Origin of the sequence: Paenibacillus qinlingensis (assembly GCF_013204845.1) — a bacterium.
Lineage (GTDB): Bacteria > Bacillota > Bacilli > Paenibacillales > NBRC-103111 > Paenibacillus_E > Paenibacillus_E qinlingensis.
Window position 1 is genome coordinate 1 of record NZ_JABMKY010000037.1, and the last position, 57,671, is coordinate 57,671.

49 protein-coding genes (1 of these 49 running past the window's edge) are annotated in these 57,671 nt (G+C 46.3%); 23 read left to right on the forward strand and 26 right to left on the reverse strand.

The window, feature by feature from the left end; translation table 11 throughout:
* Positions 1-187: 187 nt before the first annotated feature.
* From HQN88_RS35260 to HQN88_RS35285, 6 genes are all read right to left on the reverse strand, one after another.
* Positions 188-919: a nucleoside phosphorylase gene (locus HQN88_RS35260; protein WP_173121055.1), complete on the reverse strand. Its 732-nt coding sequence runs from the start codon at positions 917-919 to the stop codon at positions 188-190.
* Between the two features lies 1 nt (position 920).
* Positions 921-1,598, reverse strand: a complete 678-nt coding sequence (locus HQN88_RS35265; protein WP_173121057.1) for a sulfite oxidase-like oxidoreductase — start codon at positions 1,596-1,598, stop codon at positions 921-923.
* Between the two features lie 74 nt (positions 1,599-1,672).
* Complete coding sequence (locus tag HQN88_RS35270) at positions 1,673-2,596, reverse strand: ABC transporter permease (RefSeq protein WP_173121059.1); 924 nt, start codon at positions 2,594-2,596, stop codon at positions 1,673-1,675.
* Positions 2,580-3,647 carry an ABC transporter permease gene (locus HQN88_RS35275; protein ID WP_173121062.1) on the reverse strand — a complete coding sequence of 356 codons (1,068 nt, stop codon included), beginning with the start codon at positions 3,645-3,647 and terminating at the stop codon, positions 2,580-2,582. Before HQN88_RS35275 ends, HQN88_RS35270 begins: the two co-directional genes overlap by 17 nt.
* Entirely contained in the window at positions 3,640-5,139 is a 1,500-nt protein-coding gene (locus HQN88_RS35280) for an ABC transporter ATP-binding protein (protein ID WP_173121064.1), read from the reverse strand. The genes HQN88_RS35275 and HQN88_RS35280 overlap by 8 nt, the downstream gene beginning before the upstream one ends.
* 95 nt (positions 5,140-5,234) lie before the next feature.
* On the reverse strand, positions 5,235-6,275 hold the full coding sequence (locus tag HQN88_RS35285) for a BMP family lipoprotein (protein WP_173121151.1): 1,041 nt from the start codon (positions 6,273-6,275) through the stop codon (positions 5,235-5,237).
* 383 nt (positions 6,276-6,658) lie between these two features.
* Between HQN88_RS35285 and HQN88_RS35290 the strand changes: the two genes are divergently transcribed.
* Positions 6,659-12,205 carry an Ig-like domain-containing protein gene (locus tag HQN88_RS35290; protein ID WP_173121066.1) on the forward strand — a complete coding sequence of 1,849 codons (5,547 nt, stop codon included), beginning with the start codon at positions 6,659-6,661 and terminating at the stop codon, positions 12,203-12,205.
* A gap of 108 nt (positions 12,206-12,313) precedes the next feature.
* Here the strand turns inward: HQN88_RS35290 and HQN88_RS35295 are convergent, their stop codons facing one another.
* Both HQN88_RS35295 and HQN88_RS35300 read right to left on the reverse strand, forming a co-directional pair.
* Positions 12,314-12,865, reverse strand: a complete 552-nt coding sequence (locus HQN88_RS35295; protein WP_173121068.1) for an MFS transporter — start codon at positions 12,863-12,865, stop codon at positions 12,314-12,316.
* 1 nt (position 12,866) lies between these two features.
* Complete coding sequence (locus HQN88_RS35300) at positions 12,867-14,297, reverse strand: FAD-binding oxidoreductase (protein WP_173121070.1); 1,431 nt, start codon at positions 14,295-14,297, stop codon at positions 12,867-12,869.
* Positions 14,298-14,454: 157 nt separating this feature from the next.
* Between HQN88_RS35300 and HQN88_RS35305 the strand changes: the two genes are divergently transcribed.
* Entirely contained in the window at positions 14,455-14,685 is a 231-nt protein-coding gene (locus HQN88_RS35305; protein ID WP_173121072.1) for a hypothetical protein, read from the forward strand.
* 385 nt (positions 14,686-15,070) lie between these two features.
* Here the strand turns inward: HQN88_RS35305 and HQN88_RS35310 are convergent, their stop codons facing one another.
* From HQN88_RS35310 to HQN88_RS35325, 4 genes are all read right to left on the reverse strand, one after another.
* The gene (locus tag HQN88_RS35310; protein ID WP_216855927.1) at positions 15,071-15,946 is read right to left on the reverse strand and encodes a carbohydrate ABC transporter permease; all 876 of its coding nucleotides are present in this window, start codon (positions 15,944-15,946) and stop codon (positions 15,071-15,073) included.
* Between the two features lie 18 nt (positions 15,947-15,964).
* Positions 15,965-16,933 (reverse strand): ABC transporter permease, encoded by a 969-nt coding sequence (locus tag HQN88_RS35315; RefSeq protein WP_173121074.1) that lies wholly within the window; start codon positions 16,931-16,933, stop codon positions 15,965-15,967.
* 107 nt (positions 16,934-17,040) lie between these two features.
* Complete coding sequence (locus tag HQN88_RS35320; protein ID WP_173121076.1) at positions 17,041-18,681, reverse strand: extracellular solute-binding protein; 1,641 nt, start codon at positions 18,679-18,681, stop codon at positions 17,041-17,043.
* Between the two features lie 147 nt (positions 18,682-18,828).
* Positions 18,829-21,141, reverse strand: a complete 2,313-nt coding sequence (locus HQN88_RS35325; protein WP_173121078.1) for a helix-turn-helix domain-containing protein — start codon at positions 21,139-21,141, stop codon at positions 18,829-18,831.
* Between the two features lie 281 nt (positions 21,142-21,422).
* On the opposite strand from HQN88_RS35325, the gene HQN88_RS35330 reads away from it, so the two are divergent.
* The 4 genes from HQN88_RS35330 to HQN88_RS35345 all read left to right on the forward strand — a co-directional run bounded on the left by HQN88_RS35330 (position 21,423) and on the right by HQN88_RS35345 (position 24,696).
* On the forward strand, positions 21,423-22,088 hold the full coding sequence (locus tag HQN88_RS35330; protein ID WP_173121080.1) for a TVP38/TMEM64 family protein: 666 nt from the start codon (positions 21,423-21,425) through the stop codon (positions 22,086-22,088).
* 44 nt (positions 22,089-22,132) lie between these two features.
* Positions 22,133-22,831 (forward strand): phosphatase PAP2 family protein, encoded by a 699-nt coding sequence (locus tag HQN88_RS35335; protein ID WP_173121082.1) that lies wholly within the window; start codon positions 22,133-22,135, stop codon positions 22,829-22,831.
* A gap of 41 nt (positions 22,832-22,872) precedes the next feature.
* The gene (locus HQN88_RS35340) at positions 22,873-23,532 is read left to right on the forward strand and encodes a class I SAM-dependent methyltransferase (RefSeq protein ID WP_173121083.1); all 660 of its coding nucleotides are present in this window, start codon (positions 22,873-22,875) and stop codon (positions 23,530-23,532) included.
* 132 nt (positions 23,533-23,664) lie between these two features.
* Complete coding sequence (locus HQN88_RS35345) at positions 23,665-24,696, forward strand: LLM class flavin-dependent oxidoreductase (RefSeq protein ID WP_173121085.1); 1,032 nt, start codon at positions 23,665-23,667, stop codon at positions 24,694-24,696.
* Positions 24,697-24,718: 22 nt separating this feature from the next.
* On the opposite strand, the gene HQN88_RS35350 is transcribed toward HQN88_RS35345, so the two are convergent.
* Positions 24,719-25,027 carry a hypothetical protein gene (locus tag HQN88_RS35350; RefSeq protein ID WP_056608254.1) on the reverse strand — a complete coding sequence of 103 codons (309 nt, stop codon included), beginning with the start codon at positions 25,025-25,027 and terminating at the stop codon, positions 24,719-24,721.
* 117 nt (positions 25,028-25,144) lie between these two features.
* Here HQN88_RS35350 and infC point away from each other — a divergent pair, with 117 nt between their 5' ends.
* Entirely contained in the window at positions 25,145-25,633 is a 489-nt protein-coding gene (infC, locus tag HQN88_RS35355; RefSeq protein ID WP_173121087.1) for a translation initiation factor IF-3, read from the forward strand.
* A gap of 360 nt (positions 25,634-25,993) precedes the next feature.
* Here infC and HQN88_RS35360 read toward each other — a convergent pair whose 3' ends face one another.
* Positions 25,994-26,863, reverse strand: a complete 870-nt coding sequence (locus tag HQN88_RS35360) for a C39 family peptidase (protein WP_173121089.1) — start codon at positions 26,861-26,863, stop codon at positions 25,994-25,996.
* Positions 26,864-27,043: 180 nt separating this feature from the next.
* Between HQN88_RS35360 and HQN88_RS35365 the strand changes: the two genes are divergently transcribed.
* Positions 27,044-28,291 (forward strand): M48 family metallopeptidase, encoded by a 1,248-nt coding sequence (locus tag HQN88_RS35365; protein WP_173121091.1) that lies wholly within the window; start codon positions 27,044-27,046, stop codon positions 28,289-28,291.
* A 95-nt stretch (positions 28,292-28,386) separates the two neighbouring features.
* Here the strand turns inward: HQN88_RS35365 and HQN88_RS35370 are convergent, their stop codons facing one another.
* From HQN88_RS35370 to HQN88_RS35385, 4 genes are all read right to left on the reverse strand, one after another.
* Positions 28,387-29,526, reverse strand: a complete 1,140-nt coding sequence (locus HQN88_RS35370) for a virulence factor (protein ID WP_173121093.1) — start codon at positions 29,524-29,526, stop codon at positions 28,387-28,389.
* A gap of 144 nt (positions 29,527-29,670) precedes the next feature.
* Positions 29,671-30,258, reverse strand: a complete 588-nt coding sequence (locus tag HQN88_RS35375) for a guanylate kinase (RefSeq protein WP_173121095.1) — start codon at positions 30,256-30,258, stop codon at positions 29,671-29,673.
* A gap of 158 nt (positions 30,259-30,416) precedes the next feature.
* Positions 30,417-32,531, reverse strand: a complete 2,115-nt coding sequence (locus HQN88_RS35380; protein ID WP_173121097.1) for a DEAD/DEAH box helicase — start codon at positions 32,529-32,531, stop codon at positions 30,417-30,419.
* 208 nt (positions 32,532-32,739) lie between these two features.
* Positions 32,740-33,435 (reverse strand): hypothetical protein, encoded by a 696-nt coding sequence (locus HQN88_RS35385; RefSeq protein WP_173121099.1) that lies wholly within the window; start codon positions 33,433-33,435, stop codon positions 32,740-32,742.
* 278 nt (positions 33,436-33,713) lie between these two features.
* On the opposite strand from HQN88_RS35385, the gene coxB reads away from it, so the two are divergent.
* From coxB to HQN88_RS35450, 13 genes are all read left to right on the forward strand, one after another.
* Complete coding sequence (gene coxB / locus HQN88_RS35390) at positions 33,714-34,730, forward strand: cytochrome c oxidase subunit II (RefSeq protein WP_173121101.1); 1,017 nt, start codon at positions 33,714-33,716, stop codon at positions 34,728-34,730.
* Positions 34,731-34,796: 66 nt separating this feature from the next.
* Entirely contained in the window at positions 34,797-36,632 is a 1,836-nt protein-coding gene (ctaD, locus tag HQN88_RS35395; protein ID WP_173121155.1) for a cytochrome c oxidase subunit I, read from the forward strand.
* On the forward strand, positions 36,629-37,243 hold the full coding sequence (locus HQN88_RS35400; protein WP_173121103.1) for a cytochrome (ubi)quinol oxidase subunit III: 615 nt from the start codon (positions 36,629-36,631) through the stop codon (positions 37,241-37,243). The genes ctaD and HQN88_RS35400 overlap by 4 nt, the downstream gene beginning before the upstream one ends.
* Positions 37,244-37,561, forward strand: a complete 318-nt coding sequence (locus HQN88_RS35405) for a cytochrome C oxidase subunit IV family protein (RefSeq protein ID WP_068663240.1) — start codon at positions 37,244-37,246, stop codon at positions 37,559-37,561.
* A 98-nt stretch (positions 37,562-37,659) separates the two neighbouring features.
* The gene (locus HQN88_RS35410) at positions 37,660-38,517 is read left to right on the forward strand and encodes a cytochrome c oxidase assembly protein (protein ID WP_173121105.1); all 858 of its coding nucleotides are present in this window, start codon (positions 37,660-37,662) and stop codon (positions 38,515-38,517) included.
* 16 nt (positions 38,518-38,533) lie between these two features.
* Complete coding sequence (locus tag HQN88_RS35415; RefSeq protein ID WP_173121107.1) at positions 38,534-38,989, forward strand: DUF420 domain-containing protein; 456 nt, start codon at positions 38,534-38,536, stop codon at positions 38,987-38,989.
* Positions 38,990-39,217: 228 nt separating this feature from the next.
* Complete coding sequence (locus tag HQN88_RS35420; protein ID WP_173121109.1) at positions 39,218-40,837, forward strand: extracellular solute-binding protein; 1,620 nt, start codon at positions 39,218-39,220, stop codon at positions 40,835-40,837.
* Positions 40,838-40,918: 81 nt separating this feature from the next.
* Positions 40,919-41,875, forward strand: coding sequence for an ABC transporter permease (locus tag HQN88_RS35425; protein ID WP_216855928.1), 957 nt, complete (start codon positions 40,919-40,921; stop codon positions 41,873-41,875).
* Positions 41,876-41,885: 10 nt separating this feature from the next.
* Positions 41,886-42,767: a carbohydrate ABC transporter permease gene (locus HQN88_RS35430; RefSeq protein WP_173121113.1), complete on the forward strand. Its 882-nt coding sequence runs from the start codon at positions 41,886-41,888 to the stop codon at positions 42,765-42,767.
* Positions 42,768-42,913: 146 nt separating this feature from the next.
* Positions 42,914-45,274 (forward strand): helix-turn-helix domain-containing protein, encoded by a 2,361-nt coding sequence (locus tag HQN88_RS35435; protein ID WP_173121115.1) that lies wholly within the window; start codon positions 42,914-42,916, stop codon positions 45,272-45,274.
* Positions 45,275-45,310: 36 nt separating this feature from the next.
* Positions 45,311-46,936, forward strand: coding sequence for an extracellular solute-binding protein (locus tag HQN88_RS35440; protein ID WP_173121117.1), 1,626 nt, complete (start codon positions 45,311-45,313; stop codon positions 46,934-46,936).
* A 104-nt stretch (positions 46,937-47,040) separates the two neighbouring features.
* Entirely contained in the window at positions 47,041-47,946 is a 906-nt protein-coding gene (locus HQN88_RS35445) for an ABC transporter ATP-binding protein (RefSeq protein ID WP_173121157.1), read from the forward strand.
* Complete coding sequence (locus tag HQN88_RS35450; RefSeq protein ID WP_173121119.1) at positions 47,939-49,219, forward strand: ABC transporter permease; 1,281 nt, start codon at positions 47,939-47,941, stop codon at positions 49,217-49,219. The genes HQN88_RS35445 and HQN88_RS35450 overlap by 8 nt, the downstream gene beginning before the upstream one ends.
* Positions 49,220-49,229: 10 nt before the next feature.
* Here the strand turns inward: HQN88_RS35450 and HQN88_RS35455 are convergent, their stop codons facing one another.
* The 6 genes from HQN88_RS35455 to HQN88_RS35480 all read right to left on the reverse strand — a co-directional run bounded on the left by HQN88_RS35455 (position 49,230) and on the right by HQN88_RS35480 (position 54,654).
* Positions 49,230-50,132, reverse strand: coding sequence for a haloalkane dehalogenase (locus tag HQN88_RS35455; protein ID WP_173121121.1), 903 nt, complete (start codon positions 50,130-50,132; stop codon positions 49,230-49,232).
* Between the two features lie 130 nt (positions 50,133-50,262).
* Positions 50,263-51,117, reverse strand: a complete 855-nt coding sequence (locus HQN88_RS35460; protein WP_173121123.1) for a helix-turn-helix domain-containing protein — start codon at positions 51,115-51,117, stop codon at positions 50,263-50,265.
* 179 nt (positions 51,118-51,296) lie between these two features.
* A complete protein-coding gene (locus HQN88_RS35465) occupies positions 51,297-52,586 on the reverse strand; it encodes a glycoside hydrolase family 27 protein (RefSeq protein ID WP_173121125.1) in 1,290 nt (429 codons plus the stop codon).
* A gap of 111 nt (positions 52,587-52,697) precedes the next feature.
* Positions 52,698-53,582, reverse strand: a complete 885-nt coding sequence (locus tag HQN88_RS35470) for an AraC family transcriptional regulator (protein ID WP_173121127.1) — start codon at positions 53,580-53,582, stop codon at positions 52,698-52,700.
* Positions 53,583-53,718: 136 nt separating this feature from the next.
* Positions 53,719-54,135 carry a GreA/GreB family elongation factor gene (locus tag HQN88_RS35475; protein ID WP_173121129.1) on the reverse strand — a complete coding sequence of 139 codons (417 nt, stop codon included), beginning with the start codon at positions 54,133-54,135 and terminating at the stop codon, positions 53,719-53,721.
* A gap of 318 nt (positions 54,136-54,453) precedes the next feature.
* Positions 54,454-54,654, reverse strand: coding sequence for a hypothetical protein (locus tag HQN88_RS35480; RefSeq protein ID WP_056608318.1), 201 nt, complete (start codon positions 54,652-54,654; stop codon positions 54,454-54,456).
* Positions 54,655-54,982: 328 nt separating this feature from the next.
* On the opposite strand from HQN88_RS35480, the gene HQN88_RS35485 reads away from it, so the two are divergent.
* Positions 54,983-55,963 (forward strand): aldo/keto reductase, encoded by a 981-nt coding sequence (locus HQN88_RS35485; protein WP_173121131.1) that lies wholly within the window; start codon positions 54,983-54,985, stop codon positions 55,961-55,963.
* Positions 55,964-56,374: a MerR family transcriptional regulator gene (locus HQN88_RS35490; protein WP_173121133.1), complete on the forward strand. Its 411-nt coding sequence runs from the start codon at positions 55,964-55,966 to the stop codon at positions 56,372-56,374.
* 272 nt (positions 56,375-56,646) lie between these two features.
* Here the strand turns inward: HQN88_RS35490 and HQN88_RS35495 are convergent, their stop codons facing one another.
* On the reverse strand, positions 56,647-57,324 hold the full coding sequence (locus tag HQN88_RS35495) for a TIGR00266 family protein (protein WP_173121135.1): 678 nt from the start codon (positions 57,322-57,324) through the stop codon (positions 56,647-56,649).
* A gap of 49 nt (positions 57,325-57,373) precedes the next feature.
* Positions 57,374-57,671 carry the 3' end of an MFS transporter gene (locus HQN88_RS35500; RefSeq protein WP_173121137.1) on the reverse strand. 902 nt of this gene lie beyond the right edge of the window, so the window shows 298 of its 1,200 coding nt (coding positions 903-1,200); its start codon lies beyond the right edge, outside the window; it ends in the stop codon at positions 57,374-57,376.

Below are 57,671 nucleotides of genomic sequence, written 5' to 3' on the forward strand. Positions count from 1 at the left end.
AGCTTTGGATATCCCAACACTTTGAGCTACGGTATCCTGACTTTCCTTTCCCTCAAGGTACCTTCTTGCAGCTTGTATTTTTTCTTGTGGTGTTAATTTGGACATATAGAAAAACTGCACCCCAATTGTTAGATTGTGTCTAACAATTGGGGTGCAGTTCATTCCTAACGGTCTTCTATAAGCAGCGTTACTTGTCTTCTGCACGCAACTTCACAATCGCCAGAATCGCAGCATCAATTTCCCGCTCAATGGCGCCAGAAACGACATCCGTATGCGGGTTGTACACTTCCCGCAGATCCGCATCTGCATAACCGTCCAAGGCGACGATGGCGCCGGCACGCACACCGCGTAGTGATGCAATGACATAGAGGGCGGCGATTTCCATCTCAACGGCCAAAGCGCCAGCTTGCTTGTATTTACGGTGAGGGAATTCCTCGACACCTTGGAAGAAAGCATCCAAGGTAACGGTAATTCCTTGCTTGACGAGTCCGTCTGTTTCAGAAGCCGCGTCATACAACGCACGGGTAACAGCGTGATCAGCGACAGCTGGGAAGCCGTGAGGAACTAACTGGCGAGTTAGGCCTTCTTCACGTACCGCGGCTGTGCTTACAACGAGACTTCCTGGCGGTACGTCGGCTGAGTATGATCCAGCGGTTCCGACGCGAATCAGGGTCTTTACGCCGCCTTTGATGAGCTCCTCGAAGCAAACGGCTGCACCAGGTGACCCGACACCATGACTTACCACGGTGATGGGAACGCCATTCTTTTCGCCGACGAAAGTCCGATATTCTCGGCTAAAGGAAAGCTCACGCGCATTGTCCAGCTTGCGGGAAATGGCTTCCGCTCTGAACGGGTCACCGCACACGATGGCAAAGGGGGTTAAGTCTTCTGAATTGACTTGTAAGATAGATAAAAACAACTTAATCGAACTCCTTTCTGACCCACTCATCTTCGGGGATTGGAATAGCTTCGCCGGAGAATCGTTGTTCTTCGAACGGGTCTGCGACGTTATGGAAGCCATTGCGTTCCCAGAAGCCCTCGCGATCTTCAGACATGAACTCAATGCCGCGAATCCACTTGGCACTTTTCCAGAAATACAAATGCGGAACAACGAGGCGAAGCGGCCATCCATGCTTCAGCGTGAGTGGCTTGCCATCGAAGGTCGTGGCCAGCAAAATATCATCACCCATGAGATCTGCAAGTGGAACGTTCGTTTCATAGTCATTGTCTGCATGGATCATGACATATTTTCCTTCTGGTTTTACATGGATCAGCTCAAGGAAATCTCTGAATCGCACACCTTCCCATACCGTATCCAGCTTGGACCAACGGGTCACACAGTGTATATCGCACTGGATTTGTGTATGCGGTAAAGCCAATATGTCGTCATAGCTGAATGTTTTCTCTTCGGCTACTTCTCCAAAAACGCGCAGCGACCACGCTGCCATATCGTACTTCGGGACTTCTCCTTCATGTAAAATAGGAAAACGGTCCGTCACGACTTGACCAGGTGGAATCCGACCAGCAAGCTCTGGTGGAACGTCTATAGCGGGGATTTGCATGCGCTTAATGCGCTCCGCTTTGGTGTCTTTATGCATCTGTCATCCTCCTAAAAGTTTTCCTTTAGGAAAACTCACTTCGTAAGCGTTCCTAAGTATATCTTGCTAATTTCTCAACGCGAACTGCCATTCGCTTTCTGTGCATCTGCCAAGTAGTTGCTTTTACGGAAGAACAGCATCGCAAGCAATGTTACGATATAAGGCAGCATTTGTGTGAAATGGGTGGGTAAAGAGAAACCTTGTAATCGGATACTGAAAGCATCCATTAAACCGAACAGTAAGCTGGACGCCATGACGCCAATCGGATTGGCTTGTCCCAGCATGGTAGCAACGAGCGCGATAAATCCACGGCCTGCTGTCATACCTTCGGTAAACATCGTAACTTGTCCGAGTGAAAGCTGTGCACCTGCTAGTCCACAAAGGACGCCACAGATAAGTACGGCCAGATATTGCATCCGGTTGACTTTAATCCCGATGCTTTTCGCAGCAACAGGGTTTTCGCCAACAGCAATCATGCGGAAGCCAGTAACGGATTTAAATAGGAAATACTGAAGCACGAAAACAAGCACAAAAGCCAGATAAACAAGCGGAGAATGCCCGGAAATAATACCGCCTACGACAGGGATATCTTTAATCAAGGGGATGTCCCACTTCGGCAGTCCGATCATATTTTTATCATAGAAAGCGCCTTTGACATGAAAGATGGCTTTCAAACAAAACGCGGTTAAACCTAAGGCAAGAAAGTTAAAGGAAATACCGACAACGATGACATTGGCCTGCAAATGAATACTCATATAGGCAAAAATCCACGAAAACAGCATGGTCACGGCAACAGCGATAAGCACCGCAAGAAATACATTGCCTGTATAGTAATTGCCCACAATCGCAGAGAAGGCGCCTACGAGCACAAATCCTTCTAAGCCGACGTTGAACAAACCGACTCTTGAACAGATCGCGCCGCCGAGTGCGGCTAGAAGGATCGGAGCTACCATGCGAAACATGGAGTTAAATAAAGCTACATCAAGAAGATGCTGCATCGCCCTTGCCTCCTTTCCGTCGTTTCCATAGGGTGTAGCTGAACTTGGCCGTTACAAACAAGATCAGCAAGGATTGAATGACGCTGGAAATTTCCAACGGAATGTCCGTGTTGCGTTCAACACCACTGCCGCCCGTTTGCAGCGCAGCAAGGAGGATAGACGCGATCGCCGTACCGAGCGGGTGAGCACCGGAAAGCAGCGTTGCCATGATACCCGACCATGCGTAGCCTGGGTTCGAAATCATACCATCTGTATAGCGGTATTGCATACCGAGTACCTCAACGGCTCCTGCAAGCCCTGCAAAACCACCGCTGGCAAACATACTCGCCAGCATCACTTTACGTCTGTTGACGCCGCCATAGGCCGCAAACAGCGGATTGTAACCGAGCATACGGATTTCATAGCCGGCTACGGTGTATTTAATGAATAAGAATAAGAGAACGGCGAGTCCAATCGCAATAATAAAGCCTGCATGGATGCTCATACCTTGAAACAATTTGGGCAGCCAGACGCCTTTTTCGATCATCATCGTTTGCGCTAGCGCAGCAGAACCTGTCTTGTCTTTGAACGGGTAGGCGACCATATAACCAGCAAATAGAGCCGCGATATAGTTCAGCAGCAGCGTTGTAATGATCAAATTCATACGGAATTTAGCATCTAACCATCCGGCAAAAGCAGACCAGATGCCGCCTGCTAGAATTCCGCCTAGCATAGCAGCTACTAATTTAAATAGAGGAGGCCCAGGCAGATAGAGGGCGACCATCGCGCTGGATAAAGCGCCTAGGATCATTTGACCTTCGGACCCCATATTGAAGAATCCGGCACGGAAGGCGATCGATACACCTAACCCGACAAGAATGAGTGGTGTAGCGCGTGTTAATGTATTCGTTAAGAAGTAGAAGCTGCCAAAGGCACCTTTCCACATTTGCGCATAGGTGTCAATGACGGAGCCGCCAATGAGGGCAATGGCAATCGCACCACCGAGTAGACCAATAACCACGGCTAGCAGCGGTTGAATCCAAGCGCTTAGATTGAGTTGACGTTTAAGCATTGGAATCTCCTCCTGCCATCCATAAGCTGATTTGTTCTTCTGTCGCATCGGCTGCCGACAATTCACCGGCAATCCGCCCTTCGTACATAACGACGATACGATCAGACAGTTTGAGAATCTCGGTTAATTCGGAGGATACTAATAAAATAGCGCCTTGTTCATCGCGTTTTCGCAGCAATTCTTCATGAATCAATTCCATAGCGCCAATATCGACACCGCGCGTCGGTTCAGCTGCAATTAAGAACGGTTGATGCCGAGCAATTTCCCTAGCGACAATCAACTTCTGCAAATTACCGCCGGATAGAAATTTCACTTTTGCTTCTTGAGATCCGGCCTTAATTTGAAACTGCTGAATGAAGCCGCTGACCATGTTACGGAGCTCTTTGCCTTGTAAAAAGCCAGATCGGCTTTTGGTTTTATGATGGCCCATGGTGCCATTTTCTAGCACAGTGCCTTCTTTGGCAGCGCCCCATTGGTAGCGATCCTCGGGTACATGGGATAGCCCAATATCTCTAATTTCGCGAACGGAACGTCCTTGAATAGGTTTGCCTAACAGTTGGATTTCTCCCTGATCAATGGATTGAAGCCCTGAGATCGCTTGAATCAATTCCGATTGGCCATTGCCTGAAATCCCCGCAATCCCAACGATTTCCCCGGCTTTTACTTGCAAATTGACGCGATCGAGCACAGGCTTTCCTTTATCACCATGAATGGATACGTCTTTGAGTTGAAGAACAGCTTGGCCCGTGTTCACAGTGCGCTTTTGCAGCTGTTTCAAATCACGTCCAACCATTAACTTGGACAATTCCTCGATACTCGTAGCATTTGCGTCTACAGTTCCGGTTATTTTCCCGTCCCGAAGTACGGTTACCCGATCTGCGACTTCCATAACTTCATGCAGCTTGTGCGTAATAATAATGAAGCTTTTGCCCAGTTTCGCTAAGCTTTTCATAATAACGAGCAGCTCTTTCGCTTCGAGTGGGGTCAGCACGCCAGTAGGCTCGTCCAAAATAATGATATCGGCACCTTGATAGAGCACCTTCAAGATTTCTACACGCTGCTGCAAACCAAGCGGACATTCAGCCACCTTGATGTTCGGATCAATGGGTAAGCGATATTTCGCGCAAAGTTCCTCGACTTGGGAGGCGGCTTTTTTACGGTCAAAGGCAAGCCCAGCTTTGGGCTCGTTGCCAATCACGATATTTTCAGCCACTGTAAATGACGGGAAAAGCATGAAATGCTGATGCACCATCCCAATCCGATTACGGATTGCATCGGTGGGATTGGTAAACACGACTTCTTTCCCATTCAAAAGAATGCTGCCAGCCGAAGGCTGCTCCATGCCGTACAAGATACGCATTAGCGTCGTTTTACCGGCTCCATTTTCCCCGACTAATGCATGAATCTCACCTTGACGCAGCGAGAAATCAACGTCCGAATTCGCTGTTAAATTGCCATATGTTTTCGTAATTTGACGCATTTGAAGCAGCATAGCGGCTTTTCGCTCCTCTACCTAGACATGAGGAAACTGCTTACGTCGCCGTAAACAGTTCCCAGGTCAAAAATATGCAATTATGGTACGGATCATTATTTGACTGGATTTTCTACTTTCACTTTACCAGAAACGATATCATCACGGATAGCTTTAACTTTCGTTACTACGTCTTGTCCGATGAAAGGGCTAAGAGCTGTCTTTGTATCTTTCGTTACGAACGTAAGACCAACGCCATCTTCTTTCAAACCGTAGTCGACAGCACCGAATTTAAATGTACCATTTACGAAATCTTTTACCGTTTGGTAAGCAACAGCATCTGTACCTTTCAACTGGGAAAGAACGATGTGTTGTGGATCAGTAACTGTACGGTCAATATCTTGTCCAGAAGTATAGAAGCCTTTTTCTTTCGCAGCTTCGAATACCCCAAGATCGCCTACAGCGGATGCGCCAGCAATGAAGTCTGCGCCTTGTGCGAATTGTGTTAATGCTAGTTCTTTTGCTTTAGCAGGGTCTGTGAAGCTACCTACATAGTTAACGATGAATTTAGCATTAGGATTCGTGGATTTCAAACCTTCTTGGAAACCAACTGTGTATTTCTTGATAAGTGGAATATCAACCGCGGCAACCATACCTACGATATTTTTCTTCGTAGCAAGACCAGCTGCTGCACCAAGCAAGTAGGAAGCTTCATGTTCACGGAACACAACGCTGCGAACGTTTGGAAGATCAACGACAGTATCAATAATCGCGAAGGATTTCTTAGGGTTTTCAGCAGCAACTTTCTTAAGCGCATCTTCAGACTCGAAGGAGCTTGTAATAATCAGGTCATAGTTATCAGCGACGGCAGCGCGTAGGTTTTGCTCAATCGCACTTGCATCCGTGGATTCAACTGTTTTAACGGTAACACCAAATTCTTTACCGGCTTTTTTGACACCTTCATCTTCTTGCGCGAAGAACGGATTCACACCGATTTTTTCAGGCGTGATTAGAATGATTTTCTTATCAGACTTTGCTGGTGCTTTCGTTGCATCCGCAGCTGCAGATGGCGTAGGCGTTGCTGTGTCTGTCTTAGCAGTACCACAACCTGCCAGTAAAACTGTTACTGCAAAAATAGAAATTAATGCTTTTTTCATCATGTTCTCTCCCTTTTATCTATATGTATGATTTTATTAACCGTAGTTCTGTATTTATATCCTACCAAAATACTCGGATATAGTCAAAGAATATTTTTGTTGGTTCGACAAAATCATCCAAAATTCTACAAACTCGAAAGCCTAACGGTTATTATACTAAAATGTACGAGCACAATCCATCTCTTTCAATAAAATACCAGTACTAACAGGTGAAAGGCAGAAATCTGAATCATAGATAGTGAAGCTGAACATTGGTTTACTCGCCAAATGAAGAAATGTTTATCCCTCTGTAGAACGAGATATAGGCAGGACAAGCCGTAAACAATAGTATAAATGTAAGCGCTTAAACGTGCGCTAAATTTGTTGAAGAGGGTGATTCATTGATGCGTGGAAAAAAAAGAGGGAGCTTGGCATTGCTCATTGTTATGCTAACAAGCTTATTGCTGCCTCCAGGTTTTGGAGCTGTAGGACCCGCCGCGGTGCAGGCGGAAGAGGTGAATGTGATCCAGAATGGCTCGTTCGAGAACTTGACGCCGACCGTGCAACCGGGCTGGACGACGAGAACAGCGGACAAATGGGGGATATGGATAGATACGACGGTTACGACGGTCGCTCCGATCGTAACGGTAGATACGATTTATCATCCCGATGGTTTAAGATCATTGAAGATCAGCTCGCCGGCTCCTAACAAAAGTCGATTGACGGTGAACCAAGGCAATATTCCTGTCGTGCCTAATCAAGAGTATCGAATGTCTGCCAAATTCAAGGCACAGGTGTTGACGGGTGATACCAATGCATATGGTGTCAACATTCGCGCTGTGTATTTAAATGCGGCAGGGGGAGTCATTAAGACAGACTACATTACCCCTGAGAATACACCAGTTCGAGGGAATATCACGGATTTCAAGACCTATACAGTATCCACAGTTGCACCGCTGGACGCTGTAACCGCACGAATGGATATTGAGTACAATCGCGTTACAGGCAATGTGTGGATCGATGACGTGCAATTCAAGCCATACACCTCCCTACAGGGTTTATCGTTCCTTGAAACCTCAGGATTGATGCAGGTTGGTGGTGTTTTAACAGCGCCTCTTGTGCGCACACCTTACAACACCTCCGATCTCGTTCAGAAATGGACATCATCAGATCCGAGTATAGCTACTGTGGACGGTTCTGGTGTCGTCACAGGGCTGACACCGGGCACAGTGAAGATTTCCGTATCTTCACAGGATGATAAGTTCAGTGCATCCTACACAGTGATTGTGACTCAAGCCAGTGTGCTGAAAAATGGCGGATTTGAAACCAGTGCAGCTGGTTCAGGAAATGGCTTCACCGACTCGCAAGCTACCGACTGGACAGCCTCGGCTGCTTATGGCAGTCCGACAGTTACTGTGGATGATGCCGTTTATGGCGCGGGCAGCCGTGCCTTAAGCATCCGGGCAACGGTCAATAGCAAAGCTTCCGCTGTGCAAAGGAACATTCCCGTTACCGCAGGTGGATGGTATCGACTCAGCGGCAAAATAAAAACCGAAGCCCTTACAGGTACAGGCGCATCGCTTCGTTTGAACTGGAACGGATCGGGCGGTACTGTGCTAGGGACTGTATACGGACCCCCACCATCTGTAAAGGGCACATCGGTGAATTGGCAAAGCTATGAAGGCTTTTTCCAAGCACCTCCAGGGACTTTGAATGCCAGTCTCTATGCGTACTATGAGACTGGCACGGGCAAGGCTTGGTTCGATGATCTGCAGATCATCCCCTGGGTGCCACTTACAGGTCTAACACCGGATGGCGAATTAACACGCAGTTTAAGTATCGGGGGAAGTGTGTCCTTGAATGTATACGGGAGCCCCGCGAACGCGACGGATCAGCGTGTCACATGGTCTTCCTCACGCCCTGACATTGCGGATGTGAGTTACGATGGCCGTGTTACTGCGAAAGCACAAGGAAAGGCAGTCGTTACAGCAACTTCGGTCGAACGTGGATGGACGCAATCGTATACCATTTATGTCATGGCGATTAACAATGGTGGATTTGAAACCACCGTACCGATTACAACCGGCTGGACCGGCTCTAAGCCATTAGGGTGGACGCTTTATTTTAACTCAACAGATAAACCAACGGTTTCATTAGATACATCCATTAAGAAGGAAGGGGCTAATTCCCTAAAAATTGATGCTAGTTTAACGGGCAAAGCGGTCGTGTATAACCCTATTGATGGGGCCGTTTCAGGTAAAAGCTATAAAGTAAGCGGCTGGCTGAAGCAGCAGAACGGAGGAAGCAACGTCTATTTGCGTGTGCTTTACCTCAAAGCTGATAACTCGACAGTCCTGCCGGCGCCGAATTTCTTCGACGTGATTCCTTCTACTGGCCTGCAAGACAGCAATGGGTGGACCTATTACGAGAGCATTATTACGGTACCAGAACTCACAGCAAGTGCTCGCGTGGAAGTGGCGTTCGAGCTAGGGAAAGGGACACTCTGGGCGGATGGAATCAGGGTTATTCCTTGGGTACCGGTTTCGAGCATCCAGCTGGATCAGGGGAATGGTCAATTGGCGCTTGGTGAGAGCAAGGTGGTGACCGCAACCTTACAACCTAGTGAGGTTACCAATCCGACACTCAGCTGGACTTCTGATCATGTGAACATCGCCACGGTTGTCGGCAGCAGCACGAATCCTTTGCAAGCCACAGTCAGTGGCATTGCTCTAGGTATTGCAACCATCCGTGCCTCAGCAGAGAGTCACAAGCCTGGTGAACAAGGGCGTTTTGCTACCTATACCGTCATTGTTGGAACAGAAACTGATATAACCGCTACAGACGATCATGTCAGTGTAAATGAAGATCAAGGGGTTACTCGCCCTGTGCTCGCTAGCGATGCAGCAGGTGATGCGCTATCCTCCACGGTCTTACTAAAGCCCTTGCATGGGTCCGCATCGCTACGTGAAGATGGATCATGGATTTACTATCCAGATGCCGAGTATAACGGGGAAGATAACTTTACGTTATTGATTTCCGATGGGCATGATCACTTCGCACTATCCAAAATCACGTTAACGATCCTCCCCGTACAAGATGCACCCGTCATGGATAATGTTCAAATAAGTCTGGGAACCGTACGCGGCTCGGCAATCTCAGGTGTTATCAAGGCAAAGGATAAGGATAATGATGTCCTCACCTTTACTAAAAAGCCTGATCAAGCACCGCAACATGGTTCTCTTACGCTAGACTCTGCTAGTGGGGCATGGACCTATACGCCAACCGCAGGCTATACAGGCTATGATCGTTTTCAATTTGTCGTGAGTGACGGACATGGCGGTGAGGATACCACGACATTCACCATTTATGTCGGATTACCTGGCTCTGAGATGATTGCTTCATTAATTGCTCGTCATCCAGCAACAGGTGCTGCTCACCCGCGGTTATATGCATCGACAGATGATTTTGATCGGATTCGTGGGCTCATTGTGACCGACCCGATCATGCAGGAATGGTATGCGAAGGTCAAGGCTATCGCTGATGACATGCTGGACGATCCTTTGCTTACGTATACGATTACGGATCCGACTACAGCTGGAGCTACGGTTTTACCGCTTGCCCAAGCGCTCATGAAACGTATTCAGACACTCGCACTTCTGTATCAAATAACAAATGATACGGGGTATGCTGCAGCGGCAATCGCCCAATTGAATCTGATGGCGAATTCACAGGCTTATCCCGATTGGAACGGCGGACTCCTTAACTTTCTCAGCATTTCGGAAATGGGGAATGTGGCCTCCATTGGGTATGATTGGCTCTACGATGCCATGACGCAGCAGGAGCGGGATAACCTTCGTACTCGCATCTTACAAGAAGTTTTACTGAAGGCGAAGGATGCCTATAGCAGCAAAGTATGGTGGACGACTTCACCGAGCAACTGGAACTTAGTTGTGAATGGCGGCCTCACGGCTGCTTCGTTGACCATCGGGGATGAAACAGATGCGAGACCAACTGCAGCAAGTGTTTTGCAAAGTGCGCTCACCTCTGTTCAAGTCGGTCTTGGCGTTTTTGCGCAGCAAGGGGATTGGCCTGAAGGCACCGGTTATTGGGATTATGCGACAGAGTACTTAGCCTTTATGATCTCGGCCTTGCGTACAAATCTGGGCACAGATTATGATTTCTTTCATCAACCAGGTATTGCGGAAACATCGAGTTTCATGGCTAATTTACACAGCTATAATGGGCCATTTAATTACTCGGATTCAGTGAATACGCTTGTGGACACACCACAGCTGCTGTTTTTTGCGGACTTACTAAACTCGCCTGATGTGACTTGGTATCGGAACTTTACGTATAGCAAGAATAAATTAGCGGAACCGCTCGATTTGATCTGGTATCGCCCAGGAACCTTCGGAAGCAGCGATCCTGCCTCCTTGGATGCCCTGTACAATCATCGTCTGAAAAACAATATAGCTTCGTTCCGTGATTCATGGAAAGATCCGAACGGCAGCTTTGTTGGGATAAAAGGCGGTATAACGGATTACGCGATTACCAACTCGACACATGCCGATTTGGATATTGGTACGTTCGTCATGGATGCTCTTGGTGTACGCTGGGCGGTTGATCTTGGGAAAGATAATTATGGCTTGTACAACTATTCCTATGTGTATCTAGATAGAAACCCGAATAGATGGGATTATTACCGAACGCGGGCGGAAGGGTCCAATACACTCGTTATTAATCCTGATGAAGGGCCAGATCAGGCAATTGACGCTAGAGCATCCATCATTGCTTTTGATTCGAAGCCAGCAGGCGGTTATGCGGTTGTGGATATGACGTCGGCCTACCCAAAAGATGTGGTATTTGCAAAGCGGGGGATGATGCTAGGTCAGGATAGAGGCTCTTTCCTTGTACAAGATGAAGTGCAATTAAAAACTACCTCTAATCTCTATTGGTTTATGCATACCGAAGCCGAGGTTACGATATTGGCAGGGTGTAAATCAGCTATATTGAAGCAAAATGGAAAACGATTATACGCCCAACTTGTATCCCCAGGTGCAGGAAGCTTCGAAGTCATGGAGGCTAAAACGTTACAGACGAATAAGCCAGCAGGCGAAGCCGTCAATAGTGGACAAAAGAAGTTAACGATTCATTTCCCAGCGGCAAATGATTTCGTGACCATTGCGGTGCGCTTTACTCCACTATTGTCATCGGAAGAAGTGCCTGCAGACACACCGATCGTGACACCACTACAAGCATGGAGCATCGACACCGCACCATCAGCGCTGCTGTCCGAGTTGAAACTGAACGGCGTGCCTTTGGCAAACTTCGAGTCATTGAAGAAAAAGTATGCCGTAGAGCTTCCATTCACGGTTCAAGGTACACCGGTTGTCACGGCCGTGAGTGCGGATCCGAATGACACAGTTACGATTACACAAGCGGCAGGAATACCAGGGATGGCTATCATCGAAGTGACAGATGACCAGGGGATTTCTAGACCTAGTAAGTATGTGATTGATTTAGCTCGTGGCGTCTATTCAGGTATTCTAGAGAATGTTCCTGTACTGCCCATCACCTATGTTGCCGATAGTGGACCAGTAGGTAACGCATGGCCAGGGACGAATGCGATAGACAACAATCCGAATACGTATTGGTCCGTAGGGGGCCCTAATACAATTGACTTCGATCTTGGCTCTGAGACGAAGGCGACATATGTAGGGATTTCATGGGTACGTGGGAACGAGCGCCGATTTAATTTTAATGTATTAGCATCCTTGGACGGGGTAAACTGGACGCCGATCTACGAGGGGCCAAGTTCTGGCAAAGTAACGGGAACGTATGAAATATATGATATTCCAGACACAACAGCGCGATATCTACGCCTAGCTGTCAATGGCAATAACAATAGTCCCGTCAGCTCGATAACAGAAGTGATGGTTTACGGTGAGTAATCACTTGTGGAAGAGTTCTGAGTAAAAAAAGGAAGAACCTTCGCTGCCTGTAGGGGTGGCGAAGGTTCTTTGTGATCAGATAGACACCGTGAGGGCGATACGCATCTCCTAGTCGTTACTCTCCAGCGTTCCTTCCCGCATCCGAAGCGTCATCCAAGCACTCCCTCCGTAAATCACCGCACTCACGTAAAACAGTACATCAATCGTCAGCCAGTCAATGATATAACCGCCAATAAGAACAGCAAATCCCGATGCTACGGATGTCCAGAAGTGGTAATTGCCAATCGTACCGCCTCGATTCCCACGCTGAGTCCCATCAGCGAGCAATCCGCGCTCGCTCATTTTCTGCATGGCACTGCATACACCCATGAATGCTTGGAGCAGCAAGACGAAGCCATAGGAAGGAATCCATGGGAAGATGAGCATCGCCGCCATCATCCCCAGGGAGCTTCCTGCCATGAGCTTTTTTGACGAGCGGTCTACGAGTTTACCGAGCCAGATGGCGGATGCTGCAGAACTTATTGTGAAAATGGCAAAAGCGAGGCCATATGCGGAATACGTACTGCCGAGATTTTTCAGAAACAATAAGTAATAAGGATATATCATCCCCGCTGCCAATGTCGCTAAGCTTTGAGATTTGATGAGTATACGCACATTCATCCTAATGCCCCCTATAATCGTCATAGAATTGGTTCATAAAAAGATGCTGTGGATCCCACTGATCTTTGGCTTGGAAAAAGGCTTCCGCTTTAGGGTAAATCGTTCGGAACTGCTCTACCGAAGGGAAGGGAGCATAGGGCAAATAATAGGAGCCATTGAAGGTCTTCAATTGATCAATGATCCGCTGGATGCCATGAGTCATACGAGCTTGCGCCGCTTTACTTAGCGGGGTGTTGAACAGACAAACGAGCGCGAACATGTCACTTTTTGCATAGGAAAGGGACGCTTCCTCGTCATGATTTACATAACGAACCGTAATATTTAATAGGTTTAATTGTTCTTCTTGTAGGATAGGTTTTATGTGATTAATAAAATCTTCAAAATGTTCCACGGGAATGAAGTATTCTTGGAGAAGATCGTTTTTGGTATCCGAGCTATAGTCCATAAAATCAGATTCGGATCGCATAGCGTTGTTGCGAGTTAGGATTGTGCTGCGACCAATAAGAAAATGCCGTTGTAAGTCCCAGAACGCATTTTTCGCCCAATCGAAGGAACGATTAAGTCCAAAGAGAAATTTCAGCGGCAGCACATAGGTGTCCTTCAGCTTCAATTGATTGTAATTCGTAACAGGGAGTTCCTCTCGCACGCTGTAATTTGTAGCATACATATCCGTTAAGAAGGAATCCGGCGCGACTGAAATACGTGCGAGATGCAGGTGGATGTCGGGATTTTGTTTCACCTGGTTAAGGAAGTAGTTCGAATAGGCTTCTGTGGATATTGTTTCGCTTGTCATCTCGTACACTTCATCATCCGTAAGCGATAAAGTCACATCTACAATAACACCGAACAAGCCATATCCACCCAACGCGAGCGGGAATAACTCTGCATTTTCTAATCGTGAAACATTTCGTATTTGACCGTCAGCGCCTAATAGTCGAAAGGATTCAACCGAACTGATTAATGAGCCATTCCGAATGTCACGGCCATGTGCATTGACGGAGATCGAGCCTCCGATGGTAAAAATATTTTGCGACTGCATGGTCTTCACCGCAAGTCCATACGGATTGATGTACTTCTGTACATCTGCCCAAGTGGCACCTGACTGTACGGTGATTGTCTTGGCCATCTCGTCGAAGGCGAGTACTTTGTTAAATGGCGTCATATCCAGCACAATGGCGTCTTTGTAGTACGTATGCCCACCTTGGCTGTGTCGCTGGCCAGCAATTGAGATCTTGAGCTCTTTTTCCCGGGCCTCGCTTACAATCTCTTGAAGCTGCTTTATTTCTTTGGTTGGAATAACACGATTAATTTTCACAGGTCGAAGCTTACTGTAATCGGATCGCAAGAAGGGATCATCTCCAGCGATGAAGGTCCTCTCGTATTGCCAAAGGCACAACGCAATCAATAGAAGTAGAACTGCAATCTTCTTCATGTGCGTATCTCCCAACATGTTGATGTGATAATGGTAGCGGGGCTTGACGCTTACATATTGTTTAACCTAAATTATTCCTATAGTGTAAATTCAAACCTTTCGATTAGTCAATTGGAATCAAGCTATTATGAGTAAAGCTGAATGGGAGGTGCTTATTGTGAGTTTACGAATCAAGCTAGCCATGGCAGCAGCGGGACTATCGTTTATTTCTTTTTTCTTATTTTCAAATTTATTAGGAATCATTTTTTTTATTATCGGGGTTTGTTTGAGTGGGAGTCGTTTAAAAAGTAGATATGCCAAATTGGCGTTAACTTTAAACCTATTCGTTGGTGCCTTGCAGGTGGTGCTTATTTTTTATTTGGTTTTTAACTTTAGCTCAATTGATTAAAGGAAATGACGGCGGGAATGTGTGGGGGTTGGGCAATAATCAAAAGAATATCGGAAGAATAAGCAAGCTTGGATTGCTTATTCTTCTGATATTCGGGGATTCCGGGGAATAAGACAACTATGTGATCATAAAGTGCCTGACTAGATTAGGAAGGGAACGTGTGTGCGCTAATTGTGCGATATAAGGGGAAATCTGATTTCAAGCGGAACGTAGGTACGCTATTTGATCAAATTTCGTCATATCTGGTGATTTTCAGAAGAATAAGGTACTGTAGTTCCCTTCGCTCTCCATTTGGCGCATCTAGGTACGAATAGAGTATCCTAGTTCCCTTAACTAGCAGCTGCCCCCGTGAAGACAGCCCTTTGAATGATGGTTGCCGCGTCAATCAACCTTTGATCGCGCCGATCATAACGCCTTTCACGAAGTACTTTTGCAGGAAAGGGTAGAGGAATAGAATAGGCGCTGTGGCCACGATAATTGTCGCGTATTTGATCGTTTCTCCGATAGGCATCTTATCGTTCCCGCCGACACCTGTCATCATCGATTCGGTACTGTTCGTGATCAAAATTTCTCGCAAAATAAGCTGCAGCGGGTAAAGGTCACGTGTTCGTAAATAAATCAAAGCGCTGAACCAGGAGTTCCAATGAGCCACACCGTAGAAGAGCACCATCACTGCGACTACCGGCATGGAGAGTGGCAGAATGACACGGAAAAGAATGGTGAAATCGTTAGCACCGTCAAGCTTGGCGGATTCCTCCAAACTGATAGGCACACCTTGGAAGGCCGTACGCATAATAATCAAGTTGTAAGCACTCATAGCTGTAGGAATGAGGAGTGCCCAACGGGTATCTACCATGCCTAAATCGTTAATGAGCAAGTACGTTGGAATTAAGCCGCCACTGAAAAACATCGTAAACACAATCATAAACATAACCGGATTCTTCCACATCACGTCTTGCCTAGATAGCGCATAAGCACCTAAGGATGTCATGAGAATGTTCAACGAGGTGCCGACTATGACATACAGGATTGTATTTAGATAGCCGGTCATGATGGCGGGATTTTGAAACACCATGCGATAGGCTTCGAAGTTCAACCCCTTGGGGTACCAAAGCAGCCCGCGCACTTGCACAATCCAAGCAGGATCGCTTAAGGAAGCGATAAGCACATACAGAAACGGATACAGGGTAACGAGTGATAGTATGATTAATAATAAGGAATTTGAGATGTCAAAAATGCGTTCTCCCCAGCTTCTACTCATGATGATTGCAGCCTCCCTTTACCAAAGCTTATTATCACTGGTGCGTCGGCTTAATGTATTGGCCAGAACGAGCAGCGTGAAGTTAATGAGAGAGTTGAAGAGTCCAACAGCGGAGCTGTAGCTGAAGTTGGATTCGAGAATCCCTTTGCGATAGACGAAAGTGCCGATAACATCAGCTGTTTCATACGTAGTCGGGTTATATAATAATAGGATTTTATCAGCACCGATGGTCATGAAATTTCCTATTTGCAAAATGAGAAGAATCACGATCGTGGACATGATACCCGGCAGGGTGATGTTGAACGTTTGCTGCCAGCGATTTGCTCCGTCCACTTTGGAAGCTTCATACAACGACGGATCTATACCTGACATGGCAGATAGATAAATAATGGAGCCCCAGCCGATATTTTGCCAAATATTCGAAGAAACATAAACAGAGCGGAACCAACCGGATTCTTGCAGGAACGTAATGGGCGTAAATCCAAACCAGGAGCTCAGGATATTATTGATTAATCCATCACGGGCTAAGAAATCCACAAGCATACCCGAGATGACCACAATCGAAATGAAATGGGGCATATACGTAATCGTTTGGACAGCTCGTTTCAAAAACTTACTGCGCAGCTCATTCAACAAAAGTGCCAGAATAATCGATGCAGGGAAGGAAAATAACAGATCATACGCGCTGATTAACAGGGTATTGCGTAAAATGCGCAAGAAATAATAGCTGGTAAAGAAGTCTTGAAAATGTTTAAAGCCTACCCAAGGACTATGCAAAATGCCAATCCCCGGCGCATAATCTTTAAATGCGATTTGCAGCCCGTACATAGGTACGTAATAAAAAAGAATGTAGTAAGCAACGACTGGGAGCAGCATGATGTACACATATTTATTCATTCTGGCGTCTCGGATCAAACGATAGGAAAACTTGTTTTTGTCGACCGCTGGCTTCACGGTGCCGGTCTGTTCATTGAGTGCTGTGGGCATAGCGGGCCCCTCCTCTAGCTATTGAGTCGGTAAAAATGGGTGCAAGAAGACGCCACACGGTGGAGAGTTCCCCTCCCACACCGTGAGTTTAGCGTCTAGTGTCTCGGTTATTTCCGAGTATTGAAACGATCTAGGGCTGCTTGACGCGCTTTAATCGCTTCTTCAACACCCATACCTTTCATGGTTTGCACATATTTATCGAAGTTTTCAATAGGCTCAGCACCCATGACGAATTTATTGAACATTTCATCGCGGTACGTTTTCACATCGTTCATAATGGAGGCTGTTTTGGAGCTCTCATCAGCTGTCATGCTGACACCAGGCATTTGTTTAGAGTGATCTGCGGCTGTCCATGTTTTTTGCGCATCACGCTGAGCAGGGATTGTGTAATATTGTTCGATGTAGCGTTTATCTTGCACGAAGGGACCGCTCCAGCTAGCTTGGAAATACTTAGCCATCGCTTGCGTAACTGGCAGTTTATCTGGGTTATTCATGATAAGGTCCGTGTATTTCGGATAACCGTTCTCTAGTTTGTAACTTTCGCCCTCGATGCCGAAGTTCATCAGCATAGCGCCTTCTTGGCTATATTTGAAGTCAAGCCATTTGATGATTTCATCAGGGTTTTTGGCTTTAGCTGAAAGCGCAGCGCCGTAACCTGTGAAAGGCATGGTGTACTGACCAAGGGAAGCGGGAGCGCCTTCTTTCAGCTTCGGATAAGGTACACCCGATAAAGCAAAAGTTGGGTTCGTCGGTTGAACTAAGGTTAAGTAGCGGCCTAGACCGGAACCTGCATAACCGGAGTAAGCACCAACTTGGCTATTCGTAATTTTGGCATCCTTTAGCTTGGCATCCGTGATGCTGGCATAATCTTTATCGATTAAACCGTCTTTGTACCACCGTGCAAGTGTAGCAAGGAACTCTTTGTATTCAGGCTGGATTGGGCCATATTTGGCTTTGCCTTTATCGTTGTAGAAATCAGTGGTAATTCCCCATGCACCCACGAGTAAGTTATTCGCGTCGAAATCGCCGCCCAAATTCATGTAGAAAGGGATTTCATCTTTCTTGCCATTGCCATTCGGATCCTTATCTCGGAAAGCCGTTAAAACCGTTTCCCATTCAGGAATCGTTGTTGGCGCTTTCAGACCCAATTTATCAAGCCAGTCTTGGCGGAAAATAGGTCCATTTACAACGCTCAGCAGCTCATCTCCAAGTAAGAAAGGCATCACATAAATATTGCCTTCATCGGTTGTAATCATTTTGCGGAACTCAGGGTGTTGTGCCAAAATTTTTGTTAAATTCGGGGCGTTTTTCTCAATAAGTTCATTTAAACGAAGTATTTGTTTCCCTTTAATAAGCGAATCAGGGCTTTGTGCTATAGTCGTGAAATTGTACTCAACAACATCAGGCAAGCTATTAGACGCGAGCATAATATTGAATTGATCTTTCTCCTGGCCTGTTGGCGGATGTTGAAAATCAACCTTCGTACCGGTTTTCTTCTCAATCTCTTTATAAGCCGCCATTTCATTGTAGTTTTTCATAACAGCTGCTGCATTACCATTCATAGAAACCCAGTAGGTGAGGGAAGTAGGGTACTTCGCTCCAGGGACTGGTGACGCCGTTGTGGATGAAGGTATGCCTGATGCTGCGGGTGTTGATTTAGCATTGTCACTGCTACAGCCTGCCATGAATACTGAGAGTGCTGCTGCTGAAATCACGGTTAATTGAATCGTTCTTTTCTTTCTGTTCATACGTGGGTGACCCTCCTGTACATATTGTTTTTGCGGTGTCGTTGTCCGCAATTTCAATATAAAAGAACAGACTTTTGCTGCCTACAATACGTTCTAATGAACGATAAACACCGCTTCAGATCAGGGGCAAACCGTATTTCAGGGGGGCTAACCATCCTTCAGATGTTCCCCTCTTTGCTGCATTTCGCGGTACTTTCCAGGGGTAATACCTTCTATTTTTTTGAAAACACGGATGAAGCCGATATCTGTCGAATAGCCAACGCCTTGCGCGACTTGTAGAACAGTCATCCCTGGTACTTCAAGTAAGCGCTTCGCTTCTTTCATTCGAACTTCAATCATATAATCGGTTAAATTGATGCCATACTGCTTCTTAAATAAACCGGACACATATTGCGGTGTCATCCCAAAGAAATCCGCAATTGAAGTTAAACTAAGGGAATGATCTCCGTAGTGTTCATCAATATAAAGCTTCATTCGTTCTTGCCAACGTTCATGCTGTTCAGAGCGAGCCTCTTGTACACTGTTGCAAATAAATTGGCAAAGTTCTTTGACCTTCTTTAGCATATCTTCTGCAGACGTGCTGTTAATGATGAGTTTCACAGGATCAGAGCCATCTTCCTGCCATTGTTTCTCATCGATTTTCAAAGCATTAGTGACTTTGAGCACGGTGCCTAAGAGGTTCAAGAAGAGTAATTTACCTAGTTCTGGCGTCGTGTCACGAGAACCCATATTGTGTTGGTACAGCTCGTTCAGGAGTCGATCGACACCTTCATATTCCCCGCTTTTGAGACAATTCATGATTTGTGCTTCCATCTCCATCGGATAATGATAGTAAGTGCGTTCCAAGAAACGAATCTCATCGTAATGAATAACAGAGTTAATGCCGTGAATAATTCGGTAATCGAGGGCGTTAAGCGCTTCGTTATAACATCGGGAAGCTTCTAGTTTACCGAAATGCAGGGAGCTGGTCGCGACAGTGATCTTCATACGGAAGCGATCCTCGATGACACCCTTGAGCTCAGCGATTAAGCGGTCACGATTTAGAATGGTCTCCTCTGAGGCATCGGGGACATTTAATAGAAGAGCCAAGCGATTGTTATCCGTTTCAGTTACATAACCGGAATCACCAACGAATTCGCTGCTCAAATTGAATAATATAAACCGCACGAGCGCGCGATCTCGATCACTCTCGGCAATCCGATAATCTCGGCTTTCATCGACCTCTAGGATGATCACACTCACATAGGGATGTGGGAGCCTAACGCCCATGAAAGCGAGGGAGTCTTCCGTTAACTCGGTGTGATCGACTTCCCCTTTTAACAATCGGGTTAAAAAGTTGGCCCGCACGACCGGAAGATGCCCTGCTAACTGCTGCTCAAGTGCTTTGCCTTCGGCAACCGAGGCGGCAATGGAATTCCGAATGAATTCATATTCGTTCGAAAGACCATTTCGCGGTACATTTTTTCCTTTGTTAATGGCATAAACTAAATCACGGATCGGACTATAGCTGCGGTACGCCATCCAATAGGCGGCAGCACTGCCTGCAGCGACAACAAGAACTAACAGATAGATGGCCCATGTTTTGATTTCATTCACACGCTCTAAGACTACGCTCTTCGGCACCAGGGAAATATATTTCCAACCGCTGCGGCCTGTTGTGTAGGAAAGCATCTGTGTATGGCCACTCTCTTCATAGGTTTCGTAGCCATTGGCCCCTTGGGTCTCTGTAAGTAAGTTTGGAGATAGCTTGTATTCATTCGATGTGGAGAGGATGACTTGTCCCGTATCATCTAGAATGAACATGGAGCCGTTATTCACCCACTGGATCCCTTTCAAAAGATCAAGGATTTTCTGCTCATTAATGAGCATAACAATCGTGCCTTTGATGTTGCTGGTCTCACCCAGGGGCAGGGAAATAGCACTTGCGATGACATTCTTGCTTGAGAGATCGGGCGCAGAAGCAGATGTAGGCAGGTAGGTTAAATAGTGAAAGCCTGTTAAGAGCTCAGACCGAACCTGATCTAATGTTTTGCCTGGAAGTGGGTATAGCTTGGTAAAAAAGGTAGGGGCATCGGTTTTCAAATTGGGTGAAATCACAGTGTCTTCGTCTCGTAAGTAAATGTAGAAATCGTCAATAAATGGCGTGCTGTTGCGAATCGTTTTTAGCGCGCGGACTGCTTCTTCATATTGAATGTATTTTTCGTTGTCTTTGATCGTCCATAAGGTTTGAAGCTTAGGCTGTGTCGCAATCTGAATGCCAAGCTGTTCGATCTCTTGCAAATTGTTGTCTACGACCTGGCGAGCTTGTTCAAGCATAGCCAAATTCGACCGATTGGCAGTATCGACCATATTTTTTTCCATATTGGTATACAGAATGAACGTACCAGTTACGGGAATAAGCAGAATGAGGATGTAAGAGAGCCATAGCGTCAGAAAAATACTTTTACGTCGCAGCAGCATAGGTGAGCCCCTCCAGTGGGTGCGGGATATAGGTGGCATGGCATGTATGAACATATTGGATATGCTTGGAGAGAAGATGGGAGCAGTTTATCATATCTAACTGTCAGCATCAATGATTTCCTTGGTATCACAGCGAGCGAGGTGCGTCTTAAAACTGTCCTAAAATCGCAGCAGAAATAGGACCCTTCCAGCAAGTTGATATCGACCAACATATTTGTGTAAGATGAAGGGGAAGTTCCGCCTGCAATTTTTGGGAATCAGGAGTATGGAGGAGGCGAGCCATGGCGCGTTCAAAGCCGCTTTGGTTGCTAATTAGTTGGTTTGTTGTTGCCGTTCTGGGACTACTCGTATTGAAATGGACAGGTGTATGGGAGCATATAGATTTGAATTGGGTCACGAAATGGCTTCGTGATTTGGGCCCACTTGGGGGTCTGTTGTATATTCTGGCGTATACCTTGAGACCGTTGGTTTTGTTCCCGGCAACACCTTTGACGCTCTATGGGGGTTATGTATTTGGTGCCTTTTGGGGGACTGTCTACGATATTATTGGTGCAGGTGCTGGCGCGTTACTGTCATTCTACATTACACGCAAATGGGGCCGCGGCAGCTTTCAACGCATATTACGAAGCCCTAAGCTGCTTTCTTTCGACCAAAAAGCAGAGGAAAAAGGCTTCATGGTGGTGCTATATATGCGGCTTATGCCATTCTTTCCATTCGATGGGATCAGCTATGGCGCTGGATTATCGAAAATCCGTTTCTGGGACTATACGTGGGCAACGTTCATCGGAATTATTCCGGGAGCGATTGTTTATAACGTTTTTGGTGCTTCCTTAAATGATATCTGGTCATGGAAATTTCTTGGAGCTGTAGCGATGTATGCGGTTTTTGCTATCGTTCCACTGATTATTAAGAGAAGGCAAGGGCGCAAAGTGCGCCAAGCAGCATAAGAGGAAGACTGAACAAACAATTCGCCGTGGGAGGCAAGGAACAGATGAAAGGGAAAGTAGTAGCAAGGGATTTGATTTTGAGTTTAGGGGGAGCAGGTGCTCTGCTCCTTATCTTTATTGTGTTGTCGCAGAGCATCTCGGCAAAATGGCTGCAAGCTTTTGATCAACATGTAGGCGGTTACATTCAAGATCAAAGAGGGGATACCTGGACGCCTGTTGCAAAGTTTTTCACATTTATGGGAAGCGGATCCACGGAATTTATTCTCTTTTTTCTAGTTGCGGGACTGTTGTATTTTAAACTCAAGCATAAGTGGGAAACCCTTGTTTTATTCGTTGGCGTACTTGGTGCATGGCTGCTAAATTCGGGGTTGAAAGATCTTATTAAACGTGATCGTCCATCTGCCGAGCATTGGTTAGTGGAGGTGGATAGTTTCAGCTTTCCAAGTGGTCATGCGATGGTCTCCATACTCTTTTATGGTTTGCTTGCCTACTTGTTATGGGTAAATGTACGACATACATGGAGAGCGGCTTGGCTGATACCACCCGTTGCTGTCCTAGTCATTATGTGTATTGGGCTTAGTCGTATTTACCTCGGTGTGCATTATCCTAGTGATGTGTTGGCTGGCTACATGGCTGGGGGGCTTGGACTTATGGGTTGTATGTACGCGATTCGCACGATTCGGAGCAGGAGAATTATGGCATCCAGCAAGAAAGGGAAATACACATTCTTGGAGAATATGTAATAAAAAACAATACATATAAAAGATATCACGGGGGAATGTGCATGGCTATAGAGACATCTCGTTTTTTTACTTATGAGGATACGAAGAATCAAGACATCTTTTATCGGTTGCCTGATCATTGGTGGAGTAGACATTATGAGTACATATGGGCTTCCCATTTTGTTGAAAAAGATGACATTGTTCTAGATGCTGCATGTGGCTTAGGTCATCCCTTTAAGTATTATTTAGCAGACAAATGTAAAGAAGTGTACGCTTGCGATATGGATGAACGCATATTAGATTCGAACGAAATTATTAAAGAGCTGGAATATTATATTGGGAAAGAGAATATAGATCAAATTAACCTGCCTATGTTAAGTATTCCGAAATTTGCTGTTTCGGACATTTCAAATTTGCCGTATGATGACGCTAAGTTCGATGTAGCCTTCTGTATTTCAGTCATGGAGCATATCGATGACACAGAAGTGCAGCTTCGTTCCCTGCAAGAGTTTAAGCGAGTTTTGAAAGATGACGGCAAATTGATCATTACGGTTGATTATCCAGATGTAAATATTGAAAGCTTTTTAAGTTTGATTGCGGCTTCGGGGCTGCAATTGGTTGGAGATCATGACTTTATGAAGCCAGTTAATGCGATTACTTCTGACTATTACGGCCGGGACTTATGGTGTATTCGATTTGTACTTGAAAAAATAAGTGTTTAGCCTATCTGCCACGGTAATTACTCATCTCACAGGACAACGCCACTTCGGTTTGTCCTTTTTTCTTTTGTGAGCCGAGCGTTGTATAATTATGAGTTTCATCAGTAGTAGAAGACTCAGAAAGAAGGGATGACCATGCTAAAGCTAAGCATTCTTGATCAGTCACCGGTATCATCCGGATTTACCCATAGTGAGGCATTACAACAAACGCTTGCGTTAGCGCAACTCGCTGATCGCCTAGGTTACACCCGATTCTGGGTGTCTGAGCATCATAATTCAGCAGGGCTTGCAGGTTCTTCTCCAGAGGTGTTAATATCCACCCTTGCTGCTCGCACAAGCCGTATACGGCTTGGTTCTGGCGGCGTGCTGCTTCCTCACTACAGCGCCTACAAGGTCGCTGAGAACTTCCGTATGCTCGAGGCGCTCTATCCTGGGCGCATCGACCTTGGCATCGGGCGTGCACCTGGCGGCACGCCGCATACGGCCAAGGCGCTGCGTGGCGTCAGCGCCGATCTGTTCGAGGGACTTGAGCGGTTCCCTGCGCAAGTCACGGATTTGCTGCGGTTCCTCACCGACTCGGTGGAACCTGGGCACGTGTTCGAGGGCATCCGCGCCACCCCTTTGGTGGCCTCGATGCCCCAGGTGTGGCTGCTCGGCTCCACCGGACAGAGCGGGGTGTATGCGTCGCAGGCAGGCGCAGCCTTCTGCTTCGCGCACTTCATCAACGGAGCGGGAGGGCAGCATGCGGTGCGAAGCTACCGCAGCTCGTTCCAGCCGTCCGCTCTCAATGTCGTGCCGCAGGCGACGGTCTGTATTTATGTGCTGTGCGCCGAAACGACAGCTGAAGCGGAGGAGCTTGCGACCTCGGTTGATTTGCGTATTCTGCAAATGGAAAAAGGCGAGTTCACCGGAGTGAAATCGCCGAAGGAAGCAGCGGAATATACCTATTCCGATTGGGATCAAACACGCGTGCGAGACAATCGCTCACGGATGATCGTAGGTAATCCCGGTCAGGTCAGGGAGCAAATCCTGCGACTTGCTGAAAGCTATGGTGTCGACGAAGTGATGGTCGTTGCAGGTGGACACCAAGTGGAAACGAGACTGCGGACCGTGGAGCTGTTAGCGGAAGCTTTTGAGCTGAGTCATCAGCATAGTTACGTGATCTAGCGGGCTGATGGAAGAGTAAGGGCTAGCGCGTGCGCTTCGGACGCTTATCGATTTCTTGCGTCACAATGAAGGCCAGCTCTTCATTGCCAAAGAGGGAGAGCACGCCAAGCAAAGTGTCATCCGGTACCTCGCCGGCCTCCTCTTTGGGCACCGTCAGTTCAAGTGCCTTCTCGAGGGCTTCATTATTCGGTTGGTCTGGATAGGCGCTATGATAAAGTGCTGCAGGATCCAGACCATGGTTAATACACCACTGTGCAAAAACCAAAATCATCATATGCTCTTCACGTTTGTAATTTTCGATCATTTGCTCTTCTAATTGTTTATTATTCATCGGGTATTTGACATCTCCTTATATAACCTCATGGCAAAATAATGCATGATCTAGGCCAACTTCTGTCCACCTACGAGTGGATGGGTTCATTATAGCGAAAGATTAGGTGGATTCACAATGATTATTAAGAATGAGAAAATCAAAGCTTCCGAAGTTCAGGTTACAGGGCTGCAAGGTGAGGATTTAGGTGTAATGTCGACGAAAGACGCGCTTGCTCTTGCCAAAAAGTTAAAAGTCGACCTCGTCTGCACCTCGCTCATGAGCTCCCCGCCTCCTTGCAAGCTGATTGGAGCAGGCGCAGCCAAACAAGAGGCCCTGCAAGAAAAGCAGCAGGCGCGGAAGCAAGAGCAAGGTCCGAAGGTCAAGGAGCTTCGCTTGACGGCGAACATTGAGGATCACGATCTCGAGACGAAGCGTCAGCAAGCTGAGCGGATTTTGAAAGGCGGGGACGCCGTCCTGCTGGTCGTTAAGATCTCCGGCAAGGAAGGCGCCAAAGCCAAGGAATTGCTGGAAACGCTGGTGAAGGATCTTGGCTCCCACGGCAAGAAGCATACCGGCATCCAACTGAGCGGCAAGCAAGCTGCTGTTCAGCTGGATCCTTTGTAGAAAAAGCATGGACAACCCCTAGGGGAAGTCCATGCTTTTTTGGTGGGGGTGGTGGGACGAAGCAACTCCAGCAACCTAAACTACTCCAACCTACGCCAGCCGAGCGATTAAATGTAAAAAGTACAGTTAATTTCTTGAAATTTAACGGGTTTGAGCAAATAGCTGGAAAAACTCCATCTAATCAGGAGGTTATAGCCGAAAAGGTGCAATAGTAGCTATATTAACTACATATTTTCCATCTAATGGTTAGTAAGTCTCAGAATGAGCGAATTTAGATGTACTTTATCCAGTTATTTTGAGGAGGTAAGAGGTTGCTTGGTATATTTAGTCATATTGGTGCATTCACAAACTCATTAGCCACTATCCAATGATCGTGATTGCCTGGGAACCCATGAACTCCCACGCTTCTTTGAAAGAAGCGAGTGGATAGGCCTCTTGTTCACCAGTCATCGGATCGTTCATATAAGCATAATCATCATCCCAGCCAGTTAGCAATAAAGCATGTTCAGGCTGATACCACGGGACCAGCTCACCTGTCTCATCTTCCCACTCCAAGTCCAAATAAGGGCTATCCATATGCTCAGTTGCCCAAATCATGGCAGGACTGCCTTTGGCAATGACGCCAAGCAAATCCTCGAAAGAGGTGCCTGTCAGATCACGAACGTGACCAGGCAACCACTGATTCATCAGCTTAGCGACTGGGGTATGATAAATCCCATAGCCAATATCAAAAGGATCGCCAACGAAAACATTTTTGGGATTTGCTCCTACAAAGGCACCGAACTCATTCTCGTAGGGCATGTCCCCCGTGGGTAGAGCAAGAGCCATTTCTTCCTTCGTTATCGGCAGTCCAGCCCAATTCAGCAGCATAGTTGCAGCGACAGCTTCACAACCATTTGGCAGCTCGGGGAGCTGTGAGATGGCGGGTATCGTATCTATTTGAAAGTGATGCTGAGTAAGAATGGGTGCTTCTGAAGAAGTTGTCTGTGTCTGGTCAGTTGTGGATTTTACTTCAGCTCTAACAGATGTAGGTCCAGGAGTTAGAGGGGCATCGGTTGATGCCGTTTCAGTTGCTTTTTTATCTGCAAGGTTCCGTACTGGAGTTTCTCCTGCCTGAGTAAATGACATGAGAAGTTGTTTCGCATCAGGGGAATTTGATTTTACGAGTAGAATAAGTGTAAAGCTAGCCAAAGCCAGCAAGGCAAGTGTGAGCAATTTCAATTTCTTCATGTAGCACATCCGTTCCTATCAGTGATCTCATTACATCATGGGTGGCTAGAGAATGCAAGACATGACATCCAAAATATGCCTTGAGACACATACGCGACTGTCTTGTTCGCATAGACTAGGTAAACAAGCTATTCATCTCTATAAAAGATGAGTCTAATAAGATGACCGTGGAGGCATGAGATGAGACGTTTCTATTTGTGGTGTGCAGCTGCTTTTGCTTGTTATGCCTTTATCGTGATTGTATATTTTTTGAAAGGGGATTTATTTCAAATTCCTTTGACGTTAGTGGGAACTGTGGCGGATCCGAATACGTTTATGACCCACGCAGAAATTGCTAAAGCGGAATCACTTTCGCGGATTCATTCGTTAACCTTCTTTTTAAGCGCTCCATTGCAAATGGGTGTGACCTTAGCCTTATTCGGTATAGCCGTCAGCTTCCGCCAACTTGCGGAGAAAGTATTCCGAGCTTCTTTCCTGCAAATGTTTTTATTTGTAGTGCTTTTTACACTCGTTATGGACGTGCTGTTCCTGCCTATTGATGTATTTCTGTTCAAAATTGACCAAGCTTACGGCATTTCTAAAGAGACGCCTATCCTTTTTCTAAAAGATTATGTCAAAACCTTTCTCATTGATATCGTAGGCACGGTAGTCATGGTAGGAATTTTCAGATGGATTAGTAAGTGGAGTCCTAAGCGGTGGTGGGTATGGCTGTGGTTAATTTCAATCCCTTTAATCTTATTCGTTACGTTTATTCAACCTGTGGTGCTGGACCCGTTGTACAATCAGTTTCAGCCACTGCAAAATCAGGAACTGAAGAGGCAAATTCTTGATCTTGCTGCCAAATCGCACATCCCGACTGATCAGGTTTACGAGGTGAACATGTCGGAGAGGACGAATGCTATTAACGCTTATGTCAATGGGATCGGTGGGAACGCGCGTATTGTGCTGTGGGATACTATTTTGAATAAATTGCAGCCAGCTGAAATCCTAACAGTGATGGCGCACGAGATGGGGCATTACGTAGAGCGGCATATCTATTGGGGAATAGCCTATGGTGTTGCACTCAGTTTGGTTGGCTTCTGGTTGGCTTTCCATGCGTATCGCTTCATTTTACAACGTTGGGGTTCACTTTGGGGTATGCGAGGGGAGAGCGACTTAGCGGCATTACCGATTCTGCTGCTGCTCATCTCGTTGATGAGCTTTCTGTCATCACCAGCTCAAAATGCGTTCTCAAGGGTCATCGAGCACCGAGCAGACGTTTATGCGATGAAAATGACGGGGGATGGGGATGCTGCCATTCGGGCTTTTCAACATATTGCCAAAGAAAATCTTAGTCCAGTTACACAACCTAAGCTGGTGCAATGGTTCCGCGGCTCTCATCCGACGATTGAGGAGAGAATTACGTATTTTGAGCGGTATAAGAAGTAAGGGAGTTGGCGTTTAGTAGGCAAAAAACCAAAAAAAGCACGAATGCCAATTATCCACTAAGGGGAGTAGGCATTCGTGCTTTTGTAATTACTCAACTAGTCATTTCTGCGCGTCATTTGTTGCCACACAGAGCCTTCAGCCGCATGTCCGCCTTCGATACGCTCGAGCGCAATCTTTACTTGCATCCGAACCTCGAACTCGGGGTCGTCTGCAGCTTGCTTCAGATCCGGAAGCACGGTGTCGTCACCGACTTCATAGAGGAATCGCGCTGCGCGCCAACGGACCAGCTTGTTGCGGTCCTTCAGCGCCTTGGCCATCGCCGGCACCGCGGCGGGGTCGCCAAGATCGGACAGCGTATCGCCTGCGGTCCGACGCACAGAAGCTGTATCGTCCTCAAGGGCACGATACAGATAGGGCAGTACCTCGGGTTCCTTGATGTCCCCGAGGTACACCGTGGCCAGTCGCCGAAGCGACGTGTTCTCGTCCTGCAACGCAGTGACGAGAAGGGGCAGCGTCGTAAGCGACGGCTGGATCTTCTGAAGCGCGGCGTAGCGCAGCTTCCAATCCGGGTTGCGCAGCTGAGCCGCGGCTGCGACAAGATCCCCTGTGGCAGCCTCCTCCACAGGGGCTTCTGTGGTCTCCTGCATCGCGCGGGAGACCAGTTCTTCGACGCGGGCATCGTCGTAAGAAGCGTCCAGTTCCTGGACGACTTCGCCCGCGATGTCCGACAGCTCGCCGTAACGGACGCCGAGCTCCTCGAGCTTCCGCTCTTTGATCAGGTTCGGCGATGCCGTACCTGCGCGCACCGCAGCTTGCGTGAAGCGCTCCGGCATAGCTACGCGCGCTTCTTCTGAGCCTGCGCGCACCCGAACCTGGAGCGGAATACCGCGAAACATTTGCACGAGCACCTGTGCTTCGCCAAAAGCGGCGTCAGTAGTAGGCTGCTCGGTCGGCAATCCAGTGCCAGCCGCTGGCTGAGCTTCGCCATAGATCTCGCGCGCTTGCGCCAGGATGAACTGCCAGTCGCCCTTGGAGCTGCGATCTACCGCGATGAAATCGGCTGCATGGAACACACTGATAACGCCAGGCACCGCAAGCAGCTTCTGCACTTCCACGGGAGCGCCAACTAGATTCTTCTTCGTATACGTTTCTCTTACACTGGCAGGCAAGGACTCATCCATGTTGAGTTTCATGGAGTTGGGGCTGGGTGTAGGTTCGATGGAAATGATTTTCATTACGTTCAACTCCTTAGTAGGAACGGACTAGTCACGACTTCACCGTTCTTTTTTGGTTAGATGAAAAGGCCCGGACGGGGGACCGTCCAGGCCTTTATCTGCAGTTAGTGGTTGTTCAGAAAATCCACTTTTGAACACAAGCTTCTAGTCTAAGTCGACCAAATTACGATTTAAATATAGATCCAATGTTTTGGTAAGATCAAATACCGTATGAGCCAAGTCCACATTTTCAAAAACATGGTCGCATTGATCTCGGTAAGCTAATTCATTTTCGTAGTCGGACAAATATTTAGAGGCGATCTCTTCAGAATCTCCGCTTTCTTTCATTCGCTCTTCGAGCGTATCTCGCTGGGCATAAATGAAGATTTGAACGACACGGTCACCGTATATCTTTTTGAGTGTCTCGGCACCAAAACGGTTCAGAATCAAGTAGATGCTGCCACTTTGCTGGAACATTCGTTCAATATCGGAACTTTTGATACCATACAAATGGTCATTAACGGTACTTACCTCGATGAATTCACCGCCAGCTTGTGCTTGAACAAATTGGGCGGGTGAGATGAAGTGATAATCTTGACCATCTTCCTCTGTCGCTTTAGGAGGTCGTGTGGTGTACGAAATCACTTGTTTCATCCCCAGCGTGGAGCCGGACATTTCCGCAACGGTTTTTCGGCCTGCCCCGTGTGGGCCAGTGAATACAAAAATCATTTCCTTATCCTTTAATGCGTACATGGAACATACCTCCTTCGATTGGATGGGGGGGTAAATCCTACGTGCGAGCACGGGTTGAAACGATTTTTATAAAATTGAATCTGAATAAACCATACTTATAGTTTACATCGTAAGGCTTCATCGGTAAAGACTTGGATGAAATCGCTTCATCGGCCGGCTTAGCGTTTGCTGCCGCCGCCGCGAGTGCCTCTTGGCGCACTTCCACGAGCGCCGCCTTGCCCGCCGCGCGGGCCGCTTGGTCTGTCGCCGCGCGGAGCACCGCCGCGTGATCCGAAGCTGTCTCCGCGAGGAGCTGCGCTGCGCGCACCACGCTCATCACTCCGTCCGCGAGGAGCGCCGCCTGTGCGAGCGCCGAAGCCCTCGCTGCGCGGAGCGCCGCCTGTGCGAGCGCCGAAGCCCTCGCTGCGAGGAGCGCCGCCTGTGCGAGCGCCGAAGCCCTCGCTGCGAGGAGCGCCGCCTGTGCGAGCGCCGAAGCCCTCACTGCGAGGAGCGCTGCCTGTGCGAGCGCCGAAGCCCTCACCGCGAGGAGCGCCGCCCGTGCGAGCGCCGAAGCCCTCACCTCGAGGAGCAGCACCGCGTGCAGCTCCATCGCCACGGCCTTTGCCGCCGCGAATGTTGCGAGACGCGCTAGCCGCGTCATCACGACCTGCGCCAGCGTACTTGTTATATGGCGAGTAAGACTTATCGCCATGTGGAGCTGAACGTTTGCGCTCTGTACCTTCACCACCGCCGTTGTAGGAACCAGTTACGCGTGCTTTCGCAGCGCCCATGTTCGTTCCGCGAGCTGGAGCTGAATTCGTAGTTGGCGATTCGTGAACAACCGTTGCGCGCCCCCATGTATTCGGGCTACGCTCCGAGTTCACTTTAGCCGGTCTTTCGCCTGATCGCCCAGCACCTGCTGAACCTCCGCGTGAGCCAAATTTGTCTCCTTTGGAACCATAACCTGTTTTCCGCTCGCCACCGTATTGAACATTAGCGCGGTCGCCACGTAATTCGCGTGCGCCAGGTCTTCCTGCACGTCCGCCGCTGCGTTGCTCTGGGGCACCGGTGCGGTCATTACGTCTGCCACCGCGTGAAGAAGCTCCAGTTCCACCTTTTCGTGCAGAACCTCTGCCATCTTGCTCGATATAATCTTCTGTTTGGGAACGAACAACACGTCTTTGCTGTCCATCCGCACCGCGCAATGACATTTTGATGCCTTTTTCGATAAGTTCAATCGTTGGCATATCACGTTGTGTTGCGAAAGTCACAGCAACGCCTGACTCACCTGCACGGCCCGTTCTACCAATCCGATGAATGTAGCTTTCGGCATCTTGAGGTACATCATAGTTAAAGATATGCGTTACGCCTTCCACATCTAAACCGCGAGCTGCGATATCGGTCGCGACTAAGAGTTCTATGCGTCCTTCTCTGAAACGCTTCATTACTTGTTCGCGTTTCGCTTGTGACAAGTCTCCGTGCAGTTCATCGGACATCAAACCGATTTCTTGCAGCGTTTCGTTGAGCGCAATCGCTTTGGCTTTGGTCCGACAGAAAATCATCGCAAGGTAAGGCCTATATTGTTTAATTGCTGCAATAAGAGCGTCTTGTTTATCACGATCAGTCGTAGGGACAAGCACCTGCTGAATTTCAGTCAAAGTGACTTGTTTACTTTGAATTTTAATTTCTTTTGCTTCCTTCATATAAGCCTTAGACAGATTGATGACCTGTTCAGGCATTGTCGCAGAGAAGAGCAGCGTTTGGCGATAAGGAGACGTTTGCGCAATGATATCCTTGACTTCATGCAAGAAGCCCATGTGCAACATTTGATCTGCTTCATCTAAAACGAGTATTTTCAATTTATAGAAGTTGATAGAACCGCGACGAAGATGATCAAGCAATCTTCCCGGTGTTCCTACTACTATATGTATGTTGCCTTGAAGCTTTCTAAGCTGTTTTTCTACATCTTGTCCGCCATAGGCAGCTAGGACCTTCGCACCTGTGATTGGGACTAGGGTTTTCAACTCATTGCTGATTTGAATGGCTAACTCCCGAGTAGGGGTAAGAATAAGCGCTTGAACATCGGAGCTTTCTACATCAATTGTTTCTAATATAGGAAGTACAAAGGCAAGGGTTTTACCTGTACCTGTTTGAGCTTGTGCGATAACGTCCGAACCTTTTAACAATACTGGAATCGCTTCTCGTTGAATGGGGGTCGGTTCTACGACACCTTGATTTTGCAAAACTTGAACTAATTGTTCTCTAATACCTAATGAGGCAAATCCATTTGACATGGGTAATTGGCCAGCTCCCTTTTTCCTTCTTAGTAAAGACGATTCCCTCATTGTACAGGAATGAAAGACAAATGAAAACAGGAGCCGACCCACAAGCAGAAATAAACTACTTTATTAATAGAAGTTTTACATGCTAGTTGTGCTCCAAAAGGCGTGGCAAGACCTCCTAAGAAATAAAGCTATCTTTAGGAGGCCAGCCCTAGTTAGTCTAGTCTTGGGGTAGTGATTGCGCCGTTCCAAACACACGTGTCACCGTCTGATTGAAGTCGGTTAGTAGAGGCATAAGCGAATGACCTTTCCAGCTCTCCTGTGCGAAGCTATTCATTTTATTGAGGAAATCCCGATTTGCCGAGATATATACATCCATGAGATCGGGTTTAAGGACGCGAAGCTTTTCAGCAATAGCTTGTTTGAACGGATGAGAAAGTAAATCATGATGAATGGCTGTCTCGTAACTATTGTAACCTTTATTCAAATCATTAGCCGGTAAAGAGTCATCGTAGGGATTGTCATCGTTGTAGAAGCCCTTAGTGGTTCCTTGATTATTCGTCTCTTTCGTCAATCCCTTTGTACCTACCGCACTGCTATCCATCATTAGCGCGACATAGGCGTTCTGATTCGTAATCATGACGAAGGCGGTGTTTACCCCGTCCATGGTGTGCAATTGATCTGAAAGATACTGGCTATATTCCAACTTGGTATTGTTGTGCGTCACTGGTCCGGAGAGTTGCTGTACTTGATAGGCTCTTTCATTCTGATCAGCCTTTTCGACATGAACGCCATAATTCGAGCTAGTAGAGTCGTCACGATCGCCTCTGTACTGTTTACCGCTAGAACCACATGCGGATAATGTGAGCAGTAGGAATATGATTCCACAAATCGGAAAACCTAACTTCCTGAACATAATTAACAGACCTCCCATTGCGATTTATTGTCTATAGGATGAGATGTTTCTGTTTAATTATTCGTGTTCACAAATAAAGGCTTTTATGCATAAAGAGGTGGGTGTATGGAAATAACCATGAAGGGAAATATATCGCTACAGACGCTGTTTAAGAACAATTTGTGAACTCTCCTACAGCGATTGACAAAAAGTTTTCACGAATTTATAGTTATTAAAGTGAATTGACATGGGCATGGCCTTCGTGGTAAAAATATTGTTTTAAAAGTGGGGTTGATACAATGAGTCAATTGAAAAAGTTCTGGCGTCTGCTACCCCTTTTAGCGGTGATGACGTTCATGCTAACTGGGTGCGGAGACCCAACCTTATCTGCTTTAGTGCCAAAAGGTCCTGTGGCGACGGAGCAGCTTTATTTAATGAAATTAAGTCTCTTTATCATGATTTTTGTCGTAATTGTCGTATTTGCGATTTATGTGTACGTTTTAGTTCGCTTTCGCAAGCGTAAAGGCGACGAAAGCATACCGAAACAAGTCGAAGGAAGTCATGTTTTGGAAATTATCTGGACGGTAATTCCAATTCTCTTACTGTTAGTACTTGCGGTGCCAACAGTGTCCTACACGTTCAAACACTCCGAGAATTATAACAAGAACAAAGACGCTATCCATGTGAAAGTCACTGCACATCAGTTCTGGTGGCAGTTTGAATATCCAGACCTTGGTATCGCAACAGCGCAACAGCTGGTGATTCCTAAGGACAAAATCATTGCCTTTGATGTCGTTTCTGCTGACGTTGCTCATGCTTTCTGGGTACCATCCCTAGGTGGTAAAGTGGATACGAACCCAGGTATCCGTAATACGCTTTATTTGCAAGCTGATGAAATTGCAACGTTCCAAGGTAGATGTACAGAGCTTTGTGGAGCTTCACATGCTTTAATGAACTTTACCGTTGCGTCTAAGTCTGAAGCAGACTTTAATGCTTGGGTTGCGAAAATGAAAGCACCTTCTACCGTGCCAGCATCTGCTCAAAAGGGTGAAGAGCTTTTCAAAGAAAATTGTATGTCTTGTCATGCTGTTAATGCTAGTGGTCCAGGGGTTGCGCCTAACCTTAAAGGCTTCGCAGACCGCGACACACTTGCAGGCATCTTGGAGAAGACACCTGAGAACTTAGCATCGTGGATACATAATCCGCAAGAACTGAAACCGGGTAACAAAATGCCAGCTTTCGGTAAAGAAGCAAATGGTAAATTAGATGACGCTCAAATTAAAGATATTGTTACGTACTTACAAACATTGAAATAAACTCTTGATGTAAAGGAGGTTCATACGTTGGCTCACTCTCATCCAGTAAAAAAACATACCGGGCTTATGGATTGGCTTACAACTGTCGATCATAAGAAAATCGGTATCCTGTATTTACTAGCGGGCGGCTTCTTCTTCCTCGTCGGAGGACTTGAAGCCATCCTGATCCGGATTCAACTCGCGTATCCAGATCAACAAATTTTCGTCGGAGATTCATTTAACCAATTAACAACGATGCATGGAACAACGATGATTTTCTTTGCGGCAATGCCGGTTATCTTCGCTTTCATGAATGCTATCGTTCCACTGCAAATTGGTGCAAGGGACGTTGCGTTCCCGTTTGTTAACTCGCTTGGTTTCTGGTTATTCTTCGCCGGTGGCGTACTTATGAACACAAGTTGGTTCCTAGGAGGAGCTCCAGATGCTGGTTGGACAGGATACGCACCTTTATCCTCGATCACCGATTCAAACTGGGGGGCAACTCTTGAAGGCAATTTACAAGGAACGGACTTTTACGTTCTTGGTTTGCAAATTGCAGGTATCGGTACGCTAATCGGGGGGATTAACTTCCTCGTAACGATTATCAACATGCGTGCTCCTGGGCTTACATACATGCGTTTGCCTATGTTTACATGGTCTGCCTTTGTAACTTCAGGCTTGATCGTTCTTGCATTCCCTGCGATTACGGTTGCATTGGTTGAACTTATGTTTGACCGCGTTTTCGGTGGTGCATTCTTTGATGCTGCCAGAGGCGGTAACAACGTGCTTTGGGAACACTTGTTCTGGATTTTCGGGCATCCCGAAGTTTACATTTTGATTCTTCCAGCCTTCGGTATTATTTCTGAGATCGTTTCTACTTTTTCCAAAAAACGTCTGTTCGGATACAGTTCCATGGTATTTGCAACAGTGCTAATTGGTTTCTTAGGATTCATGGTTTGGGTTCACCATATGTTTACAGCAGGTCTAGGCCCAGTAGCGAACTCGATCTTCGCGATTGCTACAATGGCGATTGCTGTTCCAACAGGTGTGAAAATCTTCAACTGGTTGTTCACACTTTGGGGTGGTCAAATCCGTTTCACAACAGCGAATATCTTCGCAACAGCGTTCATTCCAACATTCGTTATGGGTGGAACTACAGGGGTTATGCTTGCGATTCCAGCCGCTGACTTCCAGTATCACGATACGTATTTCGTAGTAGCGCATTTCCACTATGTTATCGTTGGTGGTCTAGTACTTGGTTTGTTCGCAGGTCTTTACTACTGGTGGCCGAAAATGTTCGGTCGTATGCTAAGTGAAGGCTTAGGTAAATTGCATTTCTGGTTGTTCTTCATCGGTTTCCATTTGACATTCTTCCCGCAGCATTTCTTGGGACTAATGGGGATGCCGCGACGCGTCTTTACGTATCAACCAGGGTATCAACTCGAAGTTGGTAACTTAGTTTCAACAGTTGGAGCATTCTTAATGGGTATCGGTACATTAGTGTTCCTTATTAACATTATTGCAACAGCAAGAAAACCAATCACAGCTCCTGCAGATCCGTGGGATGGACGCTCCTTGGAGTGGACAATTCCGTCACCTGCACCTGAATATAACTTCAAACAAACTCCGCTTGTTCGTGGTTTGGATGCTTTCTGGAAAGAAAAAATGGCTGGCAACAAGCAAATGACACCAGCTGAGCCAATTGGTTCGATCCATATGCCTTCGGCATCGATCTTACCGCTTGTGATGTCTGTTGGTTTGTTCATCGCTGGTTTTGGCTTTATGTACAAAAACTACTATGTAGCTGCAGCAGGTATCGTAGTTACTTTCATTGCCATGTTCTTGCGTTCTGTATATGATGACCACGGTTGGCATATTGAGCCGGAAGAACTTGAAGACGATCATAAGGGGGTAAAGGCATGAGTAGTCATCACACGGGCGCACTGCCTGCTAATCCGGAAACGGCTACCCTCGAAGGGAAAAATAAAGTTCTTGGTTTCTGGCTTTTCCTTGGCGCTGAGGTTGTATTGTTCGGTTGCTTATTCGCAACTTACATTGCCCTTCGGAACTCTGTTCCGGATGGCCCAACAGCTCAAGAGCTTTTCAAGCTCAAAACAGTTGGTTGGTCAACGTTCATTCTCTTGACGAGCAGTTTGACGAGTGTATTCGCAATTATTGCGATGCACCGTCAAAAAGTAGGTCAATTACTAGCTTGGTTGGCAGTTACGGTTTTGTTCGGTCTTTCCTTCTTAGGAATGGAGATCTATGAGTTTTATGAGTATGTTCATGAAGGTCACAAATTCACAACCAGTGCTTTCTCCACCTCGTTCTATACGTTGGTTGGTTTCCACGGTGCTCACGTAGCATTCGGTGTTTGCTGGATTACACTGTTGATTTTCCAAGGACTTAAGAAAGGTCTTACAGTTGTTACGGCACCTAAGTTTTATGTCGCATCCCTGTACTGGCATTTTATTGACTTAGTCTGGGTATTTATCTTCACAGTTGTTTATCTGATGGGGAAGGTGGGTCACTAAATGAGCAGCAATTCTCATGATACACACGCACCTAGCAAAAGAGTGAAGCACGATTCAACACTCAATCACTATTTGACTTACATTATCTCGATTCTTCTCACGATGTTGGCATTCGCTGTCGTACTATACGGAGATTTGGATCGTTCGTTTATCTTGATTTTCATCGTATCCCTTGGGATCGTGCAGGCACTCGTTCAGTTGCTTTTCTGGATGCATGCCAAAGAGAGAGGACATTTGTTCCCTCTAATCTTTATCTTTGCGGGAGCGTTCGTTGCTCTTACAGGTGTAATCACAGCCGTATACTGGGTTTGGTGGTAAAAAAAAAGAAGAGGCAACTTTGTCTAGACAAAGTGCCTCCTCTTTTTTTAAACAGAGTTATTTAGAAATAGTCAGCTTGAAAGGAGATAGATGCAGGTATGAGTCAGATTGGTGGATTTTTTGATTTGTGGAATCCTGTTTTATTGTTGATCGTCATTGTAATCGGATATAGTTATGGTCGCTTTGTCGTGAAAGGGAATGGGAGCGCTGCGAAATCAGAGCCAATTTCGATCTCACAGCAACTTCTCTTTTATACAGGGCTAATCTTATTCTATATTGGGCAAGGAAGTCCAATTAACTATATTGGACATCACTACTTGTTCAGTATGCACATGCTGCAACAAACGATTCTTTACTTGATCGTACCGATCCTCATTTGGTTAGGAACACCGGCTTGGTTGGTTCGTTCGTGCATGAAAAATAGGGTGTTCCGCGGCCTATTTTCCTTCTTTACTCGGCCTCTGATCGCATTATTCATGTTCAATATGCTATTCTCCATCTACCATATGCCTTATATTATGGATTACTTGATGAAGAATGATGTACCGCTTCTTGCTTATCATACGATGCTCTTAGTGACGGCCTTTATTATGTGGTTTCCGGTATTTTGTCCGCTTCCTGAGCTGAATCGCTTGAACGATTTGAAGAAGATGGCCTATATTTTCGGAAATGGTGTCCTACTGACACCCGCATGTGCGCTTATCATTTTTGCGGATTCAATTATCTATGATATGTATAACAACGTCACTGTTCCTTTTGCTCATTTGTCACCGCTCGATGATCAACAGCTCGGTGGTGTAATCATGAAGATCTTGCAAGAGATTATCTATGGTGCTACATTAGCATATATTTTCTTCCGCTGGTATCGCCGAGAGCGCAAAGATGAGGATGAGTTGGATCCTATTCCATCACAAGATAGCTTGAATAATCAAGGCGGGAACTGGAATCGCGCTTAGAGAGAGGATTAGAACGATGCACATTTTACCCACGATTTCTACGATGTTTATTGTGATCAGTGCCATTTTTGTTGGTTTCGGATGGTATCATATCGTCAAAGGAAACCGGGATACGCATGAAAAACTGATGGTTCTAGGCGCAATTTTCGCTTTAGCCTTTTTCATTATCTACATGTCCCGTACGTTATTTGAAGGAAATACGGCATTTGGTGGGCCGGAAAGTTTAAAGTTGCCTTATCATTTGTTCTTGTTCTTCCATATTACCTTAGCTACAATCGGAGGCGTTCTTGGTCTCGTCACGCTATGGTTTGCATACAAAAAGAAATTCCTTAAACATAAGAAAATCGGTAAAGTTGCCGCATTTGTATGGCTGTTAACAGCACCTACAGGCGTGATGGTTTACGTATTGTTGTATGTCCTGTATCCAGGTGGAACAACGAAGCCAGTCATTGATGCGATTTTCGGATTGTAAAAAGTTAGATATAGCACGGAGTGATGTGAAAGATCATCATTCCGTGCTTTTTTTTGTCTATGTAAGGGCTGATTTTGTGATTTCGCCCATCGTGTTATTGAAATCAACAATTGGGCATGACGAAATGACCATGCCATTCTTCATATTGCTCATAGGTTAATCCCATGGATTCCACTACGCTTAATGAAGAGATGCATCTCACCATAACATGTAGTGGAGGGTCAACGAATGAAGAAAATTTTAGCTTCAACCATGATTGTCATGATGATGGGTACAGCCATTGCCTGTTCCTCGAAGACGGAATCAACGACAACAACGAGTGAGTCACAGTCACCAGCTACAACTACCGCGACGACGTATCCGATGACAACCGATAAAACACTGACCTATTGGGGTGAGTTGAACGGGAACTTAACAGGTGTGAAAACGACGCATGCCGATGTCCCCTTTTTCCAAGAGTGGCAGAAGAAAACAGGTGTACCGCTTAAATTCTTAGCGCCGCCTACGGGACAAGCCAAAGAGGCGCTTAACGTGATGCTCGCATCCGGAGATCTCCCAGATATGATCGAATACAATTTCCTGAGTGATTTCCCAGGTGGGCCGGAGAAAGCCATTAAAGATGGTTACATTTTGAAATTGAATGATTTGATTGATAAATACGCGCCGAACCTGAAGAAATACCTCAAAGAGCATCCAGATGTCGACAAAATGGTAAAAACGGATAACGGAAGTTACTATGCCTTCCCTTTCATTCGTGGAGATGAGTACTTGCAGGTTTTCCAAGGCCCGATGATTCGTAAAGACTGGTTAGATGAATTAGGTCTCCCTGTTCCTGAAACGATTGATGACTGGACAACGACATTAAAGGCATTCAAAGAGAAGAAAGGTGCAGCCGCGCCACTCTCCTTTATCAGTAAACCAAGATTTTTCAATGAATCGTACAACGGTGCATTCTTAGGCGCATTTGGCGTGAACCGTGGATTCTATTTGGATAATGGGAAAATCAAATTCGGACCGTCGGAAAGTGGCTTCAAAGAATACTTGAAGACGTTCCACCAATGGTTTCAAGATGGCTTGTTAGATAAGAACATTGCTACCGTGGATAACAAAGCCTTGGACGGTAGTTTCGCTACGGGTGCGACAGGGGCAAGTATCGGTAATGCTGGAGGCGGAATTGGTAAATGGCAGCCACTGATACAGGCCAAAGATCCTAAAGCACAGCTGGTAGCCGCACCATATCCGGTATTGAAGAAAGGCGATACGCCGAAATTTGGTCAAAAGGATAATCCGTATTCCTCTGGAGGCATCGTCGCGGTAACAGCAAAGTCGAAGAATCCAGAACTAGCCGTGAGAATGCTGGATTATGGCTACAGTGAAGCTGGTCACATGTTCTTTAACTTCGGTACAGAGGGTGTCAGCTACGCAATGGTGGATGGCTATCCGAAATATACGGATTTGCTGATGAAGAATCCAGATAAGTTAGCACCTGCACAAGCGATGTCCATGTACATTCGCGGCAGCTACAACGGGCCATTTATCCAAGATAAGCGTTATGCGGAGCAATTCTTTGTATTGCCAGCGCAACGCGATGCAATCAATGTGTGGAAGAAAACCGATACAGCCAAATACAGCTTGCCACCATTAACACCAACGCCAGAGGAAAGCTCTGAATATGCGAAAATCATGGGCGATATGAACACGTTGGTGGATGAAATGACGCTGAAAATCATTTTGGGCAACGAGCCTGTAGATGGCTTTGAGAAGTATGTGGATAAAATGAAGTCACTAAATTTAAGCCGCGCAATTGAGATTCAACAAGCAGCACTTGATCGCTATAACAAGCGATAAGTTTCATTTGGCAATGGAGAGGTGGGGAGATCTGAGATCTCCCTCTTCTACAAGTAAACTGGTGAGAGGGTGAGGATGGAGATGGCGAATACACAGCCACTGGAAAACGTAACGCTCACGAAGCAACGAACGGGGACAAATAGATATATCCGTGATTTTATAGCTAATAAATACTTGTACCTTATGATGGTACCTGTGCTCGCTTATTACCTAATTTTCCATTATGCACCGATGTATGGTGCCTTAATTGCCTTCAAAGAGTATTCACCGATGAAGGGAATCCTTGGTAGTGATTGGGTAGGATTTAAGCATTTTCATGATTTTTTCAGTTCATTTTACTTTTGGCGCATATTAAAAAATACGCTGGTCATCTCCTTATACTCCTTGATTTTTGAGTTTCCTGCTCCGATTATTTTGGCCCTTCTGATTAACGAAGTGCGTAGTAAGACCTTCAAACGGGTCGCACAAACGATTACATATATGCCTTATTTCATATCGCTTGTCGTCATTTGCGGGATTATTACGGACTTTACGAATGCAGATGGAGTCATTAACAATATCGCAATGTCCTTCGGGTATGACGGGCAAGCGATGCTGCAGAAAGCGGAGTTGTTCCGGCCGATCTATATTTTATCTGAGATTTGGCAACGAATTGGCTGGGAATCTATTATTTATATTGCAGCGTTAATGAGCATTGATACAGAGCAGTATGAAGCTGCACGTATGGATGGTGCAAGTCGCTGGAAACAGATGATGTATATCACACTGCCAGGCATTATGCCGACGATTGCGATTATGTTTATTTTGCGTATGGGTAATCTGTTAAACGTAGGATTTGAGAAGATCATTTTGCTCTATAATCCTGTTAGTTACGAAACGGCAGACGTGATTTCTTCTTTCGTCTATCGCAAAGGGTTACTGGAGTTTGGATGGAGCTACAGCTCCGCTGTTGGCTTATTTAATTCCATTATCAATCTAATCCTACTCATTACAGCGAATTACATTAGTCGTAAAGTAAATGAAAGCAGCTTATGGTGAGGTGATGTTGATGAGAAAAGGACCTAGTTTTGTAGAAAGATTATTCGATATTGGTATTCATTTGATTTTGACGCTACTGGTAGTAGTTACGTTGTACCCGTTGCTTTACGTACTTTTTGCTTCGTTCAGTAATGCGAATGAATTAGTTGCGCACAAAGGGATTTTATATAAATCACTTGGCTTTAGTTGGGAAGCCTATAAAGGGGTTATGAAAAACCCTGGCATTCTCATCGGCTACCGAAACACCATGTTTATCGTGGTCGCTGGTGTTATTGTTAACCTTTTGATGACAGCGTTAGGCGCATACGTGCTCTCACGTAAAAATGTGATCTGGAATAAGGCATTCATGATCATTATCGTGATCACAATGTTCTTCCATGGGGGCTTAATTCCGCTTTATTTGATTGTCAAAAATGTAGGATTGCTCGACACCCTCTGGGCGACGATTATTCCATTCTCGATTTCTACATTTAATTTGATTATTATGCGAACAGCATTTATGGCGATACCAGACAGCTTAGAGGAGTCGGCCAAAATTGATGGGGCCAATCACTTTACGATTTTGTTCCGAATCATCATCCCGCTGTCCATGCCCGTCATTGCCGTCATGATTCTGTACTATGCGGTAGATAAATGGAATGGTTGGTTCTATGCCTCGATCTTTATCAAAAACCGAGATCTCTTCCCGTTACAGCTTGTTCTCAGAGAGATTTTAATTTCCAACTCAACAGATGGCATGTCCGTCGGAGCTGATGCGGGCGATCGTTTCCAGATCGGGGAAACAATTAAATATGCGACAATTGTTGTAGCAACATTACCTATTCTGTGTGTCTATCCATTTGTACAACGCTTCTTTGTCAAAGGGGTTATGGTTGGTTCTTTGAAGGGATAGCCCATGGAAATAGGGACCTAGTAGCGCTTTTATCAATTGGATTTGTCATTTTGGACATTCCTCCCCTTGCGAACAGAGGTATAATAGAGTGAAGGAGACAATCCCTTCAGAGGAATTTTCAAGGTGCGCAGCGGGAGGAGATCCATGTGAAGCTTCGATTTTTTTGGCCCAAAAGAAAAAGTATTGTATTTACCTGGTTGTTATCCTACAGTGCCGTATTATTCGTGCCTATGCTGATGAGCATTCTCATCTATTCGCAGTCTAGTCATGCACTAAAAAGTGAAATTCATCGTGCGAATGATTCCTTACTGAAACAAGTCCGTTACACAATCGACACGCTATTCGATTTAATGAAACGGTTGAATATGGAAATTACTTGGAATGCTAAGCTTCAAAGTTTGATGTACACCAATGTACGAACCAATGATGATCAATATCTGGCTTTTCAGCTCGTGAAAGAGTTTCGGATGTATCAAACCTCGCATGCGACGATCGATGAGTTCTACGTAACTTGGGATCAGGAAGCTTCGATTCTCCGACCAGGAAATATGCGAGATTTGCATACAGCCTTTGATACGATCCACAATACAGGTACCCTCCGGTATGAACAATGGCTGGATACGATCCACCAAGCTACGAATAACCAATTTTTGATCCTTCCCCGTGTAGATGCAGGTCCATCTGCCTCCTCCATCGCGTATGTCACACACCTGCCCAAGGATTTGAATGGTAAGCAGACAGGTACCGTCGTTGTGATGGCTGATAGGGAACGGTTCGAGAAGGCAATCGAAAGTATTTCAGGGTTTAGCGGCGGACAAATCGTCATCCTTAATCATGACAATCAAGTTCTACTCTCCAATGTGCCTGTGACGGTGAATAAGAATCTCATTTTGGAGCAATTGCAGGATGAGGATAATGTCACGTATAAACCTTCGCAGGATGGAGAGTCAGAGCTTTTCTATATTCAATCGGCTGTTTCTGATTTGAAATATGTGCTGATCATTCCGAGTCGTATGTATTGGGAAAAAGCGGAGTATGTCCGCAAGTTTACTTATATCAGCATACTGATCAGCTTATTTGGTGCAGCAGTGCTAACTTGGTTCTTTCTGCGCCGTAACTACTCACCGATCCAACGTTTGGTTCAATCGATTTCTGATAAAAATGCTTTTGAAGAACGCGCAGATGGGAATGAACTGCATTTTATTCAGAGAGTGATCTCGCATACGCGGAATGAGAAGGATCAAATCGCGATGCAGCTGCAATCTCACCATCACGTGCTCCGATCGAACATGTTAAATCGGTTGTTGAAAGGGCGCATTGACTCGCTCGTTTCGTACGAGGAAGCGTTCAAAACCTTTCATATGGATTTGATTTCGAATCATTTCGCGGTCATTCTGTTTGCGGTTGAGAATTCCGATAGTATATCTACGAATTTGCCAGGTATGGACATCAGTGAACGCCGAAAATTAATGCAATTCATTATCACGAATGTCGTTGAAGAGCTCGTCGGTCACCGCCAGCATGCTGGTTATGTAGCTGAGATTGATGACATGATGGTGTGTTTAGTGAACTTTGCAGAAACGGATGCGGCAGAGCGGAAGGTTGATCTGGATTGGATTGCTGCAGAGGCGCAGCGGTTCCTGACACGGTTTCATATGGATTTAACGATATCCATCAGCGGTGTTCACCCATCTCTCATTGGCGTTGCTGAGGCTTACAAGGAAGCGCTGGATGCGATGGAATATAAGATGGTTCGAGGGAAAAGGGAGATCATCACCTACGATGAGATCCGTATTGACACGGCAGATAAGCTGCAGCTGGGATATTATTATCCGCTCCAAGTGGAGCAGCAAATTATTAATCTCATCAAAACGGGAGATATTGAGCAAGCCTCGGCTAGCATGAACGAGATTATGGGGCGCAATTTCGATAAGCCGCTGGTATCGCTTACTTTGGCCAGATGTCTGATCTTTAATCTTGTAGGTACGATGGTGAAAGCGATGAATGAGCTTGGGGATGGAACTACGCAGCCATGGCTAGGGGACAACCCGTTATGGATGGATTCAATCATTGCCTGCGACACCATTCTGGAAATGCAGCAAGAGCTGCAGTTGTTGCTCAGAGAGGTATGTGCGTTTGCCGCCTCCAAAATAGAAGCGAACCAGACGAAAGAACGCACGGAAACCTTGCGGGAGCTAATCGCGAAAGTTATGCAATACATTGAGGAACAATATCAGGATGCTAACTTGAATGTGAATACGATTGGTGAAAACTTTGCCTTAAGAGGCAGTTATGTATCCAAATTATTCAAGGATCAGACAGGTGAAGGCTTGCTCGACTATATTACGAAATACCGCATTCAACAAGCGAAGAAGATGATCAGCTATAAGCAAGATTCGATCTCGGAGATCGCGCGGCTCGTTGGCTATAATGAAGTGGCAACCTTTATTCGAGTTTTCAAGAAATACGAGGGAATAACACCCGGGAAATATAAGGAAATGAACTGATGAGGCAGGACCATTTGATGCGGGGAGGGGAACGGAATGAGCAGACGAGCTAGCAGCAAGATACTATTACTTCTAATCATAATTACGCTTGGACTGACGGCATGCTCATCTGAGAGCCCAACGAATCTTACGACACCGTCAGGGACTCCTACATCTACGGCCAAAGATAAGGAACAGTCTGTGTCCGCAGCTGTAAAGCTGACGTATTGGTCGGAGTTGAATGGGAATGCCGCGAGTGTCAAAGCGAAGTTCAAGGATATTCCCTTTTTCCAAGAATGGCAGAAACGAACTGGGGTCCAGCTGTCCTTCATACAGCCGTCTGCGAATCAAGCCAAAGAAGCGATGAATGTCTTATTAGCCTCTGGCGACTTGCCTGATATGATGGAGTACGAGTGGGACAGCTTCCCTGGCGGGCCGGAAAAGGCGATCAAAGATGGCTATATTTTGAGACTGAATGAGGTCATCGATACGTATGCGCCTAATTTGAAGCAGTACTTAAAGGAGCATCCCGAAATCGATAAGCAAATTCGGACCGATGACGGCAGCTACTACGTTTTTCCTTTTATCCGCGGTGACGATAAGCTTCGTACGTATCAAGGACCCATTATCCGGCAGGACTGGCTTAACGAGCTCGGGCTAGAGGTGCCAACCACGATAGAGGAGTGGCATACAGTGCTCAAGGCGTTCAAGGCGAAGAAAGGAATCGCAGCTCCGTTGACATTTCTTGGCGTGCCGAATCCGTTGTTCGGAATTGAGGGCGGTGCTTTTGTAGGCGCATATGGGATTCGCAAAGGCTTCTATCAAGAGAATGGTGAGGTCAAGTATGGTCCCATGGAGAAGGGCTACCAAGACTTCTTGGCTACGTTCCGAGGGTGGTATGAGGAAGGATTAATTGATAAAAATATTGCTTCCGTGGATACCAAAACAATGGACTCCAATATGGTAACGGGCCGAAGTGGAGCAACGGTTTGGAATGCGGGGGCAGGTATTGGGAAATGGCAGCCGCTTGTTGAGGAGAAAAATAAATCAGCTTTGTTTGCTGCGGCTCCTTACCCCGTCTTGCATAAAGGAGATAAGCCTAAATTTGGGCAGAAAAGCTACGCGTATGTCGGTACCGGAGGCGTAGCCATTTCAAGTAATAGCAAACATGCGGCTGAGGCTGCCAAGCTACTTGATTATGGATATAGCGACGAAGGTCATATGCTCTTTAATTTCGGGATTGAAGGAACGAGCTACACGTTGAAAGACGGCTATCCAACCTATACGGATTGGATCCTGCGGAATCCAGAGAAGCTGGCACCTTCGCAAGCCTTATCGATGTATACGAGAGCAAGCTATTTTGGGCCGTTCGTTCAGGATGTTCGGTATGTGGAGCAATATTACACCTTGCCTGAGCAAAGGAAAGCAATTGGGATCTGGGCGGATACGCAAGTTGAATCGTATACATTACCGCAAATTCCGAAGACGGAACTTGAGAGTGCTGAGTTTTCATCCATTATGTTGGATGTGATGACACTCGTCGATGAGATGTCTCTAAAGATTATTCTCGGCATCGAGCCGCTTGATGCGTTCGATAGCTACGTAAGTAAGATGAAAGCATCCAAAATTGATCGTGCGATTGAGATCCAAAAGTTAGCGTTAAATCGCTATGAGAAGCGTTGATGGCTTCTCTTTTTTTTGTTTTACGTGCAAAGAAATTCATTATCTTTCCATTTTCATGTAAAATAGTAAGCGTAAGCAATTCGTGAGGGAGGCAAGCTCAGTTGATGACATACCCTTTGGTTGTTCAAGAAGTATCGAAGCAGTACGGGGAAAAAACCGCTGTGAATCGCATTGGGCTGCAAGTGAAGCAAGGAGAGATTTATGGCTTGCTGGGCGCGAACGGGGCAGGCAAAACGACAACGATGCGGATGGTACTCGGACTCATATACCCAGATGAAGGTAACATATTGTGGAACGGACAGGGATATCGGGAAGAGCTGCGCAGCTTGATGGGTTATTTGCCTGAAGAGCGTGGCTTGTATCCCAAAGTAAAAATTAGCGAGCAGATCTTATACTTAGCTGAACTTAGGGGCATGAAACGACGCGATGCAGAGCGCAGCTTGAAGATATGGTTGGAAAGATTTGAGGTTCCTGATTATTACAACCGTAAGGTTGAGGAGCTGTCCAAAGGGAACCAGCAGAAGATTCAATTCATTGCAGCGGTCATTCACAATCCCGAGATTCTTATTCTGGATGAAGCCTTCAGCGGGCTAGATCCAGTGAATGTTGAGTTGCTGAAGAAAACGGTGAAAAGCCTCCGTGATGAAGGAAAAACGATTTTATTTTCCAGTCATCGGATGGAGCATGTGGAGGAGCTCTGTGAGAATATTTGTATGCTGCATCGCTCAAATACGATTCTTCAAGGGAGCTTAAAGGACATTAAAGCGAGCTTCCCGAAGGAGAGAGTTGTGCTGGAGATAGCGACGAGTGTAGAGGGGTTAGAGAAGCTTCAAGGCGTAACATCGGTGAACCAAGGGCATAACGGGTACGAGATTCGCATCGCGCATCCAGAAGCAGCACAGGGCATTCTCCAATTTGCCATGGAACGGTCATCTGTTCAGCGGTTTCAAATCATGGAGCCAACCTTGAATGAAATCTTTATCCAGAAGGTGGGAAGCCAAAATGAATAGTATATGGACAGTCATTAAATTTACATTCCTGTCACGCTTTCGCACGAAATCGTTTCAAGTGATGAGTCTCATCTTACTAATCCTGATGTCGCTTTTGATCCATCTTCCAACGATTATTAAGCAATTTTCTTCCGATGAGGCGATGAAAATAGGGGTGTTTGGTACGCAACAAGCGGTTGTGGCATCCAAATTAGAAGCTTTTTATAATAATCAGCCGAATGCAGAGATACAAATTGTACCCCTTTCTGATCAAGGCAGTGTAGAAGCCAATGAGGCATATGGGAAACAGCAAATCGTCGATAAGAAGATTAAGGGCTACTTAGAGTTCACGGATGGGAAACAGGGCGGATTCCCGAAGCTGCGCTATAAATCCACAGGAACGCTGGATTCCTCACCCAAAAATAAGCTGCAAACGGCACTTCAGCTAATCATGACGGATATGGTGCTACAAGGAGCTGGTCTGCCAGATACGCTTAAAACCGATATCCAAACACCTGTGTCGTTGGAAACCGTGCAAATATCCACAACGGACCAAGTTGTTACGGGCAAAACAGAGTCCCAAATGAGGTTGTCTTATATACTGGTTTATATTCTACTCTTCATGCTTTACATGGGTGCAATTGGGTTTGGGAATCTCGTTGCAACGGAAATCACAGCGGAGAAAAGCACGCGCGTCATGGAATTACTGATTACAAGCGTCTCACCGCTGAAGCAGATGTTTGGTAAAATTATTGGTATTTGCTTGCTGGCGCTAGCACAAATTGCTGTATTAATCGCTGTTTCTGTCCTTAATATTCAATTTAGCGATGCCTCAGCCATCAAGGATCTAAATATCAGTTGGAGCGATTTAGAAATATCACTAATCGTTTATTTTTTAATTTTTTACTTGCTCGGTTTCTTCATCTATGCGACGATTTTCGCAGCAATAGGCTCGCTTGTCAGCCGCACTGAGGATGTGGGGCCAGCTATTATGCCAGTAACCTATATCATCGTAGCAGCTTTCATGATTGCGATCTTCGGACTTAACTATCCGAATGCTCCATTCGTGGTGACGATGTCATTCGTGCCATTTTTCTCACCTATGATTATGTTCTTACGTATCGGAATGAGCAGCCCGCCGTTCTGGCAAGTCGCGCTTTCGATCATCATTCAACTGCTTTCCATTGGAGCAATGGCTTGGCTGGCAGCGAAGATTTACCGCACCGGCGTGCTGATGTATGGCAAGCGGCCGACACTTAAGGAATTGCGCAAGGCGATGCGTGCGTATCGATAGTGGGGCTAACTTAATTGATTTGTTGCAGCCAGCGTTGCAGCTCCTGCCCAATCGCATGCGGATTCTCTTCTGCTAGATGGTGGAACCCTTTGCCTATATCAAACAAGGTCAAATTAAGCAAATGCTTCCGGCACCAGTCCAGCTGCGGCTCGCGTACGGTACAGCCTGGTGTCGCGTAGAAGAGCAGCTTAGGCACGGGTGTAATCGTAAACCACGCATTGCGAGCGTTCACCGCTTCGACAACTTCGGACGGGTGTCCTTCAATTGGAATTTGGTTCGGGAACACCCACATTGGCCTTCTGTCCTCCAACTTACGGAACGGCTCCCGATAGTACTCCAGCTCTTCCGTACTGATTGTTCGGTTAATGATGGTATTCGTCATGCCTTCAATAAAAACGCTGTTGTCCCGCATAAACGGCCATCCTTCTTCCGGATCGCGTAGCTTTTGGAACAATGGCTGCGCTTCGGGAGGAGAGAAATCGGACCAGGACATATTCGGATACAATGCTTGTGGTTCGAGCATCACAACAGCCTTGATCTTATTCGGATGATTCGATGCATATTGCAAGCCAATGGCAGCGCCCCAGTCATGCACGACAAGCGTTAGGCTATCGAGCGCCAATTGCTCGATGAACCGGGTTACATAATCGACATGTTCCAAGAACGTGCAGCCGATACCCGTTTTATCTGAGCGGCCCATGCCGATCAAATCAACGGCGATACAACGACGGGATTCTTCTACGTATGGAATGATATTGCGGAACGTGTAGGACCAAGTGGGGTTGCCGTGTAGAAACAAGACCGGATCGCCGCTTCCAACCTCGATATAATGCAGTTGATTGCCATTCACCGTCATGTAACGGGATTCAAAAGGGTATTCCTTGCCAATGGGCAGCGTTTCGAGATGAGACATAGATGGAGCAGCTCCTTCGTTTGAGGTTCGGTTGATAAACCAAGTGTAACATTTCCCCGAATCCGCTCATTGTAAAAATGCGACAACCTCGTCGGTAACCAAGGAGATCGGCTTGTAGGTTGGCAAATATTCAATAATACAAGTGTTCGCTGGGGCCGGACAAGGGTTCGTTGTCATGAAGGGATCGTTTTAATTCCGGTTGAACCTCGCTGCGGAAAAATTGCTCGGGACTTGTACCGGCAAACGATTTGAAGTCTTTGCTCAAATGGGCATGGTCCGTGTAACCGCAAGCTTGTACGATATCTAGATAATCATAACCTGCATAGTGTAACCGGATTGTTTGCTGGAATCGGACTATGCCTGCGAATTGTTTGGGTGAGGTGCCGATCAGAGTGTTAAATCGGCGTTCCAGCGTGCGTTTGCTCACATACAATTGCGCGGCCAAGCGCTCAATCGACAGCGAGCCCTGATGCCGTATGATTGCCTGTGCAGCTGTTTGAATCAGTAGTTCATCCACATTGTCCCGTAGTGCTGACAACAGAAATTGCTGTACGATATCCACTCGTTCCGTCGCACTGGACGCCTCTGCGAGTTTTTCTTCCATTTCTCGTACGTCTTTGGGAGGGAAAACAAGATCCAAAGATACATCTGCATTTTGAAATTCATGAATGGGGTATCGGGTAAAATGAGACAAACCCCCTGGCTTGAACGAAATGATAACAGTTCCAATTGCACCCGTTCCCAGATATTCCTTTACTGTTGCATGCATACCGGTGATGCCGCTGGAGCTCATGGGGATGCTCTTATGATTTTCCAGTAATTTCATCGGCTGCCCGTACTGAATACCGATCACTGTCATGGTACTCGGCAATACTTTAACCGAATTCCGGTTGGAAAAATTAACCGCGTTGAAATCATCTTGCACCATGATGGCCTCGATGTAGGGGCGTAGGATCAGTGATGGCGAATATCTTTGGATAAACATATGGCGATGAGTGTTCTCCTTTCGTACAGGATCTGACACCATTATACGCTATAGCGGCACATCGTCATGAAGGTTGATATGCAAAAAGTTCATGATGAATTTGGAATCATCATTATGATAATTTATCATATGTAAAAAAGCGACCTTTAGCCAATATGGCTAGAGATCGCTTTTTTCTTTTACAGAGAAAGCTTCAACAACATGGATGCGTGCGGGGCAAGGGAAACAGAAAGCTCCTGTGGCGTACCGAGTTCCTCGCGATTCCACAGGTCACGTACACGCCCAATTGCGTCGGTACCAAGCTGGGAAGGTGTCACTGTAACGGTCTGAATGTCGTCACCAGCATTGAACAAAGCGACATAACGAACACCGTCTGCGCCATTCGAAGTCCAGACAATACGCTCGTTTTCCCTGTACAATTGACGAGCACCACGTCCATTACGAAGGACGTCCAGCACTTCTTCATTGGTGAGGAGTGACAATGTCCACTCATCGTTGTCCCTTAGCTCGCCTCCAAACATCAGCGGAGAGCGGAAAATGGCCCAAAGTGACATCATCGTTTGCTGCTCGTCTCTTGTGAATCGCGTCCAGCGGTCGCTTGCCCCACCGTCAACGGAACGAATACCGATGTGACCGAGGGGGAGCATATCGCAATCCGGCCAACTTCCTGAGCCGACATGCGGTGCCCATTTCTCACACCGTTCGAACATGCCATAGAGTAGTCGCCAGATGTCCCAGAAATCATCGGTCATACGCCAGAGGTTGGCATTTGCCTTCAATTCTTCAGCGAACTCGAGCGGTGCGGGACCTGGAGAAAGGCTTAGCACCATCGGACGTCCAGATGTATCAATCGCCTTCCGTATGAGTTGAATTTCGTCTAGTTGAATGCCGTAGAGCAGCGAATCAGCGATATCGTCAACTTTGACATAATCGACACCCCACGAGGCGTATAGCTCGAATAATGAATCATAATAGGCCTGTGCGCCTTCTTTAGACGGATCGACGCCGTACATATCCGTATTCCACTTGCAAATCGCGCCATTCCACGTCTTTGCAATGGACCGTGCGCTTGCATGTGTCCCAAGTATGGGCGTATCAGCATGAACCGCTTGACGTGGAATACCTCTCATAATATGAATGCCAAACTTCAATCCTAGGCTGTGAACATAATCAGCTAATGGCTTGAAACCTTGTCCATCTGCGGCAGAAGGAAAACGATTTACGGCCGGTATGAGACGGGAGAACGCATCCATCTCGAGTGGAACATAAGGACGATAAGCAGAAGAAACAGCTCCCGGTTCGTACCACTGTATATCGACGACAACATACTCCCAGCCGTATGATTTTAGATGTTCAGCCATATATTGCGCGTTCCCACGCACTTCTTCTTCATTGACGGCTGCGCCATAACAGTCCCAACTATTCCAGCCAAGCGGGGGTGTAGCAGCCCATTGGTGATGATTAGTCATGAGATGAACTCGTCCCTTCTCCATTAAAGTAATAGCCCTATAATAAGACGAAGTTGTCAGGGAAGCTAGCGCAATGTTTTGCTTACGTATGTAAAATATTGCGGTTTGTATCTAATCGAATACGATCTGATCGATTGAAAGAAGTTCTTTTCCTTCACGGAACCTGCTTGGCGAGTAGCCGGTCCAACTGCGGAATACTTTGCTAAAATAGCTGCCATTTTGGTAGCCGACCTCCCTAGCGATTTCTTCAACTGACAATGAACTGCTGCGAAGCAGTTTCACGGCAAGTTCGATGCGCAGTTTAGAGGTATACGCCATGGGTGAAAAACTAGTTGCTTGATGGAAGGTACGTGCCAGATGGTACTTTGAGCTGCCAGCTGCTTCCGCAATTTGGTCTAATCCTTCCAAAACTCGGTAGTTGAGCTCAATAAAATCAGCTGCTCGTCGGACGATCTCTGGCCAATTACTTCGCTCCTGGCGCTGAACACTTCCGCTTCGAAGAAGCTCCATCATGAAGCTATAGACAAGGGAGGATGCGTAATACCCGTCTTTTATTGCTCCAGTTCGGGCTTCTGAGTAGATTGTTTCAAGTCGGCGAATGGCCAAGCTGCGGGGTTCAAACTGCGGCAGGGGTCCAAGCTCATGAAGTATTCCCTGCCACAAATGCTGCAAATGGCTCTGCCTAAATAAAGCGAAATAGAACGTCCAATGCGAGCTGTCTTGGGGTAAGTAGTAGCGATGCTTGCCTGGTATTTCAACCAAAAAGGAAGTTCCCTCTGGCACATCGTGAATATGGCCGTCTAGCTCGACCTTCCCTCGTCCAGAAATCGTATATTGGAACAAATATAAGGGCCCGTCAACTCGCTTCATGCCATCCCAGTCATATTCTTGCTGCCGAATATCTTGAAATCCAACGGCAAATAACTGGTATAGCGGAAGTACGGGGTTTTCTTGGAAGCGGTACCCGTAAACGCCGTAGTTGTCCTTTAGTACCATAATCGATGGTTACCCCTCGTATAAAATTAGGAATGAATTTGGAAAAAGCACCCGTTTGGGTGCTTTTTAGTCTCAATTATAACCGTTACGCATAACGCTTGACTTAGTCTGGACACCACTGAGTAGGGTTCCAATTTTAGCTAAGTGCAGTCCCGACAATCCGAACGGAATATTCTGCCTCTGGAGTTTGAAGAATGAAGGTTTCACCTGTTGATCTGGATAACAATTGATTTCCAATTGGCGAGAACAACGATATCCTATTTTGATCAGGATCTATTTCTGTTGGGAGGACCACTGTAAATAATTCATTGGATCCTTCCTCTTCGTAACAAATAGTAATGTTACTTCCGATTACCGTAACTTTGCTCAACGTTTGTACAAGATTAACATCATCAAGCTCAAGTAATCTCTCCAATAATTTTACATATTGTTTAATTTGGATCTTCTGCTGTGAAGGATAACTGTCAAGGTACATCGTTATTTGCTCGTCAAGAAAAACAAGCTGATCAACAAGTCGACTCCGAGTAGGGTTGGACATATGACTACGGTTCATCGTAGATTCCACCCCACATGATTAGATTCCAATATCGATCTAATTGCCTCATTTACAAAACCTCCGAAAAATTAATTTTTCTTACCACATAAAAAAGTATGCGTTTTCGGGTTCCGAAAACCGCTTTCTTATTGGCGATAAAACCTACCTCTAAACGCGGTCGCTCATCCCTGAATGGCTTCGATAGAGGTTTTCTCAATAACTATTTTTTTTCAATACTTCTGTAAGATTGAATAAAATAGGATTACAGCGAGAAGAACTGTAGAAATGACTGAGAGCAGCTTAAAGAAGGTCGCCATTTTAGTGTGAACACCTCGTTTACTTGGGATTGCTTTCTCCCGATTTATAAACTACAAGTATTGCACTACGTTGAAAACCTACCCCGCTTGCAGATGATTTCAAGATCGATCCATAGCAAACATTAACAATTTGCTCATCTTTCAATTCGGCTAAAAACTGATTAGCTCTTGTTTCCGCATAAGACGCATCCGTATCTAAAAACTCTTTTACCTGAATCACTTAGAATTCCTCCCTAAAATTGTCGATTGACTAGCATGTACAGCAGAATCACATAAGACCTCACCCTTTCTCGAAGTACATACATGAGATGTACAATATCCATAAAAGTACAACAAGACATCCCGCCAAAAAAGCGGAACGTCTTGTTGTCTTGACCATATCACTTTATTTAATAGGTGTCAATTTGAATAAGCAGATCAAAGCTGGCCGTACGACAGCTCGTAAGGTACCGTACATTATTATGGCTGTAACTTGACTTGGAGTTAACTCCAGAGAGTAAACTATAGAAGTAGGAATAATGTGCTATTAGAAAGCGAGGACTCATCAGATGGATTATGTGAAACTAGGAAATACAGGCTTGGACGTGTCGCGGATCAGTCTTGGATGCATGAGCTTTGGCGTAGCAGAGCGGTGGACGCATCCATGGGTGCTGAGTGAAGAGAGCAGTCGTCCCATTATTAAAAGAGCACTAGATCTTGGAATCAATTTCTTTGATACGGCGAATATTTATTCAGATGGAACAAGCGAGGAGATTGTTGGACGAGCGCTGAAGGATTATGGGAATCGTGATGAAATTGTCCTTGCGACAAAAGTTCATTTCCGTATGCATCAAGGCCCAAATGGGGCTGGTCTTTCCCGAAAGGCTATCTTGAGTGAAATCGATAAGAGCCTTAAGCGATTGGGAACAGATTATGTGGATCTGTATCAAATCCATCGCTGGGATTATCATACGCCGATCGAAGAAACGATGGAAGCTCTGCATGATGTAGTAAAAGCTGGGAAGGCAAGATACATTGGTGCTTCGGCGATGTACGCCTGGCAGTTCCTAAAGGCCCTGCATGTATCTGAGAAAAACGGCTGGTCACGATTTGTGTCGATGCAGAATCACTTAAACCTCATTTATCGTGAAGAGGAAAGGGAGATGATGCCGCTTTGCAAAGATCAAAAAATCGGCGTCATCCCATACAGTCCACTGGCATCCGGCAGATTAACGCGTGATTGGTCGGAAACCACGCATCGTTCCGAAACGGACCAGGCTCAGCGAATGAAGTATGACGCATTTGCCAATGTAGATCGATTAATTGTAGATCGCCTAGCAGTAATCGCAGAGAAACGCGGCGTTCCTCGCGCACAAGTTGCACTTGCCTGGTTGTTGCAGAAAGAACCAGTTACTGCTCCGATTATCGGTGTTACGAAAATGTCTCATCTGGATGATGCGGTAGACGCTTTATCACTTACATTAACACCTGAAGAAATTGGGTCGTTGGAAGAACAGTATGTGCCTCATCGGGTAGTTGGTGCAGTCTAAATGTTGATCGCAGAAGTAAGTGAGAAATTTGAGTTATCGCAGGACACGCTGCGCTATTATGAACGAATCGGACTTATTCCACGGGTGAACCGCAAAACTAGTGGAATTCGGGACTATACGGAAGAAGACTGCAGATGGGTTGAATTTATCAAATGTATGCGAGGTGTAGGTCTTCCCGTTGAAACTTTGATTGACTATGTGCGATTGTTTCAACAAGGTGAAGAAACGTTAGAGACTAGGAAAGAGCTCTTAGTCGAGCAGCATAAAGAACTCCTAACAAGAATGGCAGATATGCAGGAAGTCCTTGAACGGCTTGAAGGTAAAATTGATCGATATGATCAGCTGATCGGTGCCGCTCGCCATATAACTGGATTTTCTCCTGTTAATTTCGCCGAAAGTAAGGGGAAATAAAGAATAACTGTGTTTTATACAGTTAATTTCAGTGTTTTCTCGCGAATGCGGCCGTATCGGTCGAAATAACTGGAGGTTATCCAGTTATTAGCCATCGCGGGCCAGAAAGAGGGAGAATAGCTGTATTTTATACAGCTATTCTCCTACACCAGGCCACCCACTTGCCGCGGTGACCTCTACAAACCCGTTGCGCCCTCTCTCGTGGCGCAACAATAGAAAAAGCATGCAAGACGTAACCGTCTTTGCATGCTTTTTCCTACATATGTAGCTGCCTATCTACCTGGCAGCAGCTGCTTAATCCAACCGCCGAAGCTCTTCGGATTCCGCGTTTGAATGAGCACGACGCCTTCGCCACGGAAGCGACAGACGACGCCTTCACCGCTGGTAAGGCTGGAAATCCAGCCTTTCGCAGCTTTTTCAATCGTATACTGCGTATAATCCGGCCAAGCGACAAGATGTCCGTTATCGATGAGCACTTCCTCGCCTGGTTTCAAGTTGACCGCGTGAATCGCGCCATAAGAGGAAAGGAATACAGTGCCTTTGCCGCTGATCTCTACGATGAAGAAGCCTTCGCCGGACATGAAGCCGCTCATCAGATTCTGCATCTTCGTGTTCACCTGGATACCGGAAGTTCCGGCAAGGAAGCCATCCTTCTGTACATATAGCTTGTATGAGCCATCTAGCTCGACAGCCTCAATGTCGCCGATCACGGCAGGGGCGAGCAGCACCTCACCTGATCCACGATTAGGGGTCAACTCTTGGAAGAAGAACTTCTCTCCGCTGAGCATGCGGCCGAGTCCTCTCATGATCCCGCCATCCACTGTACCTTTGAGCTCGATATTCGGGGACATGGAGACCATCGCTCCAGCTTCTGCTTTAATGTTCTCGCCAGCTTCAAGCTGAACGCGCAGCATAGGAAATGCGCCTTTATATAAGATTTCGTGTTTCATCGTAATCCTCCATTTTCATTATTTTAGATGATCCAATGCCCTTATTTCTCTACGCCTCTTTGGGGCGTATGGTTGCATCCAAGCTGCGATTCGCATACACGAACACTGCACAGAGGAGCAATATACTCATCGTGACATAGAACACGGATGTGAAGCCGTACGCAGCTGCCAAATGACTGCCGAGAAGAGGGCCGATTAGATTGCCAAGGAATAGCGAAGACGTATTGAATCCATAAGCGGTACCTTGAATCTCAGGAGCTGCAAGCTTCATCACAAGGGCGTTCAATGAAGGAATCATGCCGCCGATGAATAGACCGAGCAGAAATCTGCCGACCAGCAGCATTGTG

Bases quoted from the DNA above. Each gene is read 5' to 3' on its own strand.
- HQN88_RS35385 (WP_173121099.1), bottom strand. From the start codon at position 33,435: ATGTTCAGGAAGTTAGGTTTTCCGATTTGTGGAATCATATTCCTACTG.
- HQN88_RS35425 (WP_216855928.1), top strand. From the start codon at position 40,919: ATGGCGAATACACAGCCACTGGAAAACGTAACGCTCACGAAGCAACGA.
- HQN88_RS35445 (WP_173121157.1), top strand. From the start codon at position 47,041: ATGACATACCCTTTGGTTGTTCAAGAAGTATCGAAGCAGTACGGGGAA.
- HQN88_RS35440 (WP_173121117.1), top strand. From the start codon at position 45,311: ATGAGCAGACGAGCTAGCAGCAAGATACTATTACTTCTAATCATAATT.
- HQN88_RS35280 (WP_173121064.1), bottom strand. From the start codon at position 5,139: ATGCTGCTTCAAATGCGTCAAATTACGAAAACATATGGCAATTTAACA.
- HQN88_RS35300 (WP_173121070.1), bottom strand. From the start codon at position 14,297: ATGAAGAAGATTGCAGTTCTACTTCTATTGATTGCGTTGTGCCTTTGG.
- HQN88_RS35360 (WP_173121089.1), bottom strand. From the start codon at position 26,863: ATGAAGAAATTGAAATTGCTCACACTTGCCTTGCTGGCTTTGGCTAGC.
- HQN88_RS35265 (WP_173121057.1), bottom strand. From the start codon at position 1,598: ATGCATAAAGACACCAAAGCGGAGCGCATTAAGCGCATGCAAATCCCC.
- HQN88_RS35415 (WP_173121107.1), top strand. From the start codon at position 38,534: ATGCACATTTTACCCACGATTTCTACGATGTTTATTGTGATCAGTGCC.
- HQN88_RS35295 (WP_173121068.1), bottom strand. From the start codon at position 12,865: ATGAATGTGCGTATACTCATCAAATCTCAAAGCTTAGCGACATTGGCA.
- HQN88_RS35405 (WP_068663240.1), top strand. From the start codon at position 37,244: ATGAGCAGCAATTCTCATGATACACACGCACCTAGCAAAAGAGTGAAG.
- HQN88_RS35450 (WP_173121119.1), top strand. From the start codon at position 47,939: ATGAATAGTATATGGACAGTCATTAAATTTACATTCCTGTCACGCTTT.
- ctaD (WP_173121155.1), top strand. From the start codon at position 34,797: ATGGATTGGCTTACAACTGTCGATCATAAGAAAATCGGTATCCTGTAT.
- HQN88_RS35320 (WP_173121076.1), bottom strand. From the start codon at position 18,681: ATGAACAGAAAGAAAAGAACGATTCAATTAACCGTGATTTCAGCAGCA.
- HQN88_RS35270 (WP_173121059.1), bottom strand. From the start codon at position 2,596: ATGCAGCATCTTCTTGATGTAGCTTTATTTAACTCCATGTTTCGCATG.
- HQN88_RS35310 (WP_216855927.1), bottom strand. From the start codon at position 15,946: ATGAGTAGAAGCTGGGGAGAACGCATTTTTGACATCTCAAATTCCTTA.
- HQN88_RS35495 (WP_173121135.1), bottom strand. From the start codon at position 57,324: ATGAAACACGAAATCTTATATAAAGGCGCATTTCCTATGCTGCGCGTT.
- HQN88_RS35470 (WP_173121127.1), bottom strand. From the start codon at position 53,582: ATGGTACTAAAGGACAACTACGGCGTTTACGGGTACCGCTTCCAAGAA.
- HQN88_RS35475 (WP_173121129.1), bottom strand. From the start codon at position 54,135: ATGAACCGTAGTCATATGTCCAACCCTACTCGGAGTCGACTTGTTGAT.
- infC (WP_173121087.1), top strand. From the start codon at position 25,145: ATGATTATTAAGAATGAGAAAATCAAAGCTTCCGAAGTTCAGGTTACA.
- HQN88_RS35430 (WP_173121113.1), top strand. From the start codon at position 41,886: ATGAGAAAAGGACCTAGTTTTGTAGAAAGATTATTCGATATTGGTATT.
- HQN88_RS35340 (WP_173121083.1), top strand. From the start codon at position 22,873: ATGGCTATAGAGACATCTCGTTTTTTTACTTATGAGGATACGAAGAAT.
- HQN88_RS35330 (WP_173121080.1), top strand. From the start codon at position 21,423: ATGGCGCGTTCAAAGCCGCTTTGGTTGCTAATTAGTTGGTTTGTTGTT.
- HQN88_RS35345 (WP_173121085.1), top strand. From the start codon at position 23,665: ATGCTAAAGCTAAGCATTCTTGATCAGTCACCGGTATCATCCGGATTT.
- HQN88_RS35460 (WP_173121123.1), bottom strand. From the start codon at position 51,117: ATGTTTATCCAAAGATATTCGCCATCACTGATCCTACGCCCCTACATC.
- HQN88_RS35465 (WP_173121125.1), bottom strand. From the start codon at position 52,586: ATGACTAATCATCACCAATGGGCTGCTACACCCCCGCTTGGCTGGAAT.
- HQN88_RS35290 (WP_173121066.1), top strand. From the start codon at position 6,659: ATGCGTGGAAAAAAAAGAGGGAGCTTGGCATTGCTCATTGTTATGCTA.
- HQN88_RS35420 (WP_173121109.1), top strand. From the start codon at position 39,218: ATGAAGAAAATTTTAGCTTCAACCATGATTGTCATGATGATGGGTACA.
- HQN88_RS35275 (WP_173121062.1), bottom strand. From the start codon at position 3,647: ATGCTTAAACGTCAACTCAATCTAAGCGCTTGGATTCAACCGCTGCTA.
- HQN88_RS35365 (WP_173121091.1), top strand. From the start codon at position 27,044: ATGAGACGTTTCTATTTGTGGTGTGCAGCTGCTTTTGCTTGTTATGCC.
- HQN88_RS35375 (WP_173121095.1), bottom strand. From the start codon at position 30,258: ATGTACGCATTAAAGGATAAGGAAATGATTTTTGTATTCACTGGCCCA.
- HQN88_RS35315 (WP_173121074.1), bottom strand. From the start codon at position 16,933: ATGCCCACAGCACTCAATGAACAGACCGGCACCGTGAAGCCAGCGGTC.
- HQN88_RS35410 (WP_173121105.1), top strand. From the start codon at position 37,660: ATGAGTCAGATTGGTGGATTTTTTGATTTGTGGAATCCTGTTTTATTG.
- HQN88_RS35380 (WP_173121097.1), bottom strand. From the start codon at position 32,531: ATGTCAAATGGATTTGCCTCATTAGGTATTAGAGAACAATTAGTTCAA.
- HQN88_RS35400 (WP_173121103.1), top strand. From the start codon at position 36,629: ATGAGTAGTCATCACACGGGCGCACTGCCTGCTAATCCGGAAACGGCT.
- HQN88_RS35485 (WP_173121131.1), top strand. From the start codon at position 54,983: ATGGATTATGTGAAACTAGGAAATACAGGCTTGGACGTGTCGCGGATC.
- HQN88_RS35335 (WP_173121082.1), top strand. From the start codon at position 22,133: ATGAAAGGGAAAGTAGTAGCAAGGGATTTGATTTTGAGTTTAGGGGGA.
- HQN88_RS35455 (WP_173121121.1), bottom strand. From the start codon at position 50,132: ATGTCTCATCTCGAAACGCTGCCCATTGGCAAGGAATACCCTTTTGAA.
- HQN88_RS35325 (WP_173121078.1), bottom strand. From the start codon at position 21,141: ATGCTGCTGCGACGTAAAAGTATTTTTCTGACGCTATGGCTCTCTTAC.
- HQN88_RS35490 (WP_173121133.1), top strand. From the start codon at position 55,964: ATGTTGATCGCAGAAGTAAGTGAGAAATTTGAGTTATCGCAGGACACG.
- HQN88_RS35350 (WP_056608254.1), bottom strand. From the start codon at position 25,027: ATGAATAATAAACAATTAGAAGAGCAAATGATCGAAAATTACAAACGT.
- HQN88_RS35370 (WP_173121093.1), bottom strand. From the start codon at position 29,526: ATGAAAATCATTTCCATCGAACCTACACCCAGCCCCAACTCCATGAAA.
- HQN88_RS35285 (WP_173121151.1), bottom strand. From the start codon at position 6,275: ATGAAAAAAGCATTAATTTCTATTTTTGCAGTAACAGTTTTACTGGCA.
- coxB (WP_173121101.1), top strand. From the start codon at position 33,714: ATGAGTCAATTGAAAAAGTTCTGGCGTCTGCTACCCCTTTTAGCGGTG.